The sequence below is a fragment of the Methanosphaera sp. DEW79 genome, assembly GCF_003266085.1.
In the GTDB taxonomy this organism is placed as follows: domain Archaea; phylum Methanobacteriota; class Methanobacteria; order Methanobacteriales; family Methanobacteriaceae; genus Methanosphaera; species Methanosphaera stadtmanae.
In genome coordinates this window covers 1-57,671 of record NZ_MUZW01000031.1, presented here as the reverse complement: position 1 = coordinate 57,671, position 57,671 = coordinate 1, and the positions used below count along the sequence as shown (strand labels likewise).

The following is a 57,671-nucleotide window of genomic DNA, read 5'->3' as shown; positions in this document are numbered from 1 at the left end:
AATAACCTCAATATAAATCCTCATTTCTTAATCTAGCATACACTGGTTCACCTTTTTTCATGGCTTCAATAACAATTTCTGCCATTTCAATATCTTTTTTAAGACGAATATTTGCCTTTTTACCAACTGTTGCTGTGAATAGATATTCATCTTCTACTATAATATCATAGCTAGAACCAATATCTTCTTTTCTAAAGTTTAATGATAAATAATTACCAGAAACATTTACATTTATAGGTGATCTATTATCAATATCCTTTACTTCTAATTCTTCAACTTCAATACTAATACCAGCACGTTCTTCAATTTGTGCTATTGTTCTTCCATTTTTACCAATAACAGCACCAGTATGATCTGGATCAATTTCAAGAAGTGCACGTTTATCTGATATCAAGGATACTTCCATAATTGCATGTGGAGCCACCTTATTTACTTCTTTTCTTATAACTCTTTCAACAATTTTACTAACAGGACTCTTTTGATCTTCTTTATCATCATCCTGTCTTTGAGTTTTATTAATATCCATCACTATAGTTTGTTCACCATATGTATATATTTCATAGAATAATTCACCACTTTCAAAGTCTTTTATTTCAATTACAGGTCGTGACAAGTCAGCTTCAAGCATACCTGTTGGAACTTTTACTGTTAATTCTATTGAATATACTGTATCTATTTCACCATTATTAATATAAATTGTTGTATCAATTACAGATGGAATAACACCTAATTCAAGTCGTCCAATAAATCTTTGAACAGCATCAATTGCTCGTGTAGCATGAACTACTCCTATCATTCCAACACCAGCTAATCTCATATCAGAATAGATTTCAAAATCCCTTGTTTTTCTAACTTCATCAAATATTGTGAAGTCAGGTCTTACAAGAAGAAGTATATCTGCAGTATTTTCCATATCTCCCTCAAGAGGTGCATATTGTGTTATGTTATCATCTAAATTCAAATCTCTTGGAGATTCCATGGTTTTTACCATTTGTTCCATATCATAATAATAATACTCTGCAAGAGCCTGTGCAAATGTTGACTTACCTGCACCAGGAGATCCTGCTATGAGTATTCCTTTTGCATCGTTTGATAATCTTTCAAGTAATTTATCAGATACATCATAATCATCCAAGTCAAGTTTATTCACAGGTTTTATTGCAGTTATTTCAAATCCATCAGAAAATGGTGGTTTTGCAATAGTTACTCTTAAATCTCCAAATTGAATTACTGTAGCTCCTCTTTTATCAATTTCAATAAAACAATCATGTCTTTTCTTTGATTGTTCTATAATTTCCTTTGATATTCTATCTAAATCCCTATATCTTAATGGAACATAATCTAGTTCTATTAATTCAATATGACCTGGTGTTCCTTTTTTTGCCATGGGTGTTGTATTTTCCCGTAAATGTATTGATGATATATCCTTTGAGAAATATGATTCTAGTTCTGTTGGACCAGTTGAAATAGGTTCTACTTCTTTTTTATAGAAATATGTTTCCACACCTTGTGCTTCTGCTATTTCTTTCTGTAATTTATCACTTGTTACTAGAATTGCATGATATTTTCTTGCAATATCTCTTATCATAGCATCAATTTCCCCACCACCTGCTATGGATATTTCATCTAGTTTAGGTCTTCTTCCAACATATTCTAATGTTATTATTCCTTCAGTACTTAGTTGTTGTAGTTTTTTTAATTCTTCAAGTCCTTGATAACCTATTTCTTTTCTTTTATTTGCATGGTTTTCAATTTCTGATGGAACAGCCTCTGGTATTAATACTTCTGCACCTTTATATAAATCTTGAACTAAAACACTTACTTGTTGATCTATAATTATACTAGTATCTGGCACTATTTTAACCAATAAAACATCTCCTTATTTTTCATATACATCTTCAGGGTCAAATACCTTATCTTCATATTCAGTCACAACTTCTTCATCATCTGATAATTTCTTATAAAAACAAGAATAATGTCCTGTATGACATGCTCCACCTACTTGTTTTACTTTAAATATTATTGCATCTTCATCACAATCTAGAAGAACCTCTTTTATCTCTTGAATATGTCCTGATTCTTCTCCCTTATACCAAATCATATTTCTACTTGTACTATAGTAGTGAGCTTTTCTTGTTTGTATGGTTTTATTAAAAGCTTCTTCATCTATAAATGCAACCATTAATACTTCACCTGTTTTATAATCTTGGGCTATGGCAGTTGCTAATCTTTTACCATTTATAATATGTCTAAAGTTTGGTTTTATCATGTTTATCCCTATTTTAGTAATTCAGATACAACAGTATTTTGTGGTATTGTTTCCTGACATCCAGAATCCATATCCTTAATTGTTACTGTTTCATCTTCAACTTCTTGTTGACCTATCATTATAACTTTATTGAAGTTATGATTATTAGCATAGGATAGGTTCTTTTTAAGTTTTTTACCCTTAAGATCTATATCTGTAACAATATTATGGGCTCGTAATTGTTGTGCTACTTCTATAGCATTTAATTTAAATTCTTTTTTCACAGGAATAACAAGTACTTTTGGTTTAGAACTTATAGGTACTTGTATGTTTTGTCTATGGTATGCTTCCATTATTCTATCAAAACCAAATGCAAAACCTGTGGATTCCACTTTTTCTGAGTCAAATAATGCTGTGAGGTTGTATGTTCCTCCACCTGTAATTTGTTTCTCAGCACCTAAATCTGGTACATATATTTCAAATACAATACCAGTATAATAATCAAGTCCCCTTGCTATTGATAAATTAACAACATAATCATCAAAACCAAATACTTCAAGAACCTCTAATGTTTTATCAAGATTTTCTAAAGCTTCAAAACTCTCAGGTATATCTTCAAGTAATTGTTTTAATGTTTCTAAATCACTACGACTACCTTTTATATTAATAATACTTGTAATTATATTTTTATATTCACTTGAAATATCGTTATCTTCTAATAATTTATCAAGTAATTCATAGTCTTCCTTATCTATACTTGCAATTATGGCAGTTTGTTGTTGTGATGAAATATTTAATTGATTTAAAACACCTTTAATAATACCAAGATGTCCAATGTTAATCTCATAATTTTTAATTCCAACCTGAGTTAATGCCTCATTAGCCATTGCTATAATTTCAGCTTCATTATAAATTGGTACTCCACCAATAACTTCTATACCAAACTGCCAAAATTCCCTAAATCTACCTGCTTGTGGTCTTTCATATCTAAAACAACTGCCAAAATAATACATTTTCAGTGGTTTTGCAGATTTTTGAAGATTGTTATTATATAATCTACTTACACTTGCTGTAAGTTCTGGTCTTAAAGCTAAATCTCTTCCACCTTTATCTTGAAAATGATATATTTCCTCTTTTATTCCTTCACCAGATTTTGTTGTGAATAATTCTAAATCTTCAAATATTGGTGTTTTTATTTCCTTAAATCCATAATTTTCAACAACATTTCTTATAGTATTTTCAACATAATTTCGCTCTTCCATATCCTCAAAAAGAAAATCACGTGTTCCTCTTGGTTTATTAAATTCCATGACTATTATACTCCTTTTATTAAATTATACAAGTACATACTTGTCCCTTTAAATTATTTTAAATTATACTAGAATACATACACATAACTCTTTATTTATGGATAAATAAATTAGAATAAATAAAACAATTTAACATGATATTAACTAATTACTAAAAATCATAGTGTATGATTTTAAAATAATTAATCCATATCCTTAAAAAACAATCTATATAATAATTAAACACCTATTTAAATAATTACAACAACATATAGATGAATATTTAAGTAGGGATTTATAATTATCTACAAATTATTTAAAAGATATATATTTTATTATATAAAGAATTTTTTAAAATTTAAGATAAAAACTTTAAAAGGTAATTGTATGATAACAGGAAAAACATTAATAACAGGAGTTATAGGACATCCTATAGAACATAGCTTTTCACCACCAATGCATAACAATGCATATAAATTAATGAATATGGATTATAAATATGTTCCATTCCATGTAGAAGTTGAAAATCTAAAACATGTAATAACATCAGCAAAAACCTTGAATATTAAAGGTTTAAATGTGACAATACCACATAAAACTACCATTATCCCATATCTTGATGAAATAGATGAAACTGCAGAAAAAATTGGTGCAGTAAATACTATAAATTTTAAAGATGGAATTGCAAAGGGATATAATACTGATGGTATTGGAGCTATAGTATCAATTGAAAAATACACTTCATTAAAAGACAAAAACATAATGATAATTGGTGCAGGTGGAGCTTCAAAGGCTATAACATTCACATTATTAAATAAAAATATAAATCAATTGATAGTTGCAAATAGAAGTAAAGATAATGCTCAAAAATTAATTACTAATCTTAAAAATCAGACGAACTTTGAAAATATAGATTTTATTAATATTAAAAAAACTGATAATGTGATTGATGATGTTGATATTATAATCAATACAACTCCTATTGGAATGTATCCTAAAGATGAAGTTGCACCTCCCATTAAAACTGATAAAATTTCATCTAAACATACTGTTATGGATATTATATACAATCCATTAGAGACACAACTACTAAAACAATCAAAAAAACAGGGAGCAACAACAATTCCTGGAACACACATGTTAATAAATCAGGGAATTAAGGCATTTGAAATATTTACTGGAAAAACACCATCATATGAATCATTTGAAAAACCATTACTTAAACATTTACAGGGATAATTATTTTTCCCTATATTTTCTATTTAAATAATGTGGATTGCTTATCTGTATCCTTTCTATAAATCTTAATTATATCACTCATTTTATATAATATACCATAATCATCACATTTTTGTTTAAACACATCATACAACTCATAATTTCTAGTTGTGCATGTGTAGTTATCATTATATATTTTTCTATATTTTTCCTTGAGATTTGGAAATGATTCATCTAATTTTTTATAGAAGTATGTACGCTGATTTTCAGATAGAGTCATACCCATACTCGATGGATATATAAATCTTGCATGATTTTTATATGCTAGTTTTATGAGTTTTTTAATATCATTTGTTTTATCTGTTATAAATGGAAGTACTGGTAGTAACATGATTCCACAGGGAATATTATTTTCATTAAGTTTTTTCATTGCCTTAAATCTCTTTGATGAAACAGAAACATTCGGTTCAATAATAGATGCTAATTTATCATTAGGTGTTGTGATTGTTATACTAATGAGTTTATTCTTAATTCTTTTTAGTACATCCATATCTCTTATAATTAAGTTGTTTTTTGTTGTAATAAATATCCCATAATTGTATTTTTCTATTAATTCTAATGATTTTCTTGTTAATTCATATTTTTCATCTAAAATATTGTATGGATCACTCATAGCCCCATTTCCAATAATACCCTTTTTATTATGTCGTAATTCATTTCTTAAAATAGATATAGCATCTTTTTTAATTTGTACCGTGTCAAAATCAGTTATATTGTAGATATTTCTTCTACTATCACAATATATACAACCATGATTACAACCTCTATATAAATTCATTGTATAATCTATTCCAAACCATTTTGAGGAGTAATTTACTGGTGTAAGAATAGTTTTAGCAGTTATATAATTCATATTATCAAAAAAAATAGAAAAGGATTTTAGTTATTTATTACTTCTTCAATAGTTTCCTTTAGTATATTCAATGTTTCATTGTTATTTTTAGGTTTTACATATTTTTCAGAAATATTTTTCTTATATACAGGTATTTTTTCTATGAAATTATCTAGAATTGCCTGGTTAATCTTACTATGATGTTCTCCATAACCTAATTTATCCAGATAAATTGCATTTAGTATTTGTTCAAATTGTTTCTTTACAGGTATACTTAGTATTGGTTTTCCTAATTGAAGTGCTTCTGTAATAAATGAAAATCCACCATTTGTTATTACACATTTTGCATCTTTAAAATCCTTATATAATAAATCTTCACTAAATGATCTAAATAATACATTATCCTCTTTTTTATCCACATGAAAGCCATATACAATGAAGTTTTGTTGTGGATTTTTCTTTAATAGTTCTATTAATTCATTGTTTGATGTACTTGTCTGATATACTAGTATATAATCTCCATCTGTAGGCTTAAGTTGATATATTTTATCCCTGAGTATTGGATAAACATATCTTGTGTTTTCTGTATTTTTAAGTGGTGGGAAGAAATATGAATATATTAATGTTTTCTTAGCATTTTGAATAAAAGCATGAACCACTGATTCACTAAATAATCTGTCCTTTGCATATTTATTTGGTGTTGAATACTTGGCCTCTGTTAATACATGCATATTATCAATACTAATTAAGGGTATACGAAGTATATGTGATAATAAATTTGAATAGAATTCAAAATCAGATACTATAACATCAGGCTTAAATTTATGAGCTAAATTAAACATTTTAGTCATATTATTTTTTAAATCACTAGGCACATCCTTCATATTATATACAAATGTTTTTCTATTACGAACAGAGTTATTTTCATAAACAGTATTGAATCCACCAATATAATATATATTATCAAATTTAGAACTTAAATAATCATAAGCCCTATCACTTGCAAATACAATTAAATCATAACCTTCATTAATTAAATATTCAATAACTACCCCACTACGAATTGCATGACCTAATCCTTCACCACATAATGAGTAAAGAATTCTATTTTTCTTTGAACTACCATGTCCAAAACTATAACCTAACTCCTCTAATGTCACTTTTTGACCAACCAATTGTTTAGCAGTACTTTTTGCATACTTTAATGTAATTTCCTTTAATCCTTCCTCTTCTAATCTTCTAGTAGAAATTAGTAAACGTGGATTTTCAAGAACTTTAAAACGACTTATTTTAGCAATTCTTTCAATATAATCTGTATCTTCACCAAAATCTAATGATTCATCAAAACCATTGACTTTCTCATGTAATGATTTATATGTAATCATACCATAACAACCAGCACCATGTGGTTTTATATGAGATATTTGTTTGGTTAGATAGTTAGCTATTTCATGAGATATTTCATTGATAAAACCCTTCTCCAATGGAACAATTTGAGTAATAGCAATACCTAAATTATGTAATTCAAATTCTTCAATAGTAGATGTTATATAATTATTAGTTAATACTGAATCAGCATCTAAAAATAATAATATTTCACCCTTAGCTACTTTTGCACCATTATTACGTCCAACAGCTGGAAGACCACCAGGTACAACTTTACACATGTATGATTTAGCAATTTCAACTGTTTTATCTGTGGAATTAGCATCAGCTATAATAACTTCTAAATCCTTAAAATCTTGTCTTTTAATACTTTTTAATAAATCAGGAAGAAATTCCTCTTCATTATATGTGGGTATGATAATACTAATCTTCATGAAATCACAATTTTATTATAGAATTTTTATAAAAAAATCATTAAATTTAAAAAAATGTAATATTATTTTTGTATGTTATATAATATTATAATTATGATTATTTAATGAAAAAAAAATGTATCAAAAAAAATAACATTTCTAATTTATATTTTTTATAAGACATATATTAATTAGAAATATTCAAAAAAAGTTATAGATAAAAAAAAATAAGAAAATATATTTAAAACCTTACTAAATTCTATTTTATATGATGTTTAATAAAATAAAAATCTAAAAAAAAATAAAAAATTAGGATATGTTTTTTGCAGCTTGTCTTTGTCTCATTGTAGGATTATCTAAATAAGAATAGAAATTCCAACTCATAAATGTTACATCAGCCTTTCCCTTAAATGAGGCAAATATCTGTCGAATTAATTGTTTATCATCTGTTTTTGTAGCTAGTGTATATGTTGTAACATCCCCATGTACTTCAATATTTGTAACATTGTACTGTGACATGTCAACAGGTTCTGTTTGATTTATAACACTAAGTGTATGATATGACATATCACTACCACCAACTTCTATAATCATTCCAACAAGTAATATATAACCCATTATTACAACAGGTTTAATAAAGTACTTTATACCAATTTTTCCATTAGAAAAATACATTAACAATAAAAATCCTATACCAATAAGAAATGGCTGAGAAAACATACCTCCATCTAGTATACCTATTAATGCAAGTGTTAGAGCTATGGTTGTAATTGCTTTATGTAATGGTTTCATATCAGACAATCCAATTACACCACATATGAATGATACAATCCAAATAGGAACTACTATCAATGCATATGGAAATACAAATTTAAGTATTGATGAGCTTGTATTTACATGTGCAGGTACAAAACTTTTTGATAAATATCCTAGTATTGATTTATAGGCATGTGAATGCATTGGACTTGTAGTACTTGTACTAGGATCAAGTGATGTTAATATTGTAAAAAAGGATATTCCAAGTTTATATCTAATATAAAATTCAATAATCAATCCTAAAACAGCACAACATAGAAGAATTACAACAACAAATAGAATATATTTTAAATGATAATCATTATCTGGATATAATCTATGCTTAATACTATTATTTTGATTAATAAGTGATGAGATAATAAGTATTAATCCTAACATACCAAGAAATAGTACTGTTTTTCCTTCTGATGATCCTTCTAGAAGAGGCCATAGTAGATTAGTAACAAATGAGTCTATAAAATCTGTTACTAGTATGATAAATCCAAGAATAATAAGACCTAAACCTACAATAATTGTTTTATCAATTTTAAATAATTTATCTATAATACTCCTCTCCATTAGAAATTTATATTTAAATTATATTACTAGAAAATATTTAAAAGTTATGTTACAAAATAATAGGGGATTATAAAAAAATAGTTAAAAAAGATTTATTTATGATAAATCTAACATTTTTTGTATTCCAACACGTGCCTTAGCAGCAATTTCTTTATCAACAACAACTTCATATTTTTCTTCTTTAAGTGCTTCAAGTACTTTTTCAAGAGTAATAATCTTCATTGTTAAACAGAAAGCATCACGTCTGAGGGGAATAAATTCCTTTCCAGGATTTTCTCTTGTAAGTCGTGTAGCAAGATCTATTTCAGTTCCAACAACCAATTGTTTAATTTCTGGATCTTTTGCAAGTCTAACCATTCCACCAGTACTTTCAACATAATCTGCTAATTGTCTTACATCATCGTTACATTCTGGATGAACCACTATTTTAGCATTTGGATAATCTTCTCGTGCTTTTTTAATATCTTCTGGTTTAAACATTGTATGTACATAACAATGTCCATCTTCAGGAACTATTATTGGATTTTTACCTGATTGTTTTGCTGAGTAGATACCTAAATTATGGTCTGGTGCAAATATAAAATTATCAGATTTTAAACTAGAAACTATTTTACCAGCATTTGCAGAAGTACATACTATGTCAGCTTCACTTTTAGTTTCTGCTCTACTATTTACATACAATACTACTTCACAATCTGGATGTTCAGCTTTTGCTTTTTTCAATTCATCAAGTGAAACCATGTCTGCCATTTGACAATTAGCTCTATTATCTGGTAATAATACCTTTTTATCTGGACTAATAATAGAAGCAGTTTCTGCCATGAAATTAACACCACAAAATACTATAATATCTGCTTCATCCACATTATTTGCTTTTATACATAATTCTAGTGAATCCCCTACAAAGTCAGCTATTTCTTGTATTTCTTTTGGTTGATAATTATGAGCAAGAATTATGGCATTTTTTTCTTTTTTTAATTCTTCAATTTCTCTTATAATCTCATTAGTCATATATAAACCCCTTATTATTATACTCTTTATTTAAAATATAACTCTTGTTATATTTAATATTATTTAAATAATTGCATCATCTAATATATGCTGACATCCACAATCTCTACTAACAACAGTGTTTTTAATGGTTTTTGTAATAAGTTTAATTAATTTTTCTTCACAATCCTTCATAGCATCAATAACTTCTGTAATTGTTAGTTTATTTGGTGATATAGCTGCCGCATAATTTGTTACTGCACAAATACTACTATAACACATCTGTTTTTCCTTTGCAAGAACAACTTCTGGAACTCCTGTCATACCCACAACTTTTCCACCTATTAACTTATAAAACTGTATTTCAGCACCAGTTTCAAATCGTGGACCTTCTGTAGCAATGTATATTCCATAGGGATGTACATCATTACCAGTTATTAAATTAGTTCTAAGTGTTTCACAGTAAGGATTTGTACAATCAATATGTACAACTTCATTATCAAAGAATGTTGAAACACGATTATGTGTAAAATCTATGAAGTTATCTGGTATTAATATACTTCCAGGTTCTATATTTGTATCTAAAGAACCCACAGAGTTAGTTGCATAAACTTGATTTACACCAATTGTTTTTAATGCTTCAATATTTGCTCTATAATTAATTTTATGTGGAGGTACACTATGTCCTTGACTATGTCTTGGAATATATGCTACTTCTTTATTATTAATATCCAATATAGTGATTTGTGGAGCCTGTCCATACTCTGTCTTAACATCTTTTTTATCTACAATAGAGTATGTTTCAAGTAATGCTTTTGTTCCTGTTCCACCAATAATACCAATCATTAAGTTTACCCCTTAATTACACCTAATGGTTTCATTTGAGCAACAAGTTTACTTATACCTGTTTTATCAGCAGTTTTTACAACTGAATCAACATCTTTATATGCATTAGGTGCTTCTTCAGCAATAACTGGTTGTGAATTTGCTTTAAGAATAATTCCTTTATCTGCTAAATCTTTTGATATTTCTTCTGGAGTAAATTCACGTTTTGCACCAGACCTACTAAGTACTCTTCCAGCTCCGTGTGCTGTAGACCCAAATGTTTCATCCATTGCAGTTTCAGTTCCAGCTAATATATAGGATGAAGTTCCCATAGTACCTGGTATGAGTACAGGTTGACCTACACTTCTATATTCTTGTGGAATTTCTTTTCTTCCAGGACCAAATGCACGTGTTGCTCCTTTACGATGTACATACATATTTCTATTAATTTTACCAATTTTATGTTGTTCTTTTTTAATTATGTTATGTGCTACATCATATAATACATTTAAACCTAATGATTCTGCATCTTGTTTTAAAATATTTTCAAATGATTCTCTTACCCAATGTTGAATCATTTGTCTATTTGTCCATGCATAGTTTGCACCTGCAGCCATTGCTTTTAAGTAGTTTTGTCCTTCATCAGAATCTATTGGTGCACATGCAAGTTGTCTATCTGGTAGATTTAATTTTAATCTTTTTGCAGTTTTATCCATTTCACGTAGATTATCTGCACAGATTTGATATCCACATCCACGAGAACCTGTATGTATTAATACTACTACTTGATCCTTTTCTAGACCATATGCTTTTGCAATTTCTTCATCATATATATCACCTATTGATTGAATTTCTAGGAAATGATTTCCACTTCCAAGTGATCCAAGCTGTGGTATACCTCTTCTTTTTGCCTTTGTACTTACTAAACTAGCATCTGCTCCTTCCATACAACCATTTTCTTCAAGGAATTTAAGATCTTCTTCCCATCCAAATCCATTTTCTACTGCCCATTTAGCACCATTTTCTAGTACATCATCTATTTCAGATTCTTTTAAGTGTTTTATACCATTACTTCCAAGACCTGATGGTACTTTATTAAATAATTCATTAACAAGATCTTTAAGATGAGGTTGTATGTCTTGTTTTGTAAGATTTGTTTTTAGTAGTCTTACTCCACAGTTAATATCAAAACCTACTCCTCCAGGACTTACTACTCCATTAATTTCAGAGAATGCTGCTACTCCTCCAATACTAAATCCATATCCAAAGTGAATATCTGGTAATCCTATTGATCTTTTCTGTATTCCTTCAAGACATGCTACATTAGCTACTTGTTCAATTGCTCCATCTTCTAATGTTTTTATTGATTCTTCATCTAAATAAATTCTAGCAGGAACTCTCATATCTTTTCTTGCTGATGATGGAATTTCATATACACAATCTCTAACTTTTTCTAAATCTCCTTTTCCTACCATTTTTTCACACTCTTTGTCTTTATTTAAAATTATATTATATAATGTTGTGAATTATTAAATGTTAAAATAAATATTTAATTTTTTTTAACTTTATGTTAATTTCATATTTTTATTATAATATGTTATAATTTTGTTAGAAATAATACTTTTATTTTATTGTTATATGAAATTATTATTCTTTAGATTACTTATAATAATATCTTATTTTTAGTTATGGTTGAGATTTATATTATATTATCTTTTTTTTTAATTATATTATGACTTTTAAAATTAAATCAATTTTCTATCTATAAATATTTTAGTATTTTAACTATTTTTAGGAAATATTGTTCTTATTTTGAAATATTTATATAGTTGTGTTTATATATATAATTTATATTATATTTATAATGATTAATCATTATTAATACTTAGAAATTAAAACATTCACAAGAAAATAAAAAGAAATTTGAATTTACAATTTTAACATGTTGGTGATTTTATGTTAAAAATAAAACATACTATTTGCCCCACATGCAGTGTAGGCTGTGGTTTAAATATTATAAGTAAAAATAAAAAAATAGTAGGTATTAACTCATACAAAGACCATTCAATAAATGAAGGTCGTAATTGTAATAATTGTACTGATAATATAAACCTATTTATAAATAATAAAATCAAGCAAAGTACAGATTATACTAGTTTGATAGATAATGTAACTAAAATATTAAAAGATAATAAAGATGTTACTATCCTCACCTCTGGAAAAACAGATAATGTTGATTTAGATAGATTAATGGAATTTACAAAAAAACATGACTATACACTATTGGCATATGAAAATAATTTCAATAAAACAGATGCCAATATAATTGCATCTTATGATGATATAAGTAATGCTAATTATATAATCACAATTGGAGATATATATAGAGAAAATGCATTGATTGGTCGTAGAATCATCCATGCCAAGAAAAACAACTGTTATACTATCAATATAAATAAAACAAAAAATTTAACAGGATATAATAGTGATAAATTCATTAAAATCAATTCATATGATGAGATACCATCAATATTAGAACATGAAAAAATAGATGAGAACGCTATTTTAATAATCAATAAAATCGATTCAACAGATAATTATAATAAGATTATTGAATATGTAGAAAATAATAAATTAAAAATTCTACCATTACCTAAATATCCAAATAGTTACTCTGTACTTCATCATGTAAAATCAACATCAATCAACGAGATTATATCTAAAATAAATGATTCTGATGTTATTATTTTTACTGATATCAATTTAACTAATTTTATGAAAAATGATATTTTTAATAACAAAATTATAATTTCATTTGATACACTAAATACCACCAATGAGAGTAGTTTTCAAATACCAGTAAAGGCATGGTATGAAAAGAATGGTTCATTTACAAATAGTATGGGTATAACACAGAGATTTAATGATACTATCTGTGATAATGATAATCAATTAAAAACAATAGCCCAAGTAATTGATGAAATTGATGGTAAATTATAGTTGGTGATTATAATGAAATATTTACAAGTTAGAGCAAAAGATCCTAAAATCATTGAAAAGGGTGAAAATGGTGGTGCTGTTACAGCAATCTTAAAATCATTACTTGATTCAAAGAAAGTTGATGGTGTTTTAAATATATCAAAGGGTAATAATCTTTACGATGGAATACCTACCTATACTACTGATTCTAGTAAATTAATTGATACTGCAGGTTCACTACATTGTGCTCCTACCATGATTTCAGACATTATTGCAAGATACCTGAAAGAAGAAATAATTGCAGTAACTACAAAGCCATGTGATGCAATGGCAATAGATGAGATTATTAAAAGAGTTGGAATTGACAGGGACAATGTATATATGATTGGATTAAATTGTGGTGGAACAGTACGTCCTGCAGTAGCTGAAGAAATGATTAGATTATTCTATGAATTGGATCCTGAAGATATTGTTTCTGAGGAGATAAATAAGGGTAAATTTATTGTAGAACTTAAAGATGGAAGTGAAAAATCAATTAAGATGGATGACCTTGAAGATGAAGGTTATGGTAGACGAGAAAATTGTCAAAGATGTGAATTAAAAATTCCACGAAAAGCAGATATTGCCTGTGGAAATTGGGGTTCATCAAAAGGTTATACATTTGTTGAAATAAACACTCCACGTGGAGAAGAATTAGTTCAATATGCAATTGATAATGAATATATTGAAGTAAAAAAACCATCAGAAAAACAGTTAGTTATACGTTCTAAAATTGAACAAGTTATGAAGAAAATGGCAAAAAGAACACAGAAAAAATATTTAGAAACTGAATTTACAAAAGAAGAAAAAGAAGATATTCTAAATAGATGTATAAAATGTTTTAGATGTAGAGATGTTTGTCCTGTTTGTAATTGTGTTACATGTTCCATGGAAAAGGAGGAATTTAAAGAACATCCATCCCAAAAACCTGATCCATTATTAATGCATGGAATACGTCTAGGACATATGGCTTTTAGTTGTATTAATTGTGGTCAATGTGATGATGCTTGTCCTATGGAAATACCTGTATCTAGATTATTCCAGAATGTACAATTAAAATACACCAAAGATACTGGATATGTTTCTGGTGTATCAGAAAATAAACCTCCAATGTATAGTGGAGAAAAAGAAAAAATTATTGAGGGTGAATAATATGGATGATATGAAGATCATTGGATTTTGTTGTAACTGGTGTAGTTATGGTGGAGCTGATAATGCTGGAACTTGTAGAATGCAGTATCCTCCAAATATTCGTATAATTAGGGTGATGTGTTCTGGAAGAATAAATCCTGACATGATTTTTAAGGCATTTCATGAAGGTGCAGATGGTGTTTTTGTTGGTGGATGTCATATAGGTGATTGTCATTATAATTCTGGTAATTATAAATGGAGAAGAAGAGCTCATCTAATTAGATTTATATTAGATGAATTAGGTATTGATCAAAGAAGATTTAAATATGAATGGGTATCAGCTTCTGAAGGATCTAAGTTTCAAATTCTTATGAAAGAATTTAATGAAGAATTAAAGAAACTTAAAAAAGAATCATTAGATACAAATTCAGAGATTATTGAAACATGATATTAAATTCTTCTTTTTTTTTATTTTTTTATAAATCTACAATAAATTGTATATTATATATATTATCTTCATTTGTAATTTTCATTTGATGATATGTAATGGCCTTTACTTCTGTTTTATAATTATATATATTTCTATCATAGATGTCTCCACAGATTTGTCCATCTATTACTATTGTATTTTCATATTTTGATATTTTAATATTGTATTTTGATACTATGAAATTTTCACTATCTAATAAAATGAGTAATTCTGTAATCCAATCATATAGTAATCCATATTCATCTTCAGATTCTATATGTATCTTCTTTGTTATTTTGGGTTTTATTTTTTCAATATCTGTTATTATATTTAGTGTTGCTAGTGCTGCATTTATATATGCATCTGTCATATTTTCTGTTTGAATTTCTATTCCTATATCTGCTGTTGTCTCAAAGTATTTAAAATTTCTATTCTCTTTCATAATAATATTATATTGTCTTAAATTAATTATCTTTTATTCATTGTTAAATATTAAACCTTTATAAATGCCTATTATGAATCCTATGATTATAATCCAGATTATTAAATTTATAAGTATGAAAGTTGTTGAAAGAAACATAGATTATCACTTTTTTTCATGTTTAAATTTTCTACTTAGACTATTATATTTTTTCTTACTTTTTTTTTAAACAGCTTTTATATGTTTAAAACTAGTAGTTATCATGACCCCTCTTATTACTTATCAATTCCCCTGAGAATACTTATCAATACCCCCTCCTAATTACTTATCAATACCCCTTATTACTTATCAACTACCCTAAGATGTCCTTTATATTATTAAAATAACATAAAATGATGTATGAAAAACATAGAATTTAATATAGAAAAAAGAAATATGGGACAATATTTAGGTATTTATCGATTTAATCTTGGTAGAAAAAATAAAATACCATCTTTAAAGCCTAAAAGAAGTTTTATAGATAGAATTAAGTTAAAATATAATTTATCAGCAATATTTACAAGTACAATATTGTTATTTATGATTTTCTATTCCTTATAAGTAGAATTAAAATTTAATTATATTAACTTTGATTATATTATAAAGAAAATAATTTGTTAATAAAATGTGGGTGTTTTATGTTAACTTTAAATAAAACTAGAAGATATGTTATATCACAAGATTTTAAAAATAATAAAAAAATAGTGAATGTTATATTAAATATACAATGTAAAAAATACAGCTAAATCTTGTGAATAATAAAATAGATTTCTTAAATTTTTCTCTTTTTTAAAAAAAAATGAAGATTGATTTTCATGATTTTTACAGTGATCTTCGTTTTTGTTGTGGTAGATTTTCTTGTATTTGTTTACTATCAAATCTTAAATTAATATACCTTGAATTTCCTTTCTTTCCAGATCCTGTGTATGTTGTATCAATTAATCTTAGAAATTCTAATTTATTAATTTGTCTATTGTATGTTGCATAACCAATCTTATTTTCACGATTATATTCCTCATATAATTGACCAGATGTTATATTTTTCTTATCCATTCTTGTAATAAAACGAAGTAATGTTTTTTCTTTATCAGATAATGAATTTAATATATACCTTAAACTAACACTTTTTGATACTTTAAATGCCTTTTCAACATCCCCATACTCAATTCTACGTGATGCTCTAACCTCAGCATTATTTCCACTTATACGCAGTAAATCAATACCTAATCGTAAATCCCCATTTTCAAATGTATACGTGGTAATTTCCTCTAATAAATCATTAGATATAACATTTGGATAAAATCCTAAGTTTACACGTTCTTTTAATATATTATATGTTTCTTCATATGTGTATGGTTTAAAATTTATTTCTGCAGCATTGAATATAGATCCTACATTTTTATCCAATATAAATCTAAATTCCACATCTGAAAGTACTGCAAATATACCAGTTCTTACACCTTCATATGATTCATGTGCACGTAGAATATCATAAAATATTTGACTTATAATATTTCCATGAAATAGATGATTAATATCATCTAATGCAACAATCAATGCTTTATCAGTATCATATAATTCATTCATAATTTTATTATATATTCTTGCAAATGGAACTCCTGTTTCAGGAGGATTATGACCAAATATTTTCTTATATATTTGTGAAAAAATACCAAATTTTGTAGAATGTAATTGACAATTTACATATACACATATTATATCATCTTCACAGTCCAGTTGAGCCATTTCAAATAATTTCTTTATAGCAGTTGTTTTTCCAGTTGCTGGAGGGCCTAAAAGTATATTATTTGATGGTTTTCCACCATGTAATGCAGGTCTTAATGAGAAAGCCATTTCTTCCATTTGTGATTGTCTTAATTTAAATTCTTCTGGCAAATAATCTGAATTAAATACTCTTACATCTTTAAAAATTGTTTCATCATGTAATAATATGTCTTGTAAATCCATCTATTATTGTCCTCCTTTTTTTTATTTTATAATGCTCCCATAGCAAACGATACAAATGCAATTAACATTCCTATTTTCATGTATTTAGATATTTTATGCATAGATTCTTTTGACTGATTTTGCACTGCCAGATATGCTGAATATACAAAGATAATATCTGCTATAATTATTATGATAAGATATACTATTGAAAATATATTATAATAATATAACAAGGGACTAAGAATACATGTTATAATATTTAGAATAACAGCTAACATAACTGCCTTTTTTGTCCCATATATAATTGGAAGAGTATGTGCATCTTCTTTTTTATCTCCTTCAATATCTTCAATATCCTTTATAATTTCCCTAGATAATGTCATTAAAAATGCAAAAAATCCAAGAATAAATCCTAAATTAACATCTTTTGTTATAAGACCACCAAAAACAAATGTTAAACCTGTAAGTATGGCTACACATAAATTACCAATAAAACATCTTTGTTTTAAATCATAAGCATAGATTATCATTAAAATAGTACATAAAATTACAACAATACCATTTTCTAATGATATTATAAATCCTAATATAATTGATACTAGAAATAAAATTAGACTATAATATAATGCTCTTTTTAATTCTATTTTACCTGAGGGTATAGTTCTGTTTGGTGCATTTATCCGATCTATTTCATAATCATAATAATCATTTATTGTATTTCCAGAACCTGTTGCTATAAATACACATAGAGATCCAAGTATTATCTCATAATTATAAGTATGGCCTATAATTGCCATTAATAATACTGCTATAAATGCCATTAAAGCATTTGTAGGTCTGAGAATTTCTATATAGGGATTCATTAACTTGTCACCTATAACTAATTTATTTTAAAAAAATCATCAATAATATTATATATGTATCTATTTTATTATAAGCTATTTTTTTATTAAATAATTTGAATATATATTATGGAAAAAGTAGAACAATATAACATAAAGTATTTATTATAGTAAATATATAATAATAAATAACTAATTTTTAACATACTTAAAACTGTGAGCGAATGAGTATCACTCATTAAGGAGTTTTAAATTAGAATATTTTTTATTATATAAATATATTTTATTAAATAGGTCATTTAATCAGACAACAAGTCGTTATAGATATAATAAAAATAGTTTTTTAAAAGTATATTTTAAAAAATTGGTAGTTATCTAAATAGTACTTGCTATGGATGGTTAAAAGCCAGATGATAATGGAGGACATTAAATGGCAAATTCAGTATATGTAAAATTTGAAGTACCAAAAGAAATAGCTGATAAAGTTTACGAAGCTTTAGAAATCGCAAGAGATACAGGTAAAATAGGAAAAGGAACAAACGAAGTAACAAAAAACATCGAAAGAAACAATGTTGCTTTAGCAGTAATTGCAGAAGATATTGAACCTGCAGAAATTGTAGCACACTTACCTATTTTAGCAGAAGAAAAAGAAATTCCTTACGTATATCTCCCAACCAAAGAAGAATTAGGAGAAGCTGCAGGACTTAATGTTGGTACAGCATCTGCATGTATTATTGATGCTGGTGAAGGCCAAGAACTCGTCGATGAAATAGTCGAAAAAGTTGCAGAACTCAAAAACTAATCATGATTGGACCTATACTTAGGAAATAAAGTATCGTAATTTTTAGAAGTAATTATTCAAAATTTACAATAAAAAAAAGATAGATTCATATAATAAATTACATATTCTTAATGAGTATTGTATTTAATGAAATTGTTCTTTCTTTAATTTTTTATTATAAAAGTAAGCTTCGCTATTATATATTTTATTTAACCAATCAAAATTTATAAGGTGATTATATGGAAGACGGTACTCCAGCAGAAGTTATTGAAGTTTTAAAAAGAACAGGAATGACTGGAGAAGTAATGCAAGTAAAATGCAGAATACTTGATGGAAGAGATAAAGGAAGAATACTCACTAGAAACGTTATGGGTGCTATAAAAGAAGGCGACGTATTAATGTTACTAGATACTATAAGAGAAGCAAAAGAAATCAGAACTCCATAGGAGTTATGATTAAAACCTTTTTTTATTGTATAAGAATATTCTTTTTATATACTTATAGGAGTTTAAATAATGAGAACATGTTCATTCTGTGGAGAAGAAATTCCAGAAGGTACAGGAAAAATGTATGTCCGTAGAGATGGATCAATTTCTTTCTTCTGCAGCAGCAAATGTGAAAAAAACAATAAACTTGGAAGAATTCCAAGGAAAGTTAAGTGGGTTAAACAATGAAACAAAGAACATTTACCATGTTAAAACCAGATGCAGTTAAAAGAAGACTTACAGGTGAAATTTTAACAAGATTTGAAAAACGTGGTTTAAAAGTAATAGCAGCAAAAACTCTTATGATTTCAGAAGACCTTGCAAAAACACACTATGGTGAACATAGTGATAAACCATTCTTCAATGATTTAATATCATACATTACTAGCGGACCAGTGTTTGCTATGGTTTTAGAAGGTGATGATGTAATAAGTCTAGTAAGAAAAATGGTTGGTGCAACTAATCCTAAAGAAGCAGATATTGGAACTATTCGTGGAGATTATGGAATCGACACTGGTAGAAATATAGTACATGCTTCAGATTCAGAGGAATCAGCACAAAGAGAAATTAATTTATTCTTCGACGAAACAGAATTCTGTGATTATGAATTACCAGACGAAGATATAATATATGAAGAGCCATAAGAATTTTTTTTCTTTTATTTGCTCTTTTTTGCTATTAATTGAAATGTAGATAGTAAAAAAATATTGAAGTAGTAATTTAGGTTTAAATCAATAACTTCAAAAATCCAAAACAAAATTTTATTTTAATTTACGCGTAAAAAAAAATAATAAAAAAAACTATTTATTGATTAATAAACTCATAGATAATATTTCAGTATTATAAAAAAAATAAGTGTGTTCTACAAAGATGGTAAGATTTTTTCAGGGACATTCAATAACAGATGTCAGTATTCAGTATTTTAAGATTCAATAGAACAAAACTTATTTAACCTATTGTTAAATAAAATTTTAATCTAAAAAGAAATTTTTAAATTCAATTTAAAGATAGAATATATGTTTTAGGGAGATAAAAATGAAAACAAGATCACCTATAGTGTCTGTTTTAGGTCATGTAGACCATGGAAAAACCACTTTATTGGATCATATTAGGGGAAGTACCATAGCATCAAAAGAAGCTGGAGGTATAACTCAACATATTGGTGCAACAGAAATTCCAATGGATGTTATTTCATCAATTTGTGGTGGATTCCTTGAAAAGATGAATATACAAGAACAATTACCTGGATTATTCTTTATAGATACACCAGGTCACGAAGCTTTTACAACACTACGTAAACGTGGTGGATCATTAGCAGATTTAGCTATTCTTATAATGGATGTAACAGAAGGTTTTAAACCTCAAACATACGAGGCATTAAACATATTAAAATCATCGAAAACACCATTTGTTGTTGCTGCTAATAAAATAGATAAAATTCCTGGATGGAATTCTACTAAAGGTGAATGCTTTAGTAAAGCTGTTCAAAATCAACATAAAAATGTTGTTTTTGATTTAGATCAGAAAATCTATGAAATAGTAGGAACATTACATGAAGAAGGATTTGAATCTGAACGTTTTGATAGAGTAAGTAATTTTGCAAGTCAAATAACCATTGTACCTATCAGTGCATATACTGGTGAAGGACTACCAGAATTATTAACAATGCTTTTAGGTCTTGCATACCAATACTTAAATGAACAATTACAAATTGAAGAAGATGCACCAGCATCTGGTACAGTATTGGAAGTTAAGGAAGAAAAAGGATTGGGACTTACTATTGACACGATTCTTTATGATGGTGTTCTCAATAAAGATGATCGTATAATGATGTTAACAAAGGAAAATAAAGTAATATCTACTAAGATTAGATCTTTATTAAAACCTAAACCATTAGAAGAAATTAGAGAATCAAAAACAATGTTTGAAGATACAAATCAAATTGTAGCTGCAGCTGGTGTAAAAATTGTGGCACCACATGTAGATGATGTAGTATCTGGTTCTCCACTTAAAGTAGCTAATGATGATAATATAAGAGTAGAAGATGAATTACTATCTGAAGTAGATAATATACGTATACAAACTAATGATATAGGTATATTAGTTAAAGCAGATACTCTTGGTTCTTTAGAAGCACTAGTTAATATTTTAGATTCAAAAGATATTCCTATTAAATCAGCAGAAATTGGTGATATTTCTCGTAGAGATATTATTAATGCATCAATAATGTATGAAGAAGATGAAAAATATGGTGTTATAATAGCATTTAATGTTAATATTCTTCCATCTGCTGAGGATGAGTTAAATGATCAAAATATCATGGTATTCCAAGATAGAGTTATATATCAGTTAACTGAAGACTATCTCAACTGGGTAAATAGTGCTAAAGAACGTCAGAAAAAGGCAAAACTTGCTTCTATAATACGCCCTTCAAAGATAAGAATCATGCCAAAATTAGTATTTAGACATAGTAAACCAGCTATTGCTGGAGTTGAAATCATGTCTGGTATTATAGAAAAGGGTGTTACTCTTATTAATGATAAGGGTCATGTTGTTGGTAGAGTTGAAAGTATGGAGGATAATGGAGAAAATCTTCCAAAAGTTTCAAGAGGATCACAAGTTGCTATGGCTATAGGTGATGCTGTATTTGAAAAGGATTTCGAAGAAGGAGATGTACTCTATGTTGATATGTCTGAGAGAAATTTCTTTGCAATTAACAATGAGTTAAAAGATAAGTTGTTAGATGATGAAATTTTAACAATGGAAGAACTTCAAGAAATTAAACAAGAAACAGAAGACTCAAATTGGGGTGTAATTAATACTGATTGGAGTGAACTTGATACTTTAGATGAAGATGAGTATGAAGATTTCTACTAATTTCAATATAATGATGTAGTATTTAAGTAACTACGATAATGAATACTTAAAAAAAAATAATGGAGACATACAATGGTATACAAAGTAGTAGTATCAGATGAAGATGTAACATACCAATTAGAATTGGAAGATAAAGATGCAAAAACAGTAAATGGCCTTAAAATTGGAGAAGAATTCAATGGTGGAGTTCTTGGATTAAAAGGTTACAAATTAAGAATTACTGGTGGTAGTGATAAAAACGGTTTCCCAATGAAAGAAGATGTTGATGGAACAAGAAGATTCAAAAGTTTAGTAAATGGTGGAACTGGATTTAAACCTACTAAAAAAGGATTAAGAAGAAGAAAAACAGTACGTGGAAACACTATTGCTGATGATATATCCCAAATAAATGTTAAAGTTTCAGAAAGAGGAGAACAAACACTAGCTGAAATCTTTGCAGAACCTGAAGAAGAACAAGAAGAGTAGATAATTCAATTATTATTAGTTTAATAATTGTTTATTTATCTATATGGAGGTGTAACTTATGAAAGTACAATCCGAAATAAATATTGGATTAGTAGGTCACGTTGATCATGGTAAAACAACATTAACTAAAGCTTTATCTGGAATATGGACCGACACACATAGTGAAGAAGCAAAAAGAGGTATTTCAATAAGGTTAGGTTATGCTGATATAACATTCAGAACATGTCCTGAATGTCCAGCACCTCAATGTTACACTACAAAAGAAACTTGTGAACACTGTGGTTCTAAAACAGAAATACTTAGAAAAGTATCATTTGTTGATTCACCAGGACATGAAACCCTAATGGCAACAATGCTTTCTGGTGCTGCAATAATGGATGGAGCTATTCTTGTTATAGGAGCAAATGAGCCATGTCCTCAACCCCAAACTAAAGAACATTTAATGGCATTAGATGTTATTGGTGTGAAAAATGTTATTGTAGTTCAAAACAAAGTTGATACAGTACCTAAGGAAAAAGCAATTGAAAACTATTATGAAATCAAAGAGTTTGTTAAAGGAACTTGTGCAGATGGAGTACCAATCATACCTATATCAGCTCAACAAGGTGCAAATATTGATGTATTAATTGAAACTATACAGAAAAATATGAAAACACCAAGAAGATCACTACGTAAAAATCCTAAATTATATGTAGCAAGATCATTTGATATTAATAAACCTGGTACACATCCAAAGAAAATCAATGGTGGAATCATTGGAGGTTCTTTAATACAAGGAAAACTTAAACTTGGCGATGAAATTGAAATAAAACCAGGAATTCAAGTTAAAAATAAAGGTAAAACTGAATGGAAAAGTTTAACATCAACAATCACTGGACTTGAAGCAGCAAATAATTTTGTTGATGAAGTTGGTCCTGGAGGATTAATTGGTGTAGCTTTATTATTAGATCCATCATTAACTAAATCAGATTCATTATCTGGATCTATTGCAGGAAAACCTGGAACTTTACCACCAACTATTCAAGAGTTTACAATGGAAACTCATTTACTTGATAGAGTTGTTGGTACTAAAAATGAAACTGATGTAGAACCTATACATTCTTCTGAAAACTTAATGATAAATATTGGTACAACAACAACTGTTGGTCTTGTCTCTAGTGCTAGAGGAGATGAAGTTGATGTTAAACTAAGATTACCTGTATGTGCAGAAGATGGACAACGTGTTGCTTTAAGTCGTCGTGTAGGAGCTAGATGGAGGCTCATAGGTTATGGAATCATCAAAGCATAGGGCAGTAGTTGATACAAATTTTTGATGATGATGTTTCAATTAGATGTTGATATTGTAATGGAATTACAAAATCTGTTACCATCATATTATGATTTAATTGTTCCATCTGTTGTTATTGATGAACTGACTACTTTGAAAAAAAAGTCAAAGGGAAAAAATAAATTAGCAGCAAGTATTGCATATACTATTGCAAATAAAGAACCTTTTAATATTGTTAATATTAAAAAAACTGATCATGTTGATAATTTATTATTAAAATTCTGTAATGATACAGATGTTTTATGTACCAATGATAAAATTCTTCGCAAACGTGCAAGAAAAAGAAATATTACTGTTGTTTATCTAAGACAGCATAGATATCTAGAAGTAGATGGTTATATAAAAACGAATACCTATTGATGATAATATAGAAGTAAATGAATTATGGAGGAAAAACCATGAATCTTTGGAAAGATATAGAAGCAGGATCAAATGTACCTGATGAAATCACAGTAGTTGTAGAAATTCCTAAAGGATCTCGTAATAAATATGAGTATGATAAGGAAAAAGAAGCTTTAGCTCTTGATAGAGTATTATTTTCACCATTCCATTACCCAGCAGAATATGGATTTATGCCTAAATCTTTATGGGACGATGGAGATCCTTTTGATGTACTTGTTATTATGGATCAACCAACATTCCCTGGATGTATTATTGAAGCAAGACCTATTGGTATTATGAGAATGATAGATCAAGGAGATAGTGATGATAAATTATTAGCAGTACCTCTAGAAGATCCTAGATTTAAAGATGTTGAGGATATTTCCCAATTACCTGAACATTACTTAAAAGAAATTGAACATTTCTTCTCACAATATAAAGCATTAGAAAATAAAACTGTAGAAGTTAATGGTTGGGAAGACAATAAAGCAGCAAAAGATGCTGTTAAACATGCAATAGAACTTTATAAAGAAAAATATGAATAGACATGTGAGGTATCAAAGTGTACGAAATAGCAACTATTGAAGATACAGTAAGAGTACCACCTAATATGTTTGACATGCCATTTGAAGAAGTGACAGCAACTATACTTAACAAACAGTATGTAGGTAAACTAGATAAAAAGTTAGGTATCTTAGTTATGGTTACTGAAGTTATTGACCATAATGAGGGAAAGGTTGTTATTGGTGATGGAGCTGCATTCTATCATGTTAAATTCAATGCATTATTCTATAAACCTATGTTACATGAAGTAATAGATGGGGAAGTTATTGAAATTATTGAATTTGGTGCTTTTGTAAGAATTGGTCCTATGGATGGACTAGTGCATGTTTCACAAATAACTAATGATTATATTAATTATGATGTTAAACGTGGAGCTCTACTTGCAAAGGAATCTAATAAATCTCTTGATGAAACAGACTTTGTTCGTGCAAGAATCGTTGCATTAAGTTTAAAAGGAAATTCAACTACAGATTGTAAAATTGGTTTAACCATGAGACAACCTGGTTTAGGTCGTTTTGAATGGATTGAAGAAGAAAAACTTAAAAACATGAAATAAGTATGAACATTAAAGGAGAATTAAAATGGCTGAAAGAGCATGTCCAAGATGTAGATGTGTAACATTTGATAAAGTTTGTCCTTTATGTAAGACAGAAACATCAAGTGATTGGACTGGATTGATTGTAGTACTTAATCCTGATGAATCAGATCTAGCTAAAGAATTAAATATTAGTTTCCCTGGCCGTTATGCATTAAAAGTTAGAAAATAACTGAAAGGAGACTAATTGTGCTAACATTACCAAAATATTTAAGATCAGAATTAAAAAAACCATTAGGGCAGTTATATAAATCTATAGATATAATTGAAGAGAAATTACACCAACAGTTATCAGAAGATAAACTTATAATTAGTATAGGTGATGCAACAACAAAAAATCTTATAAAATTAAATATTCAACCACAAATTTGTATTGTTGATAATAAAATTGAAAGAGAACCTGTTGAACATAAATTAACTCATACAGATAATTTAGTTCATGTTAATAATCCTGCTGGATGTATAACTGATGAATTAGTTAAGATTTGTATCGATTCAATTAATACTGCTACTAGTAATAATCCTGTTATTATTGAAGTAAAAGGTGAAGAGGATTTAGCAGTGTTGCCCTGTATATTAAATGCACCAAAAGACACTTTTATTCTTTATGGACAACCAAAGGAAGGTGTTGTTTTGGTTTGTGTTAATGAAGCCTTTAATAAGGCAAAACATTTTTATAAACAATTAAATAAGGAATAACGATAATATGGAAATTAAAATTATTGAGAAAAAAGAAAACCCATTATTAAATAGGACTGAAATTAAATTTGAATGTGAATATCCTACAGAAGGAACACCTACTATCTTAGATGTAAAACATAAACTTGTTGCATTAGAAGACTCATCTAACGATCTCCTCGTGGTGGATAGTATGAAGCCTAGTTACGGAGTTCCAACCGCATTTGGATTAGCAAAAATTTATGATTCAACAGAAAGTTTAGCAAAAATTGAAACTAAATCAGTGATTGCTAAAAATGAAGAACCTGAAGAAGAACCTGAAGAAGAAGCAGAAGATGCTGAATAAATACTACTAGAAGGGAATTGTAATGTCTAAAAAATATGAATTATATGAAGTTAAAGATGGTAAAATTGTAAGAAAAAATCCTGAATGTGTAAGATGTTCACATGGTATTTTCATGGCTGACCATGGAGATAGATATGCATGTGGTCGTTGTGGATACACACAATGGAAAAATGAATAAATTAAATAGTATAAGAAATATATTATTATATATAAAAACACGAATCTAAAAATACATAAATATCCTATTTCACCACCCATTTTTTTATAATATTTTTTTATGTTGAGGCTTAAACTTATTCTTCTTGGTATTTAAATTTATTATTTTTAGCTGTTATTTCCTCTATATATCTATAAAATTCATCTACTTCTATACATATTAGTTATTTTAAGTAATTGATAATGTTTTTCACTACTTACTCCATGTATATAGATTATTATTTCATTACCCACTACTTCATAAAGAACATTGGTACAATGTATGATGCTTATCATCATTTATTGTTATTCTTATTGTTTCAGAATTATATCAATTATTTCCTTGTGTGAATTTATTTCTAGATTTTTTCATTGCATAATAGATATTATATAATATATAATTACCATTATGAGTCATAATTATAACAATATAAATAATATGGCTCTTTTAATACAACTTTTTTTTATATTCAAATACTTTTTTTTTAATATTTGAAAGAGTGTGAAAATTTTTTTGTCCTATTAATTATACATATTTTTAGTATATATAATATACAAAATAACACCAAATATTTGATAATTATAAACATAGCAACAACAAACTCTTCTTGAAAAAACATTGAAAACAGAATTGTTACACCTCTCTAAATACTACAAAAAATTAAAACAAACACTACAACATTAAGTCAATAATGTAGATAGTATAAGAAATTTGATATTTAATATTATTTCATATAAAAAAAAACTTTAAATTATTTAAATAACACTAAAATGAATTTCATAGTATAAATTAAAGATCAATTTAATTTATTTTGTCTTTAAAATATATTTTTCCCCCCCCCCTTTATTAGAGGAATAATATGTGAGTTTAGAACTTGATTTTAGTTAGTTAAATCTAGTTAAATATAATTATAATTATTTTTAAATTAAGTAACAACTAAGTTAAATCTTAGTTATTTTTAAAATTTATTTAAATTATGGAGGAAAATGATTAAAATGAAGAATAAGATACTAATATCTTCAATAATACTAATAGTATTATTACTAGGACTTTCAGTTATATCTGCAACAGACACGAACACAACAATGACTGATTCAATAGAAAAACAGACAATAGACTTCAAAACAGATAATACTAAAATAGACACTAAAGAAATAAAAGCAAGTGAGAAAAATACTATTAGAACAAAAGATTTTACTCTAGAAAAGAAAGAAACTACGATAATAAAAGATAATTCAAAAAATGAAGTTTCAACTACAGATATAAACAAAGAAATTAAAACAAAAACTATTAAAAATACAGACAATATAGAAAAACAAAGTAAAAATTTAAAATCAGAAGACAATACAACAATTAAAACAGAAGAACAAACTGTAACAGATTTTAATTCATTAAAAAATACATGGAATAACACATTTACAAATGGAGATAACCAAACACATTATATAATAAATCTTAAGAATGGTGAATATGAATTTACAGAAAACCTCGTTGTAGGAAATACTAATGTATCTCATATAACATTCCAAGGAGAAGATAAAGATAAAACAATACTTAATGGACAAAAAATACATGGAATATTTTTCTTTAACACCACAAAAATAAATGTCTATATAAACAATATTACATTCAAAAATGGATATAATGCAATATGTAGTAATAGTAATTTAACAGTTAACAATTCAAAATTCATAGATAATCATAGAAGGAGTGCAGGTGCTGCAATATACTCTTACATATCAGATCTTAGAGTTTATAACTGTTTATTTGATAATAATAATATTTCAACAACAATTCCCTATGAATATCTTCGAGGAGGAGCAATCTACAAACATGATGGAAATACTCTAATCCTTAATTCAATATTTACTAATAATATTGTTAAAGGTAATTTTCAAGCTAGTGGAGGAGCAATTGCCTTAATGGGAAATAATGCACGTAATGCTACTATAAATAATTGTCTATTCCAAGACAATAAAGTTTTAGCAAGATATAATGATGGAAATATTAACCTAGTATGTTATGCTAATCAAAAGAATATATCTCATTGTATTTTTGTTAATGGTGGAGGTATATTAGGTAATAATAATTATTTCATGGAAAATAAACTTAATGATTTTAATAATACAGTTGCTCTAGCATTAAATGGTAAAACAAATGATACTATTATAACACAATATGATACTGTAACTCTTTCATATATTCTTCAAGGAAAATATTATGATAGTCCTGCAGAGAAATTTGGAGTAGCACCATATAAATATCCAATAACAACAGATAATCCATTATTAAATACTAGTGGATTATATTTAAGTCCAGAAAATAATTATACATTAACACTTGATACAAGTTCATTAAAAGATGTTATATTTGATGATATTAATCTATATGTAGCTGGTATAAAAGCAGGAACTATTAAATACAAAGGTACAATAATAAAACAAGATAATATAACTGCAAAACCTGGAGAGATAATTAATATAATATCATACTTCTATGATGGAAAAAATCCTATAACAAATGGAAAAGTAGCATTTAAAATTAACAGTAAAACAATAGGACATAGTAATGTAACATTAGGACAAGCATCACTACAATATAAAATACCAAATAATTACACTGCAAAAAATTATACAATAAATGTAGTATATGGTGGAACAAATAAATATAATCCAGCACGTATGAATGCTACACTCAAACTAAACAAAGTTAATACAAAAACAACTATTACCACAAATAACACAATAGCAAACAGTACAATGCAAATTACTGTTAAAACTGTTGATGAAAATAATAAACCAGTAATTCGTGGAAAAATAACAGTGAAAGTAAATGGAAAAACAATAACATTAACTAACACAACAGGAGTTAAAACAGTAGAATTTAACATACCAAAATCATGGGCAAATAGAAATATTACAATAACTGCATTATATGGTGAAAATTCATTATATAATCAAAGCCGTGACAAAATGAAATTAACAATAGAACCAATGAATATGCCCCTAAAAACAACTAACTCAATAAAAAAAGAAGATACAATAATAAATTATTATGTATCACAGATGGGTTCAGATAATAACACAGGAACAATGACAAATCCATTTAAAACAATAGCAAAAGCAATAAACCAAACAACACCAGATAAAACATATAACATCTACATATTAAATGGTACATATAAAGGTGTTGGAAACACAAACCTCACAGTACCTGGAAATCATAAAATAAACTTCATAGGAGAAGGAATAAACAACACAATACTTGATGGGGAAGTAAATTATACTGTTGGTGGAGCAACAGTATGGGGTGACTCAAAAGTATGGAATCCATATGATAATGGAACTGGTAACTGGTTTATGAATATAACAAAAGGAAATGGACTTATAACAATCACTAATTTTACAATGCAACATGCATGGGTATATGGAGTTGATGGTGGAGATTCAATAAGTAAATATCCAACAGCACCAGTAGATAACTATGGAAATCTAGAAGTAAATAATATGTACTTCTACTATAATTGTGCAGGAGTAGGAGCAGGTATTAGAAACAACAATGGTTCAACATTACTTGTAAATAATTCATTATTTGAAAAAAATAGAAAATCAGAAAGTACTGGAAACTTTGGTGCAGGTATTTATAATAATGGTACAGCAGTAATTGTAAATTCAATATTTAGAAATAATTATGCACGTTGGGGAACAATAACCAACGACAGAATAATGAATATAACAAACTGTACACTACAAAATAATAGTGCATATGGTGGTGCAAGTACTTTCAAGTATGGTAGTGGAATAGCAGTAAATAGTGGAGCTGCTGACTTCTTTAACCCATATGGACTAAGTGGTCTTCAAACTAATATTCGTGACTGTACCTTTATAGGAAACCGTCAAACAGATATTTATTCCATATCTAGTGCCTTGAATGTAACAAATAATACATTTGATAATTGTACTGGTATTTATATAGCTCATGGAACTGATAAAACACGATATGCTAATATAATTAATAATACATTTAATAAAGTTTCACCAACAGATCTTTTTATTACTTTAGGTTCAAATACAGTATATCCTGCTTTAATAACAGCAAGTGGTAGTGGAAATATAGTAATTGAATCAAATAATATGAAACTAGCAAATAATGATAATAAAGGTTATGCAATAAAAATAACTGGAAGTTATAATATTATAAATAATAATACAATAGATCGTCGAGTAATACTTGGAGGAAACAATAATAAAGTAAATAACACTAAAATAACAACTACTGCTGATACATATGCAATAGAAATAGGAAATAATAAGTATAATAATATATCTAACAACTATTTAACATCAAAAACATATGTAGGTGTAGATTCAGTAGATAATATTGATAATAATTATGTATTAGACAATAATAATACACCATTATCAACACTAGTTAAACTAAATGATACTTTATACAACAGATACTTTGATAACAATGGAAACTATAAAACATCCTTTGGTGATAATGTACAAATACAAATAATAGGAACACTTACAAATAAAAATCTAATCTTTAATAATGTGACAAATATAACAATATTCCAACAACAAACCAACATAAAATCATACAACATAACAATAGATTCTGCTAATACAACAATGAATATAAACCAGGTAACAATAACCAATACAAACAATAAACCAGTAGTAATACTAGGTAGTAATAATAATATAATACAATCAAATAATTTCATGACTAATGGAAATTACACAATAGAATTAACAGGTATAAATAATACAATAATAAAAAACACACTTATTGCAGATATACTCGTAGGAAATGAATGTGTAAAAGCAGACAATACAACAAATACTATAAATAATAATAAACCAACATATAAAAATATAATTTTAACAGATGATAATTATAAACAATATTTCAATGAAAATAGTACATTTGTAGCACCAGAAAATATGACAGATATTCATTTATTATTAAAAGGAAACTTCTATAATAAAGATTTCATATTCAATACAACATTAATTATAGGAAATTATACAACAGCAACAGTATATAATGGAACATTCATATTACAACAAAGTAAAAAATCAACACTACAAAACATAACAATAATAAACACAGATAATAAAAATGCAATTATATTAAATAATTCAAGAGATAATTCTATATCTTATATGAATATAACTACAAAAACACCTTCCATAATTATAAATTCAACATACTTGTGGTCTACTGGATTATTATATAACAATATAACAACAATATCTCCTAATAAAACTTATTCAATCGTTTTATCCAATGTAACTGGAGCTCCTACAATTCAAAATAATAATATTACAACAATTGGATCTACAAATACAAGTAGTCTCTACATTAGTAAAAATATTAATTATAATCAAATACAACTTCAGCTATATGGTAACAATATAATAACAAAGGGTAATGGTAATGATACTATTATATATTCAATATATGATAAGAATACAGTAGCTAATACTCTTAGATATTCTTCTAACATTATTAATACCATTGGAACACAAAATGCAATAAGTATTTATATGATTAATAACATGATCAATACTTCAAGAGTATATAGATCTGTATCTTCCAATACTATTAAAACAATAGCATCTAATTACACATCCAATATTGTGGTAAAAGGTAATATTTCAGTTGGAATAGATTCAAATAAATTAAATACAAACTCCACAAGTAGTATTAATATTGATATAGAAAATACAAATCCAACAATCAATAAAAACATATTAACAACAGATACAGAAAATGTAATACTTATTAAAATACAAAATATGAATAATTCAAATATAGAAAATAACACACTTACAATAACAAATAAAGCAAATGGAACACCTATAGTTATACATAATTCAACATACAATTTAATAAAAAATAACACTATATTTTCAAAAACAATATATACAATGTTTATTGATAAAACATCAGAGAATAATACTATAGTATATAACACATTAGTAACATCAGAAACTTATGGTGATAAATCCATATTAACTGAAGGAAAAAATCGTGTACGTGATAATAATCCAACAAGCTTTAGTACAAACTATCTTTTAAATGATGATACATACTATGAATTCTTTAATGAAAACGGAATATTACGACCAGAAATAAAAACTGGTGAAACAATAGAAATGATTGGAGATTTAATAAATAAAAACATGATCATAAATAAACCAATAAACTTCATACAAACATATGGAACAATATATAATGGAACAATAACATTAACAAAAGAAGCACAAGGTACAAATATCACAGCACTCACAATAAACAATACAAACATTGCTCAAACAGTAATAATAAATACAAACAATACAAACATAAACATTTCATCAATCAGAATAACAAATGATAATATAACTAAAACAATAGCAGTACAAATCAATGGAAATAATAATAAAATAGCAACAACTAGCGGTATTACTGTATTCTCTTATAATGATGTAGATTCATTAGTAGTAAATGGAGATAATAACCAAATTAAACTCAATAGAACAACAAATAGTAATCTATTAAGTATAATCTATTATTCTGATAAAAAAGCACAAATAAATGCAATAATCCTAAAAGGAAACAATAACACATTAACTTCAACATCAACAATAAGTGTAAATGTATTAGATCCTATTACAAGAAAACAAATACCTTCAAATGCTACAGTAGTAGGAACATATATCCAAGGAGATAATAATTACATAAACATAGTTGACATATATCTTAGTACTGAAGTAAAAAGCTTTACTGGAGTAAAATTCGAAAATGCAAACTACAATACACTAAATATGTCTAATTTATTATATACAAGAAAGAGTATGTCTTCTGGATTATTCTATGGATATCTACTTATAGATTCATCCTACAATCTAATAAACAGTACAAGTATTAGTAATTACAACACTATGAATCCAAATGAATATGCATTATTTATATTTAAATCTAATAATAATACAATTGAAAACTTAAATATAAGAAATATGGCTAATTATCTTGATAATTCAAATGGAAACATATTAATGTACAATAAAATAACCACTGATGATGTATATGCAATAACACTTACTAATACAACATACAACAATATAATCAAACATAATACATTAAATTCAGCAAATCTTCAGGGAGATGCAGCTGTAGGTGCAGATAACCTAAATAATACAATAGAATATAACACACCACGTGAAAACCTACAAACAAACACTAATATAATATTAGAAAACAGTACAATACATGCAAAAGTAAATGATACCATAACAATTACTGCAAAAGTAACAGATATTAAAAATAACTTATTATCAGAAGGAAATGTAACTTTCAAGATAGATAATAATGTAATTGGAGTAGTAACTGTTATGGATGGAAAAGCATCAATAAATTACACAATACCATTTTCTAATATAACCAGTTATAAAATAACTGCTACATATGAAGATAATGATAATTATGCAATGAAAACTACTACAGGTACTATTATTATCGATAAAACAAGTACAAAACTCCTTGTTGGTAATATAACAAATACAGGATCCATGGCAACACTAAGTGCAATACTAATGGATGGAAATGGTAATTTATTAGATGGAGTTGTAGAATTTAGAATTAATAATATGACAGTTGGAGAAGTAAATATTACAAATAAAATTGCATTACTTACAATAGATATTAGTAAATATGATGTTGGTAATTATGAAATAACTGCAATATATGAAGGTAACTACTATTATAACTCAACAATAAATACAGGCATATTATCTATAAATAACTATGATGTAAAACAAATAATTAATCCAATAACAACAAAAGTATGCAGTACAATAAAAATAACATCATACATATTCACCAAAGAAAACACACCAATAAACACAGGAAAAGTTATATTCAAAATTAATGGTAAAACATTAAAAGATGAATATGGAGACATAATTTATGCTGCAATAAATAATGGAATAGCATCTATTGATTATGAATTATCAAGTAGCATAGGTGCAAAAAATTATACATTAACTGCTGTAGCAATGGATAAAACATACAATAGAATAGAAACAAACACAACACTTACACTAGAAAAACACAACACACAAGTAATACTCCAACCACAATATCTAAACAGAAGCAAAAATGCAATTATAAAAGCAAAAATAATTGATGAAGAAGGAAACTTAGTAATAGGAACAACTAAAGTAGCAATAAAACTCAATAATAAAACAATAACCCATGCAATAGCAGTTAATGGTATACTAAATGCAACACTTGATTTATCCATATACAAACAATCACTCTTTAACTTAACTATTGTAGCTGGAGAAAACAAATTATACAACAGTAGTAAATCAACAAATGCATTGATTATCGAATAAATACGTATCATATGTTATCACAACGAAATTTTAAAGGAGAGAGTGTTTATCACTCCTCCCTTTTTTTTATTAGAATAATGAATATCTGATAAAGGTCTCTTTTTTTCTAGTAACATCTATGAAATTTATCTATTTCTATATAAACATGATTTATCTTTTTTTATATTATACTACAGATATATTAATTATTTTAAAAAAGAAAATATAAATCAATCAAAATAATAATTAGTGAGCTTCAATATATATAATTACATAGTATAACTTTATTTTATAGTTAATTACTTAATTTTTGATATATTTTAGATTTTTGAATGTAGAAACAGTAGGTCTTTTAATAGTTAAAAACCATGAAAAACAAATACTATGCATAATAATTCATGATTATTATATAAATAGAGAATTAACTATAATTTTAATTTTTTTGGAGAAACGATATATATGGATCTTAGAGCTGGACGTTTTGATGGACAAATGACTGATGATGCAGCCCAATTTTCATCATCAATAGAATTTGATAAAAGAATTTTTAAATCTGATATTAAATGTAACAGAGCACATACAACTATGCTTATTGAAGAAGGAATTATTCCTAAAGAATCTGGTAAGAAAATATTAAAAGCATTAGATAAACTTGAAAAAGAAGGTATTGGTGCATTGAATCTTGATCCCTCATTTGAAGATATTCACATGGCATTAGAGGACTATGTTACTAAAGAAATTGGTGATGAAGCAGGATTTATGCATACAGCAAAAAGTAGAAACGATCAAGTATGTACTGATATTCGATTAACTCTAAAAGAGGAAATAGAAAATACAATTAGTAATATTAAATCATTTATTAAAACTATTGTTGAGATGGCTAAGGAAAATACCCATACCTTATTTATAGCATACACCCATCTTCAACATGCACAACCTACAACATTTGCTCATCACTTAATGGCATATGCTAATGAATTAAGAAGAGATTGTGAAAGATTAATTGATACTTATAAAAGAGTAGATATGAATCCATTAGGTTCTGCTGCCCTTACAACCACAGGTTTTCCAATAAATCGTGAGAGAACAACTGAATTACTTGGATTTAGTAAGGTTATGGATAATTCTATTGATGGTGTTAGTAGTAGGGATTTTGCTGCTGAAGCTATATTTGATTATGCAATGTTATCTACAACACTTGGAAAAATTTCTGATGAAATTGTTATTTGGAGTAGTTATGAATTTAGAATGGTTGAATGTTCAAATCAGTATTCTTCTACTTCATCAATCATGCCCCAAAAGAAAAATCCTGATATTGCAGAATTATCTCGTGGAAAAAGTACAATTGCTTATGGTGAATTAATGACTGTTCTTAGTATGATTAAAGGAATTCCACACAGTTATAATAGGGATTTACAAGAGGTTACTCCTCATTTATGGAATGCTATTGATAATACCAATGATATTTTAAGAATTGTTCATGGAATGCTCAGTACCCTCACAATAAATAAGGATCGTACAGAAGAATTAGCTGGTGCTAACTTTGCCACTGCTACAGAATTAGCTGATGTTATGGTTAGAGAAAAAAATCTTCCATTTAGAACTGCTCATAGAATTGTAGGACGTGTTGTTTCTGAGGCAATAGATGATAATATTACTACACATGATATTGATAATGATTATGTAAATAGGGTTTCTGTTGAAGTTATGGGTAAACCTATTAATCTTGGTGAAGATTTAGTAAAACAAGCACTTAATCCTTTAAGAAATGTTAAATCACGTACTGTTATTGGTGGATGTGCACCTGAAGCTGTGAATGATGCTATTGAAAAAATGGAAATATTTTTAAATGAATAGATATAAAATTAGTAAATAGAATTTTTTATAAATATGCATGTATGTTGCATATTATTTATAGAGTCTCCTTTTCTCATGGTTCTTTTTGGGAGACTCTTTTAATTAATTTTTGAGGGATTAAATATGGTTAATATTGATAGTACACAATGTTTATATGTTTTATGTATTATAGCAGGTATTTTAATACTGATATATCCTGCACTTGTAGCTTATATTATAGGATTATTTTTAATTATATATGGAGTTCTTCAAGTAATTAAATAGTTTTAATTAAATCAAGGGCTTCTCCAGGTTCAAGAATTCCTGCTCTTGTTTCTCTAAGTACTCTTTGTATTGAAAATGATCTGTACTGAGGATATTTTTTATGAACCTGGACAACTAGAGGACATCCATATCCTTTAATTTTTTTCACTGAATAATTTGTTACAATAGTTTTTATTTCTGATTTTTCCATTCTAAATAGTGCTGGTAGATTTATTCTAATAATATCATCTTTTTTTACAATTGATTGTGAACCTGTAGATAGTAAGTCACCATATATCATTACTGATTTTTGTGTATCTTTTAGATAGTCAGATACTACTTCCTCAATGTGATTTGAACATCTACCACATGGATGTATTTTACCACTTAATGCCTCTTCTATAATATGAGTCATGTCTGTTTCAAGATATGTATGTTTTACATTAATTGCTGTTGTTAGATTATGAATATTATGCTTAAATTGATTTGGAAGAATTATAGTTCCAGGATTTACTGTTACTGTTTCTAAATTAAATCCCAATGCTTTTGTAAGTACTGTTGTGAAGCTACTGTCAACTCCACCTGATAGTGCTACTACAACAGGTGTGTTTTCTATTGGTTGTCTGTCTATGTTTTCTTTGATGTAGTTGGATACTATTGTATTGTTGTATGGTGCATTGTATTTTTTTTCAAGTAGTTTATATAGGTTGTTAAATGGTTCTATGTAGTTTTCTGGAATTACATTATCTATTATTTTTTTCACATGTTTTAGAGATAATTCTAATTGATATTTTTTTAGAACTATATCTGTGTATGATATTACATGAATTGATTTAACATGTAGTTGTTCTCTTAGTTTTCCTACTACCCATCCACCTTTACCTATGATTATTGATTTTTCTGGTCTATCTGGTGCTATAATTGTTAATTCATCATTTTCATAATGTATTTCTTTTATTTCTGGTTGAACATGATCATGTCCAATATCTTCTCTTATTTTAATGATTTTTTCTATTAATTCTTCTTTTGTATACATATTATTTTTTTTCCTAATCTTTTTGATATATTTTTATTCCATATTTCTCTTTATTATTTGTGTATATTATATGATATCCATCTATTGATGTGGTGTTACTTGTTGCATCAATATAATACTTAGCATTTATTGTTTTTAGTTTATTTTCTAGTGTTTCATTGTTTTGTTCTAATACTCTTGGTATTGTTGTGTAGGTGTACTTTTTTAAGTACCAACTAAATGCTACTCCCCTATCTGAGGATATATTGTAGTTTGTTAGCTGATTATCATATGCCTCTAACCATGTTGCTGCTTGTTTTTCTTCATAGCTTTGTGGATTTGGATGTGTTATTGAGTTTATGTAGCTGTAGTTAATTGGTATTAGTATAACAAGCAATATTGTTAGTATTATTAGTGGTGTTTTCTTATTTTTTATTGTTATGTTTTTTATTCCATTTATCATGAAGTATGTTATTGGTATGAATGTTGGTAAAATATATCTATCAACTTTCACAGGATGATATGAATGTAATATAATAAAAATTCCCATCCATAAAATCATAAGTAAATCCATTTGATTTATTTTGTTTAATGATGATTTATATAATAACAGTAATGTTATTGTAAATAATATTTCTGTAAATATATAAGATACATGAAGATATGTTATTATTGTTATAATACCTAAAATCACTGCTAATATAAAGGAGAAATTATGAATATTCTCTTTTTTATATACTCCTTTAAATGATAAAATAACACCACCACACATTAATACTAAAATTACATATGAAAGAAGTGTAGGTGTGTTGTATATTGTTGTTAGTGTTTTATCATACAACAAACTTACATTAGTACTTGTTAATAATTGTGGAATATATTCAATATAATAGTATGGATTTAAATCATAACCAATATTAACTGAAGATACTTGACTACTACTAGATACCTCCATAAATTGACTTAGAAATGGAATTGTATGTTGTTTATATAGATAAAATCCTCCTATAATAGCACATAGAAAGACAATGAACATGAATAGCTTTAAAATATCATTTTTATTTATTTGTACTTTGAATTTATCTTTATTCATAAGCATGTAACTTATCATTACAATTAAAATAAAGCCCTCTGTAAATCTAGTGAAAAAAGCCATTAGAAAACATGTGAATGCAAGATAATAGTAGTTAAAACTCTTATTTAAACCTTTTATAGTGAAATATAATGCCCATACACTAAATGTTAATGAGGGAATATCATTTGATCCTGTTACAGCCCATGTTACAACTAATGATAACATTGAAAAGAATAAACTTCCAATAAATGATAGTTCTGGTGAAAATTTCTCATTAAATAACAAGTAAATTCCAACAATCAATAGAATAAATAATATTCCTGAAACACAAAACAATGTTGTTTCAGAAATAAATCCCATCCTGAAGGGTATTGATGTTAATAGAGATAATACTGGAGGAACACTAAGTTGACTACCAATATTAATATGAGCAAATAACATTGAATTTTGCAGATAAACAAAGATATCCCAATAACTAACACCAATAATTGATTGAACATGTACTAGAATTGCTGTATATATACTTGATATTATAATAAGTAAAATCAATAATTTATTTTTTAAATTAAAGTTATTAATCATAATAATCACTTTCATTCATATGTTCTTTAAATAGCATGTTATAATAATCTTTATATTCTAGTAAACCACGACTTCGTATGTTATATTCCTTTTCATAGGTATTTTGATAGATTTGCACATCATTAATACTTTTAATCTTACTAAGTCCAACATAATTCATCTTATTTTCATTATTTGTATCAATATAAAATGATGCAGGTTCATGCTCATCATTACTTTTTAATATATTCTTAGTAAATGTCCATGTAGTATTTTCCATAGTAACATCAGGAACACCTCTACGACAATACACATTCAAATACCATGATACTGCAGGCCAATTATCAGAATAAATTACTGTTGTATTATCAAATTCACAATTATCATCAAACCATTTACATGCCTGTTGAATGTTATTAAAATGATTTTCTTCTGGAATATTATTATTATAACATAATGAATTTCCAAGAAGGAACAATACAATCACTATAGATATTATTGTTGATATTTTAATATTTTTTATTTCAATTTTAAAGTCAATGAAATTATAGATATAATATAGGGCATTTGTAATGAAGTATGCTATAAATGGTAATACTGTGATAAAGTAACGATCATTTTTAGTAGAGAGTATTGATTGGAATATTATATAAACCAGTAGCAAGGATAACATCAATAAATCATAATTTAAGTACCAAATATCATAATCCTCCAGTATATGCTTTATTATGTATAATACTGAAAGTGTAAGTATTGTTGTAATGATATATGATACACTGTTAATACTAATAAGACATATTATTGTAAGTATTAGTGCTATTATTATATTGATTTGATTATTTCCTGTTAAAAGTCTTCTATTACTTTTAATTACATATTTATAACTATTGTAGAATATTAAAAAAATTCCAATTATACATAATATTATAAAAACATAGCTTATAACAGATGGAATGTTACCCATAGGATTTACTACATTTTCAAAGGTAGCACCAGTATGTGGTATATAACTTGTAATGTAGTTAGGTATATGTTTAATATAATACATTGTATCTGGAAGATATCCTGCATCAAGAACTTTTGTATTATTTACAGTACCACTAAATTGTCCCAGAAATGGAAAAGGTGTGGATAAAATTCTATAGAAATGATACAGAAATGGACTAACACATAATACTCCAAGAACACTACCTTTAATGAAGGTTTTAAATTCATTTTTACTTATTTTATTAATTAATAAATAAAAGATTATTGCAAAAATCATTACTCCTGCCGTGTATCTTGATAAAAATGCAAATGCCGCTATTGGCATGGCAATATAATAGTATTTATTGTTTTTTTCATGTGCTAATAATATAAGATATATTGTAAGTAATGTTAATGAAACACCTGTTATATCATTACCTCCAATGGCAACCCATGAATAAAGTAGGGTAAATGTTGCATAAATTATACTTCCAACATAACTTATCATATGATTAAACTTGAATCTAAATATTAAATATAAACTAACAGTTCCTACTATGTACATCAATACACTTAGATTAAATATTGCCTCTTGAGGTGTACTATTTATTATTCTAAAGAATAATGATAATATATATGGAACAACAGGTGAAATACTAGCAACATCACCCCATCCCATACTAGCAAAACTACGAGCATTTTCTAAATAAAGATACGTATCCCAATTACCAATTCCTATAGAGTATTGTGTAAATAATCTAGGAATACTAATAACTAGTAGAGAAATTATTAGAAATGTAATGTAGAATAATTCTATTTTATTATCTTTAATAACTTTTTTAAAACTATTTATCATTAAGATAAACTCCTAAAAAATTATTAAAATGTCAAAAGACATTTTTCTTTTTTATTATATTATACATATGTTTCTAATTGAAATTATATTTTTTAATATAAAAGTAGTAGTTATAAATTATGAATTATTATAAAAAAGGAAAAATAAAGAGGGGAGGATAGGTGATGTGAAAGATTAAATTCTTTATAGGAGTATATTTTTAAAGGGAGCTAGTTTTTTTATTCTCCAAATTAGATAATCTTCTTTCATAGTTTTTATACTAATTTATTTCTTTTTGATTCTTATTCCATTTGAGAGTTCTGTTTAGTATATTTATATAGAATTAATACTAATTATAAAAATAGTATTACTTCTATGTTATAATTATATATACATACAAAGATAAATACTTTTCCATTAAAAAGTATTACTTTTAAAAAAAATATAAACAAAATATTATTCAAACATGAAAAAATTATTATAAAAATAAAATATAATAGGAATATATTATTAATACAATCCTCTTTTTTCCTTTTTTGATTATAAGTAAATATTATTAAATAAAAAATAAATTGAGGTTTAAAAAACATATATTTTTAGATGTTGTGTTATTTGCCTCATTATAAAAAAAAATATTTTTGAATTTTTATGGTTGATTTAATTTTTTTTAGAATTTTAAAATTTGAGTTTTACCGCTAGTTCAACATCAGATGCTTTCACTGTTTTTCTACCAGAATGCTTTGCAATAGCTACAGCTTCGTCAGCTATAATTTCCCCTAATTCTGTTAATTGTTGGGATAATTCTACTTTTGCATCTTTTGTTGCTCTAGGTGCACCTGCATTTGATAGAATTCTACCAATTGGTGCAATAGGTAAAGTCTCCATAATATCACTCCTATACAAAAATATATTTTTATAGTATTTATATGTATTGTTTTTAGTTGTATATAATTATTAAGTTTTCAATACCAAATATAGGAATTAATACAAAGATATATCTTTTAAAACTAAATATTATGTGTTTTTTTTAGAATATATTAGTTCTTTGTTACTTTTTAAAATCATGTTAAGCGTTTGAAAAATACTTTATATAAGACCTACTAATTATTACTTAAACCAGGAATGAAAATAGACCTAAAGCTTTAATTATAAGTAAAATAAGCCCTTAAGAAAATAAAAATAAAATGAACATAATCCATTATTTTTATGAATAATAGTTTAAATCTTTAGTATATTGTAGAAAACCCTAGAATATATTCAAGATAAAAAAAAATCAAACCACCTATCCATTATATCAAAAATAGGTGGAAATAAAAAATAATATCAAATTTACAATAAAAAAAATTCAAATTTAATTGTGGATTCTTTAATGAAATCATAGAAAAATCAAGAAACATATTATAGTTTTAAAATATTACAAAGTAAAATATATGTTTTAAACATGAACATGATTAAATTTATATTTTAAGTATTAATAAAATCTAAATTAAGAATATGAACTAAAATAAATAGATTTAAACTATTTTTTCTAAAAAATAATATAAAAAACAAGTTTCAATAATTTTTATCCATAAATTACAAAATAACAATAAAATTTATAAAATACATCAACATTCCTCTAACCAATCTCTTTAAGCCATGACATATTATCAATCATTGATGATTGTATAAAAATTCTTTTTCAGAATCATCTAGGTGATGTATTGATAAGAAGATATGATAATACCGTATTTTTGTCCAAAATAATCACACATTTACTATATGTTATACATAAATCAAAATAAAAGTAATGGAAATAAATCTCCCCCTAATAATAAACATTTTAAGTTACTGGATATTACCCTTATTTTCAGTGACATAATAATTCTAAATAAATATATATCTTTATAGATATAAATATTATTGATAAATCATTGATAATAGTGATTATTTTTCATATTTATAGAAAATTAAAGAGATTTTTATTTAAATAAATTATTTTTTTTATAATATTAAAAAGGGGAGTTGTTTTTGTCTAGAATTGCTATTTTAGAAAAGGATAAATGTCAACCAAAGAAATGTAACTATGCATGTATTGAGTATTGTCCTGGAGTAAGAATGGAAGAAGATACAATAATAATAAGTGAAGATGATAAAAAACCAGAGATATCAGAAGAACTATGTTCTGGTTGTGGAATATGTGTAAATAGGTGTGTATTCAATGCAATAAATATCATTAACCTACCCGAAGTATTAGATGATAAGCCAATTCATAGATATGGACCAAATAGTTTTGAATTATTTGGTATGCCAACAATAGAAGATGGTTCTGTTGTAGGTTTACTTGGACCAAATGGTATTGGAAAATCAACAATACTAAATATATTATCAGGTCAAATCATACCAAACTTTGGTAATTACAATGAAGAAGGTTCTTGGGATAATGTGATTGAATACTTTAAAGGGTCACAATTACAAAATTACTTTAAAAAACTAAGTAATAATGAGATAAAAATAGCATATAAACCACAAATGGTGGATCAACTACCAAAAGTAGTTAAAGGAAAGGTATCTCAACTTCTTGAAGGTGTGGATGAGAGAAATAAATTAGATGAAGTTGTTGAAAAACTTGAACTAAAAAATACATTAGATCGTAGACTAGGAAATTTATCTGGTGGGGAACTTCAAAGAATTGCAATAGCAGCTTCAGTTCTTAAAGATGCAAACTTCTATTATATAGATGAACCAACATCATGGCTTGATGTTAAACAAAGACTAAATACAGTAGAAGTAATTAGGGATTTAACAAAAGAAAATCGTAACGTACTTGTTATTGAACACGACCTTGCAACATTGGATGCTATGAGTGATTATGTTCATGTGATGTATGGTGAAGAAGGAGGATATGGTGTTGTATCTAAACTTCGTGGTGTAAGAGTTGGTATCAATGCATATATTAATGGATTTTTAAAAGAAGAAAATATAAGAATAAGAAAACAACCAATTGAATTTGAAATAAGACCACCAAGTGATTTAATAGACTCAGATACAATAACAACATACACTGACTTCCATAAGAAATATGATAACTTCGAACTTAAAGTTGATGCTGGTGAAGTTAATCAAAGTCAAGTAATAACAGCATTTGGACCAAATGGTATTGGTAAAACAACATACGCTAAAATATTAGCTGGAGTTGTAAAACCTGATAGTGGTGAAGTTGAAGAAGAAATTGAAATTGCATATAAACCACAGTATATCTTATCTGACTTTGAAGGTTCTGTACAAGATTTCTTATTTATGCATGCAAAGGGTTATGGAACAAATGTATTTAAAACAGATATTTCAAAACCTTTTGATTTAGATAAGATTCTTGATAAACAAGTAAGTAAATTATCTGGTGGAGAATTACAAAGATTAGCTACAGCTGTAACTCTATCACAAGATGCAGATGTTTATCTTCTTGATGAACCTACAGCATTCCTTGATGTTGAACAAAGACTAAAAGTTGCTAAAGCAATAAAACACTTAATAACAAGGGATGATACATCAGCTATTATTATTGACCATGATATTATCTTTATTGATTATATATCTGATAAAGCAATGGTATTTTATGGTGAATCTGGAGTATCTGGTCATTCAACAGCACCAATTCACCTAAGAGATGCTATGAATAAATTCTTATCTGATGTTGATATTTCATTTAGACGTGATAAGGAAACAAACAGACCAAGAGTAAATAAAACAGATAGTTATCTTGACAGACAACAAAAAGAACAAGGTGAATACTACTATCTTGAAGATTAATTAGGTGATATAAGTGCATGTAATGATAATACCAACAATGGGATGTCCAGCAAATTGTAGTTATTGTTGGAGTTCAGAGACAACATCTCTTTGTATGTCTACTAAGACAATGGATGATATTGTTGAGTGGCTAAAGACTTTTAAGAAAGAACCTGTTACTTTCACATTCCATGGAGGAGAACCTTTACTTGCAGGTTATGAGTTCTTTGAATATTCATTAGATAAAATAAGTAAAGAGCTTAGTGATTTATATCCTGCCTTTGCAATTCAAACAAATCTATGGAAAATGGATGATAAGTTAGCTTCTTTATTCAAAAAGTATGAAATTCCAATAGGCAGTAGTCTTGATGGACCTCAAGAACTTAATGATATTCAACGTGGTGTTGGATATTATGAAAAAACAATGAAGGGTTATGAGATTGCAAAAAAACATGGCTTAGATGTGAGTTTTATTAGTACTTTTACTAATTATTCTATTAAACATAAGGAGGAAATTTTTAATTTCTTTAAGGAAAATGGATTGAATATGAAGATTCATCCTGCACTTCCTTCTATTAAAAGTCATAAAAGTGATAATTTTGCCCTTGATGTTGAGGATTATGGTGAATTATTACTATATCTTCTTGATGAATATCTCAACTTAGCTGATGTTATAGAATTAAAAAATATTGATCATCTATGTAAGGCTGTGTTTATGCGTAAAGGTTTTGTATGTACTTATGTTGATTGTATGGGTAGTACTTTTGCTATTGGCCCTGATGGTAGTATTTATCCGTGTTATAGATTTGTTGATATGCCAGAATATGTTATTGGACATGTTAGTGATAAGCCATCATATGATGATTTAATGAGTAGTAAGGCTGAATTATTACTTATTGATTATAAGGATTTTGTTGATGAGAATTGTAAGGATTGTAAACATATGGATTATTGTCGTGGTGGATGTCCATATAATGCTCTTACAATTACTGATAATAGGGTAGAATGTGTTGATCCTTATTGTGAGGCTTATAAAATGATTCTTGATAAGATTGATAATTTAATGAATGAGAATTTAAATCTTGCATTTGATGAATTAAATGATGTTGTTGAAAAGGATTATAATTTTACTTTAAATGTTGGACTTGAAAACCAACATTCTAAAAATAGTAAGAAATTTACTGTTATGGATATTGCCCTGAAATAGGGATTTAAAGTAGAATATAGTTTTATTCTACTCCACTTTTTTTTATTGTGTCATACCTTCATATCTTCTTGTTGCATTTAATATTGCCTTATTTAGATCTTCTTCCACATCTGTTGATATTGCTCCATGACCTGGTAGCATTGTATCTACTTTTAGAGAGTTTAGTGTATTTAGACTTTTAATGTATGATCCATAGTTTCCAGAGTAGCTTAAGTCAGATATTGTTCCCTTGGCATATACTGTGTCTCCAGTAAATAGTATTCTTTTTTCTTCTTCATAGTAGCATACTGAACCTGATGTGTGTCCTGGTGTGTATAATACTTTTAGTGTCCAGTTACCTACTTCTATAACATTATTATTTTCAAGTCCTACATGTATCTGAAATCCATCAGGATTTTCATTATTACATCTACAATTTATTATTTCATTATCTGCATTGATTATTTTAGTAGATGCTAGTTTATATGCCATTATTATTGCAGTATTTTGGAAATATTTATTTGCTCCAAAGTAATCATAATGTTCATGAGTATTTAAAACTATATCTATATCCTCTATTTTTATTCCAATTTCTTCAATATTTTCTTTTAACATATCAAATTTTTGATATAGTCCTGGGTCTATTAGAATATTTTTCTGTTCATCTAATATAAGATAGCTTGTACAGCTTGGACGTTCTGTTTTTATTTCATAGAGTGAATCTCTTATTTTTTCATACATATTTTCATCATTATAATTTTTAATTAAATATGATGTTTATATTTAGTTATTAATAAGTTTTCTTCAATTGTTTTTTGAGATTTTACACATAACTTTTTTAAATATTGGGGATTATTTAAAAGAAAGCCATTATATCCATTTATTTATTATTTAAGGGTTTTTATTTCTTTTTTTTATTTTATTTTTTCATACCATACTTATAAATACTATGGAATATAATTTTAACATATGGAATATATATTTAACATTTGGAATGTATTTCTAACAATAAATATATTTTATAGTTGACAATAATGGAGGAAAAAAATGGAATACATAATTCAAACACAAAATCTAACAAAGAAATATAAAAATGACACAGTAGTTAATAATCTAAATCTAAAAATAAAAGAAGGTGAAATATATGGCCTACTAGGACAAAATGGTGCAGGAAAAACAACAACAATGTGTCTTTTAACAAATCTAAGTGAAAAAACATCAGGCCAAATAAGAATATTTGGAAAAAATCCCCAAGAAAACATAGACATATACAAAAAAATAGGAGTTATAATAGAAACACCTGGATTTTATGAAAATCTAACAGGATTTGAAAATCTAAAATACTTCTCTAAAATACAAGGAAACTACAACAAAGAAAAAGTAGAACATGCACTAAATACAATGGGACTTACTAATAATAAAAAATTAGTTAAAGCATACTCTCTTGGAATGAAACAAAGACTAGCAATAGCACTAACAATCATGAACAATCCAGACATACTCATATTAGATGAACCAATAAATGGTCTAGATCCACTAGGTATACAGGAAATTAGACAATATTTAAAGAAATTAGCCACAAAAAACAATACAACAATCATAATATCATCCCACATACTCTCAGAAATAGAACAACTAGTAGATACAATTGGTATAATACACCATGGACAACTATTAGAACAAATAAGTATGAATACATTCAGGGAAAAAACTAAAAAATACATTCAAATTGAAGTATCAGATACCTATAAAGCATCATATATACTTAAAAAAGCATTTAAAATAATACCAGAAATTAATAAGAATCAGATAATAATAAGGAAAGACTTCGATAAAATCAGTCAAATTAATAAGTTATTTGTAAAAAATAACATAGATGTATATCAAATTAAAATACAACAAGATACCCTAGATGAATACTATTTAAAAGTAATAGGAGATGAAATAGAATGTTTGAATTAATAGAAGGTGAATTTCTAAAACTTAAACGTTCCAGAATGTTTACAATAACACTACTTGGAAGTTTAGTACCAGCAATACTACTACTTGTTATGATGATTAAAATAGAATCAACATTTACCTACAGCCTATTATTTGAACAATCATTAGAATATGTAACACTATTATTTGGTTTTCTATTATACATACTACTTGCTACATACATATTCAATAGAGAATACACAGAACATACCCTTAAAACTGTGATAACTACACCATTATCACGAACTAAATTTATAATATCAAAACTAGTAGTGATATTCATATGGATGTCAATATTAACACTTATATTTTATTTAAGTACAATATTTGTAGGATACATTGGAGGTGCAACACAATTAACAACACAATCCTTAATGATTTTCTTAAAGGAATTATATATTGCTGATGTATTGTTATTTTTATTAATAACTCCATTTATCTTTATAACAATGCTACTTAAAAATATAATTCCAAGTATTATATGTGGAGTGGCAATGGTACTTGCAAATGTAATGTCAATAGGTGATAAATTATCAGTATATAATCCAGGAACAGCAGTATATTTACTATCAACATATCAACCATATATAAATAGCCTAATATATAATCAAAGTCCACTAATACCATTTACAGTAATAATACTCATATCTATAATTGGATTCATATTATCTTGGTTATACTTTACAAAAACAGATATTACTCTCTAGATTATATTCTTAAATAGTAAATAATAGAAGATACAAATAAGAATGTAATAGGTATAAAAGGTGTTGTTTTTATTATATGAAAACTAAAGTTCGATATTTACGTCAAGAGATGGGAATTAGTCAACAAGACCTTGCTAAAAAAGTTAATGTTGCAAGACAAACAATCAGTGCCCTTGAACATGGAAGATACAATCCATCATTAATTTTAGCATACCAAATAACGAAAATTTTAAAACAAGAAAAAATAGAAGATGTTTTCTTATTAGATGAAGAAGAGGAAATAAATGATCTTTGAAATACTTAAGGATGCTGTTGATTATTCACAACAAGACACTAAAAAATTATTACAATTATCCATATTATACATATTTGGATTTCTAATAATACCTTTACTTATAGCAGAAGGATATTATTATAGAATACAACAACAGTCCCTAAAAGGTGTAATAAACTTTATAGAACCATTACCAGAATTTAATAACTATACAAATCTATTATCAAATGGTTTTAGAGTAATTCTTACAAAATTATTCTATATTATACCATGTGTTTTAGTATTAATTATTGGAATACTTGTAGGAGCCTTAGGAATATCATTCTACTTATTCATATTATTTACAATTCTATTATGGCTTGTAATATTTTTCCTATTCTTAATATCTACACCACACATGGTTTATAATAATGGTGATGTAATTAAAACCTTGAATATAATGGAAATAATCAATATAATTAAATCAATAGGTGTTAAAACATATCTTGAATTATATATTGATATATTAATTATCTTCACAGGAATAACTACATTAACAACATTCATAATACTCATAGTATCAATGGGTGTAGGAATTGTTTCAGGACAAATCATGGGATTATTCTGGAATTCCAATATATTTACATTAACATTTATAGGATTAACATACATATTAACATCAATAATAACAGCTTACTATCAAATATTCCTAGCAAGAAGTATATCTTCACTGTATAATCTACGTGAAGATTAAAAAAAAGATTCCCTTATTTTTATTTTTTTAGAGATTTATAATTAATTACCTAAAATCAGAACTTATTACTTATATTCTATTTATGAGAGTTTTTTTAACCATTAAACAATCTACTGTTTTACATTCAAAAAAATCTTATATCAAAAGTTAGTAATTAACCATAATATTGTTATTGTATTCATATTATNGGTGTGTGTTAAACCACATCCTTCCTTCTTATGTTTCCTTGTGATAACATATGATACATATTTATTCGATAATCAGTGCATTTGTTGATTTACTACTGTTGTATAAGTTATTTTCTCCAGCTACTATTGTTAAGTCAAAGTATGATTGTTTGTATATTGATAAGTCAAGTGTTGTATTTAGTATACCATTACTTGCTGTTGTATGTGCTATTGTTTTATTATTGAGTTTTATTGCTACTTTTGTTGTTCCTGTTACAAAGTTTCCTGTTTCATCAATTATTTGTGCAGTGATTTGTGTTTTGTTGCTACGTTTTACATGTTGTGGATTAAGTATTACTTGTGTATTTTGTTTTTCTACTGTGAATGTTGTGTTTGTTTCTATTCTATCATAGTTGTGTCCTGCAGCTACTGCTGTTAGAATATACTCTTTTGCAGCCATTGTATTTGGTAATGAGTATGTAATACTTGCCATACCATTTGTTACTGAGCCATAGAGTATGTTTCCAAATTCATCTTTTAGTGTTTTACCATTAAGTTTGAATACTACACGTCCATTTGTTACTAGTGTTTTATCATCACTTGTAAGGTATGATGTGAGTGTAATTGTACTTCCAGTTTTTGTAGTTACTGGTATTATTACTTGTTTTATGTTAAGAGAGTTAATTGTTAATATACTCTCACCTGTTGCTTCTGTATAATGGTTGTTTCCACCATATACACATGTTACTGTATAGTTTCCTACATTGTAGTTACGTGTATCAAGTACAAGTAATGCTAATCCATTTTTAATTTCTGAGTGTCCTACTGTTTTTCCATTGATTTTAAATGCTACACGTCCATTGTATATGATATTTTTATTGTTATCAAGGATTATTGCTGTTAGTATTGTTGTAGAGTTGTTTGTGTTGGTTCCAACAATTATTGTTGGAGTGTATTTTGTTAGTGTGATGGTTTTATTTACTATTGTATACCTGTTTTCTCTTTTTTGATCTTTATACACTGCTTCTATGAATAATTGACCATTTTCATTGCCTGTTAGGGTATAATTCATACTTATAATACTACCATTCATGGTGTAGGTGTATTCTACTCCATTTATGTATATACTAAGTGTTCCTTGTTCTACTGGAACATATGGTGAATTCCAATTTGTACCATTTTTTACTGTTACATTTGCAGTTATTGTTATTTGTGGTGTATCTATAGGAATAGTTGTTGGTGTTGTTAGATCTATTTTTACTTGTTTACCTGTTGTTGCACTGTTGTATTGTACAATATTATTTACTGTATCATTTTTATTCTCTTGTATTACTGCCCAATTTCCATCAAGTGTTAGACTTTTAAGAACATTGTATTCTATAAGGTTTCCCATACCTTCACGTATTTCAATTACATATCCTTCATAGTTTTCAAATGTGAATTGAGAGTTTACTATTGTGTTATTATGGGAGTTTTCTATGATTATAGGAGTATCTAATATACCATTCCGGAATGATATTCTTAATCCATTGATTTTATTGTTATTTGAATTATTTTTAATAATCAATGCTGTTGTATTAATTGGATTTCCTTGTTGACTAAACCCTCCTGATACATTGTTGTATGAGGAATTATCAAGTGTTAGAGGAATATATTTTTCCACCTTTCCACAATCTGATTGTCTTGTATATATGTTGTTGTAGTTTGAATTTCTAAGTACAATATTTTCTGATACATTAGAGTTACTAGCATACATATATCCAAGATTTACATCATTATAAACTGCATTATTTAAAAGAATTCCAATTACATTGTTCATGTATGCTAACATGAGATAATCTACATCTACTGTGTTGTTATTACCATTTATTACAATAAAGGTAATATTTGAATTTAAGTCTCTATTACTACCAACGTCCATGCTTTTTATTGTAATATTATTGTTTTCTCCATTTATTGTAACGAGGTTTAAGTTTCTACTTTGTGTATTATCAGCATTGAAACTTATTATTTCAACAGTATTATTATTACCATTTACTATTAGTTTGGTGTTTTCTTCAGTAAATTGTGCTCCTTTTATTGTTACATTATCTGAGGATATGATTATTGTTGTGTTAATATAACTTGTTTTATCTGCTATTATGGTTATTGGTCTTGTTATGTTTAGTACTTTATTAATTAAACTTCCTGTTAATTGTATTGTTAATCCAGTTGGTACTTCTGGGCGTAGTGTTCCATTTGCATAGAAGAATTTATCATATGTGTTATCATTTAAGTAGAAGTTAGTTATTGGTGTTGGAGTATTATTTCTTACTCTGTTGTTTGAGTTAAGTGTTAATACTGTTTCATCTGCAACTGTTTCTCCAGCATAGAGTATGTTGTCTGTTATACTGTTTAATGTTGAGTCTTTATCAACAAGTACTGTGTATTGTGTTAGTGTGATTATTGTATTTTTTATTATTTCTGTTTTTGTTGTATTTAATAATTCTATTGGATAGTTAGGATTATTTGTAAATACTGTTATGGTGTTTGATTTAATTATGATTTCATTTGATTTTATTACTTCTATTGCTTTTGTTGAATTTCCACTTAATTGGAAGTTGTTATTTCCTAATATAGTATTATTTGTACCATATATACTTATACCTACAGATTTATTTCCATTTAATATGAAATCATTATGATCTACATAGAAATCATCACATGCAGAGAGTATTACTCCATATGCTACTGGACTTGAGGATATAAAGTCAATAGCACCAACTCCATATATATTATATTCATTTCTATAATATCTTTTAGATGTTGTAATTTGTGCTCCTGTTGCCTGTACTTTAGCTTCTGTTGTAATAGCACCTCCTGATAGGTATGATGTTTGATTTATATAGTTTACTCCATAAGCATAACTATTACCATATGTGTATATGTGGTTGTTTATTAGAGTATTTGGTGTACTTGAAATTTCAGGATTTATCATGTTTATTGAGTATATAGTATCATATTTTCCATTTATACTGTTGTATGTGGTTGTTATGTTGTTGTACATTAAATACATTCCAGTTGTATTTAATATTTCTATTGATGTTGTTCCAACACGTCCTGTAGTCCAGTCTACATCTGTTGCAGGTCCATATGTTTCAATGTTATTGTATTTTATGTTATTTTTAGTACTATTTGAATCTTTAATAGTAATTGCTGATACATTGTTTGTACTATTTACTACTATGTTGTTGTAGTTAAATTCTAGTTTTGTTGAATTTATTATATTTACTGCATTGGTATTTGTTGTTATGTTGTTGTAGTTTATAGTGTTTGCTGGTGTATTTAATTCTATTGCAACTTTATCTTTGTTTATAATTGCAATATTGGACATGTTAAGATTTGTTGTTCCTAGTGTTGTTATTGTTGAATTAATAAGTAATGCATTGTTGTAGTTGGTTATTGTTATTGTTCTATTGTTGTTTAGTATGAAATTTTTATTTGCTATTGTTCCATCTACTACAAAGTGTATGTCTTTTTGTGTAGATATGTTTTTTATTATTCCATTTTCATCAAAGTATTTATCATATGTTTTATTGGATAATAGGTAGTTTATGTATGTTGGAGTGTTTCCAGTTAGTGTATTGTCTGCTGGTGCATCTACACTTTCATCTCCTACAAGTATATCTGCTACTAATTCATTGTTTATAATTGTGTTGTTTGTTTTTGTTGTTGTTATGGTGTAAGTATTATCTGTTTTTAGATTTGTTTTTTCTATTTTATTATTAAGTGAATTTAGTATTATCACTGGTTTTTTATTGTTATTTACTATTATTAATGAGTTTACATCAACTCTACCATTTTCTGTTGTTGTTATTGTTATGTTGTATGATGTTAATTTTTTATTAGTTTGGAAAATTGATATTTCCTTGTTAACTTTAATGTTTTTATTTGTTAATGTTCCAATTATTTGTACTTGTTCTACATTTTTAAAGCTTGGTAATAAGTTACCTTCACTATCAAAGAAGTTATTGAAGTTTGTATCATCTACTTCTATACTTAAAGTTTCAGGTGTGTTATTTTCCACAATATTTGTTCTCTGTGTATAATTTACTGCAGCATTTCCTTTAAATCCACCTGTTACAAGGTAGTTGTTTACTACTGTATTATAACCAAGACTACTGTAACCTGCAATTAAATCTACTGCATATAAATCAAGGGTACTTGTTACATTGTTATCAGTTATTGTGTTATAATCACCATTTATTGAGATTTTTCTATCTACAGTGTTGTTTTTAATTACTGCATGATTAGCACTTAATTCTATTGCTTTAGAATTAGTACCTCTAAGATCTACAACTTTGTTGTTTGTAATAGTGTAGTTATATTGACCTGATAATCTTAGTGCTAATGTTACATTATCAGTACTTGATAGACTGTTATATAATGATGAGCCTATTGGTGATATGAATGTGTTGTTTGAAATATAATATTTAACTTTAAGATTTTCTCCAGCACTTGAAGATGGTACAACTACACCAGTACTTCTATTAAATAGGTTGTTTGTAAGGTTTAAGTTTCCCATATCAGCAGATACATCTAATTGATCGTTATTAATAAATGTACATCCATCAATAACTGTACTAATGCCACCAATAGAACCTATAGCATAGAAGTTTGTTGAACCTGTGTTTATTGTTATTCCACTTCCTGTTTTATATGTACTTCCACCATCATATCCTATATTATCTCTTATTGTAGAGTTTATTATTGTTAAGTTTTTGTCTGATGTTACAGTTCCCCAACGTGCAAGGTTGTTTTGGAAGGTACTGTTTATTATTGTTGCTGTACCATTATTATATAATCCTGCTCCATAGTTACCTGTACTACTTGATTTTCTATTTCCATCAAACATGGAATTTCTTACTATAACTGTTGCATTAGCATTATTTCTTATTCCTGCTCCTACTCCGGCACAGTTTTTAATGAAGTTTACATTATCTACTTCTAAGTTTCCATAGTTATCAATTGTTGCTGTTTTATATAAGGATATGTCACTTCCACCAGCACTCCAACAATTTTGTATTGTAAGATTACTTATTGTTATATGACCATTTCCTTTTGTAATATTCATAGCCCAATTACCACTAGCATTAAGGTATGGATACCATATGGTACTTGATCCCCAATAGTATTCACCAGTATCAAGTGTTTCTTTTATTGTGTAGTTTGCTTCTCCATCAATTGTTGCATTTTGTCCAATGAAATTTATTTTATAATCTCCTGGTACTGTAAGATTAGTATTACCTACTCCTTTAAATGTACCAGTTAGGTAGATGTTATAAATTTTATCATTTGTTGTTTTACTTATTGCATATGCAATTGTTTTAAATGGACTTTCTTGTGTTCCATTATTACTATCAGAGCCTGTAGATGATACATAGTAGTTAACTATAATATCATATTTTTTCATTGAGCTTTGTTTGTTTTTAAGATTGTTTTGTTTTATTGTTATTTTTTCTTGGTGTCTGCTTGTATTATATACTGAATTTTCACCATATATTACAAGTACTGTTACATTTTTATTTGTCCATGATTGTGGAATTTTATAATCTACACTATCAGTATTATTATAAAGGCCTATTGTTTTTCCATTGAGTTTTACTGCTATTTTACCAGTGTTTACTGTTTTATTATGTTCATCAATGGTTTTTACATTGATTCTTAATGTATCATTAATAGTTTTTGTTGTGAATGTTGTTTTTGTATTTAATTTTTGTAATGTGAGTGTTGTATTTTGTTTTGCTGATACATATTTATTATTTTCACCATAAACTACTGTAATATTGTATTTTTTAGCTGCATAGTCAGGTAGTTTATATGTAAGGGATGCTTTTCCAAAGGATACATTATCATATCCTATTGTTTTTCCATTGATTTTAAATGCTACTTTTCCTTTTTCAAGAAGTTTACCATTTTCTGTAAATGTAGCATTAATTACTATTGTACTACCTGTTTTTGCAGTTATTGGACTTAATTGAATATCAGTCTTTTTATATGTGACTGTTGCTACTTTAACTCCATCTGCATAGATTGAGAAGTCATCAAAGTTTTCAGGTAATTTAGTTAAATCAATTGTTGCTGTATAATCATTACTACTATTTAATACCATACCTGTGGTATTGATGTATGAAGCATCAGTTGTAATTGGAATAGAATATCCACTACATCCAATACTTGTTACTTTATTATCACTATATTTTCCAAGAGCAATAGTATTTAATGTTAATTTTTTATCAGCCTGTGTAAATACAGTGCCTTGGGATTTATGATTTGCAACTACTCCAATATTATTATTAACTGTTAAACAAGATACTGTATTATAAACATTACTTGGTGTTAGTTCTCCATTAAAGTAATTATTATCTAATACTATAATAGCATTACTATTACCTGAAATACCTATTGTTTGTTTTGTGTTGTTTATAAATAAGGAGTTTGTTATGTAGTGTGGTGCTGTGTCATATAACCAGTAGGTATATAATACACTGTTTGAATTTGCACTGTTATTTATGAAATTACAGTATGAAGCATTGAGCATTGGAGGATATCCACTCCTTGCAAATACTCCACCATTACTTGCATGATTACTTGTGAAATTACAATGATCTACTACAACTTGACCTTTAGAGAAGTAATATATTACACCACCAGAACCTTTAGCAGAGTTATTATTAAAACTACTGTCTTTTA

General features: G+C 27.0%; 46 protein-coding genes. 27 read left to right on the top strand and 19 right to left on the bottom strand.

Going from position 1 to position 57,671, the window contains the following annotated elements; genetic code table 11:
* Positions 1-7 precede the first annotated feature (7 nt).
* The 3 genes from BZ132_RS03215 to hisS are packed head-to-tail and all read right to left on the bottom strand — an operon-like array spanning position 8 to position 3,558.
* On the bottom strand, positions 8-1,867 hold the full coding sequence (locus BZ132_RS03215) for a PINc/VapC family ATPase (RefSeq protein ID WP_011406248.1): 1,860 nt from the start codon (positions 1,865-1,867) through the stop codon (positions 8-10).
* Between the two features lie 12 nt (positions 1,868-1,879).
* Positions 1,880-2,266: a phosphoribosyl-AMP cyclohydrolase gene (gene hisI, locus BZ132_RS03210; protein ID WP_286940492.1), complete on the bottom strand. Its 387-nt coding sequence runs from the start codon at positions 2,264-2,266 to the stop codon at positions 1,880-1,882.
* A gap of 11 nt (positions 2,267-2,277) precedes the next feature.
* On the bottom strand, positions 2,278-3,558 hold the full coding sequence (gene hisS / locus BZ132_RS03205) for a histidine--tRNA ligase (RefSeq protein ID WP_011406246.1): 1,281 nt from the start codon (positions 3,556-3,558) through the stop codon (positions 2,278-2,280).
* Positions 3,559-3,924: 366 nt separating this feature from the next.
* Here hisS and aroE point away from each other — a divergent pair, with 366 nt between their 5' ends.
* Entirely contained in the window at positions 3,925-4,776 is an 852-nt protein-coding gene (gene aroE, locus BZ132_RS03200) for a shikimate dehydrogenase (RefSeq protein ID WP_011406245.1), read from the top strand.
* A 19-nt stretch (positions 4,777-4,795) separates the two neighbouring features.
* On the opposite strand, the gene BZ132_RS03195 is transcribed toward aroE, so the two are convergent.
* From BZ132_RS03195 to BZ132_RS03170, 6 genes are all read right to left on the bottom strand, one after another.
* On the bottom strand, positions 4,796-5,668 hold the full coding sequence (locus BZ132_RS03195; protein ID WP_011406244.1) for a radical SAM protein: 873 nt from the start codon (positions 5,666-5,668) through the stop codon (positions 4,796-4,798).
* 26 nt (positions 5,669-5,694) lie between these two features.
* A complete protein-coding gene (locus BZ132_RS03190; protein ID WP_286940484.1) occupies positions 5,695-7,467 on the bottom strand; it encodes an MJ1255/VC2487 family glycosyltransferase in 1,773 nt (590 codons plus the stop codon).
* A gap of 288 nt (positions 7,468-7,755) precedes the next feature.
* Entirely contained in the window at positions 7,756-8,820 is a 1,065-nt protein-coding gene (locus BZ132_RS03185; RefSeq protein WP_011406242.1) for a hypothetical protein, read from the bottom strand.
* Between the two features lie 96 nt (positions 8,821-8,916).
* Positions 8,917-9,831 (bottom strand): quinolinate synthase NadA, encoded by a 915-nt coding sequence (gene nadA, locus BZ132_RS03180; RefSeq protein WP_112149443.1) that lies wholly within the window; start codon positions 9,829-9,831, stop codon positions 8,917-8,919.
* Positions 9,832-9,894: 63 nt separating this feature from the next.
* A complete protein-coding gene (locus BZ132_RS03175; RefSeq protein WP_011406240.1) occupies positions 9,895-10,656 on the bottom strand; it encodes an S-methyl-5'-thioinosine phosphorylase in 762 nt (253 codons plus the stop codon).
* Between the two features lie 5 nt (positions 10,657-10,661).
* Complete coding sequence (locus tag BZ132_RS03170) at positions 10,662-12,110, bottom strand: RtcB family protein (RefSeq protein ID WP_011406239.1); 1,449 nt, start codon at positions 12,108-12,110, stop codon at positions 10,662-10,664.
* Positions 12,111-12,591: 481 nt separating this feature from the next.
* Between BZ132_RS03170 and BZ132_RS03165 the strand changes: the two genes are divergently transcribed.
* Genes BZ132_RS03165 through BZ132_RS03155 form a run of 3 tightly spaced genes read left to right on the top strand, consistent with a single transcriptional unit; the run spans position 12,592 to position 15,232 of the window.
* Positions 12,592-13,635 (top strand): hypothetical protein, encoded by a 1,044-nt coding sequence (locus tag BZ132_RS03165; protein ID WP_112149441.1) that lies wholly within the window; start codon positions 12,592-12,594, stop codon positions 13,633-13,635.
* 12 nt (positions 13,636-13,647) lie between these two features.
* Positions 13,648-14,805 carry a Coenzyme F420 hydrogenase/dehydrogenase, beta subunit C-terminal domain gene (locus BZ132_RS03160; protein ID WP_112149440.1) on the top strand — a complete coding sequence of 386 codons (1,158 nt, stop codon included), beginning with the start codon at positions 13,648-13,650 and terminating at the stop codon, positions 14,803-14,805.
* Position 14,806: 1 nt separating this feature from the next.
* The gene (locus BZ132_RS03155) at positions 14,807-15,232 is read left to right on the top strand and encodes a hydrogenase iron-sulfur subunit (protein WP_286940482.1); all 426 of its coding nucleotides are present in this window, start codon (positions 14,807-14,809) and stop codon (positions 15,230-15,232) included.
* A 28-nt stretch (positions 15,233-15,260) separates the two neighbouring features.
* On the opposite strand, the gene BZ132_RS03150 is transcribed toward BZ132_RS03155, so the two are convergent.
* The 3 genes from BZ132_RS03150 to BZ132_RS03140 form a co-directional block, all read right to left on the bottom strand.
* A complete protein-coding gene (locus tag BZ132_RS03150; RefSeq protein ID WP_112149438.1) occupies positions 15,261-15,695 on the bottom strand; it encodes an archease in 435 nt (144 codons plus the stop codon).
* 840 nt (positions 15,696-16,535) lie between these two features.
* A complete protein-coding gene (locus tag BZ132_RS03145; RefSeq protein WP_011406233.1) occupies positions 16,536-17,681 on the bottom strand; it encodes an ORC1-type DNA replication protein in 1,146 nt (381 codons plus the stop codon).
* Positions 17,682-17,707: 26 nt separating this feature from the next.
* Positions 17,708-18,526: a UbiA family prenyltransferase gene (locus BZ132_RS03140; RefSeq protein WP_286940478.1), complete on the bottom strand. Its 819-nt coding sequence runs from the start codon at positions 18,524-18,526 to the stop codon at positions 17,708-17,710.
* A 409-nt stretch (positions 18,527-18,935) separates the two neighbouring features.
* Between BZ132_RS03140 and rpl7ae the strand changes: the two genes are divergently transcribed.
* The 14 genes from rpl7ae to BZ132_RS03070 all read left to right on the top strand — a co-directional run bounded on the left by rpl7ae (position 18,936) and on the right by BZ132_RS03070 (position 27,182).
* Positions 18,936-19,307, top strand: a complete 372-nt coding sequence (gene rpl7ae, locus BZ132_RS03135) for a 50S ribosomal protein L7Ae (RefSeq protein ID WP_011406231.1) — start codon at positions 18,936-18,938, stop codon at positions 19,305-19,307.
* A gap of 218 nt (positions 19,308-19,525) precedes the next feature.
* Positions 19,526-19,732, top strand: a complete 207-nt coding sequence (locus BZ132_RS03130) for a 30S ribosomal protein S28e (RefSeq protein WP_011406230.1) — start codon at positions 19,526-19,528, stop codon at positions 19,730-19,732.
* Positions 19,733-19,801: 69 nt separating this feature from the next.
* Positions 19,802-19,960 carry a 50S ribosomal protein L24e gene (locus BZ132_RS03125; protein ID WP_011406229.1) on the top strand — a complete coding sequence of 53 codons (159 nt, stop codon included), beginning with the start codon at positions 19,802-19,804 and terminating at the stop codon, positions 19,958-19,960.
* Positions 19,957-20,415 (top strand): nucleoside-diphosphate kinase, encoded by a 459-nt coding sequence (ndk, locus tag BZ132_RS03120; protein ID WP_011406228.1) that lies wholly within the window; start codon positions 19,957-19,959, stop codon positions 20,413-20,415. The genes BZ132_RS03125 and ndk overlap by 4 nt, the downstream gene beginning before the upstream one ends.
* Before the next feature lie 391 nt (positions 20,416-20,806).
* Positions 20,807-22,648: a translation initiation factor IF-2 gene (gene infB / locus BZ132_RS03115; protein WP_011406227.1), complete on the top strand. Its 1,842-nt coding sequence runs from the start codon at positions 20,807-20,809 to the stop codon at positions 22,646-22,648.
* 72 nt (positions 22,649-22,720) lie between these two features.
* Positions 22,721-23,113: a 30S ribosomal protein S6e gene (locus BZ132_RS03110; protein ID WP_011406226.1), complete on the top strand. Its 393-nt coding sequence runs from the start codon at positions 22,721-22,723 to the stop codon at positions 23,111-23,113.
* 58 nt (positions 23,114-23,171) lie between these two features.
* A complete protein-coding gene (locus BZ132_RS03105) occupies positions 23,172-24,401 on the top strand; it encodes a translation initiation factor IF-2 subunit gamma (protein WP_011406225.1) in 1,230 nt (409 codons plus the stop codon).
* A gap of 24 nt (positions 24,402-24,425) precedes the next feature.
* The gene (locus BZ132_RS03100) at positions 24,426-24,800 is read left to right on the top strand and encodes a PIN domain-containing protein (protein WP_286940490.1); all 375 of its coding nucleotides are present in this window, start codon (positions 24,426-24,428) and stop codon (positions 24,798-24,800) included.
* Positions 24,801-24,838: 38 nt separating this feature from the next.
* Positions 24,839-25,366 (top strand): inorganic diphosphatase, encoded by a 528-nt coding sequence (locus BZ132_RS03095; protein ID WP_011406223.1) that lies wholly within the window; start codon positions 24,839-24,841, stop codon positions 25,364-25,366.
* A 26-nt stretch (positions 25,367-25,392) separates the two neighbouring features.
* Complete coding sequence (locus BZ132_RS03090; RefSeq protein WP_286940489.1) at positions 25,393-25,941, top strand: DNA-directed RNA polymerase; 549 nt, start codon at positions 25,393-25,395, stop codon at positions 25,939-25,941.
* A 25-nt stretch (positions 25,942-25,966) separates the two neighbouring features.
* Positions 25,967-26,152 carry a transcription elongation factor subunit Spt4 gene (gene spt4, locus BZ132_RS03085; RefSeq protein ID WP_011406221.1) on the top strand — a complete coding sequence of 62 codons (186 nt, stop codon included), beginning with the start codon at positions 25,967-25,969 and terminating at the stop codon, positions 26,150-26,152.
* A 17-nt stretch (positions 26,153-26,169) separates the two neighbouring features.
* The gene (locus BZ132_RS03080; protein WP_011406220.1) at positions 26,170-26,679 is read left to right on the top strand and encodes a GTP-dependent dephospho-CoA kinase family protein; all 510 of its coding nucleotides are present in this window, start codon (positions 26,170-26,172) and stop codon (positions 26,677-26,679) included.
* 7 nt (positions 26,680-26,686) lie between these two features.
* On the top strand, positions 26,687-27,004 hold the full coding sequence (locus BZ132_RS03075; RefSeq protein WP_011406219.1) for a 30S ribosomal protein S24e: 318 nt from the start codon (positions 26,687-26,689) through the stop codon (positions 27,002-27,004).
* Between the two features lie 22 nt (positions 27,005-27,026).
* Positions 27,027-27,182 (top strand): 30S ribosomal protein S27ae, encoded by a 156-nt coding sequence (locus tag BZ132_RS03070; RefSeq protein WP_011406218.1) that lies wholly within the window; start codon positions 27,027-27,029, stop codon positions 27,180-27,182.
* A gap of 179 nt (positions 27,183-27,361) precedes the next feature.
* Here the strand turns inward: BZ132_RS03070 and BZ132_RS03065 are convergent, their stop codons facing one another.
* Entirely contained in the window at positions 27,362-27,499 is a 138-nt protein-coding gene (locus BZ132_RS03065; RefSeq protein WP_158005515.1) for a hypothetical protein, read from the bottom strand.
* 696 nt (positions 27,500-28,195) lie between these two features.
* Between BZ132_RS03065 and BZ132_RS03060 the strand changes: the two genes are divergently transcribed.
* The 3 genes from BZ132_RS03060 to BZ132_RS03050 all read left to right on the top strand — a co-directional run bounded on the left by BZ132_RS03060 (position 28,196) and on the right by BZ132_RS03050 (position 37,693).
* Positions 28,196-35,593, top strand: coding sequence for an Ig-like domain repeat protein (locus tag BZ132_RS03060; RefSeq protein WP_286940471.1), 7,398 nt, complete (start codon positions 28,196-28,198; stop codon positions 35,591-35,593).
* Between the two features lie 438 nt (positions 35,594-36,031).
* Entirely contained in the window at positions 36,032-37,429 is a 1,398-nt protein-coding gene (argH, locus tag BZ132_RS03055) for an argininosuccinate lyase (protein ID WP_011406216.1), read from the top strand.
* A 123-nt stretch (positions 37,430-37,552) separates the two neighbouring features.
* Complete coding sequence (locus BZ132_RS03050) at positions 37,553-37,693, top strand: DUF3096 domain-containing protein (protein ID WP_112149434.1); 141 nt, start codon at positions 37,553-37,555, stop codon at positions 37,691-37,693.
* Here the strand turns inward: BZ132_RS03050 and BZ132_RS03045 are convergent.
* The 4 genes from BZ132_RS03045 to BZ132_RS03030 form a co-directional block, all read right to left on the bottom strand.
* The gene (locus BZ132_RS03045) at positions 37,686-38,708 is read right to left on the bottom strand and encodes an ATPase (RefSeq protein WP_286940469.1); all 1,023 of its coding nucleotides are present in this window, start codon (positions 38,706-38,708) and stop codon (positions 37,686-37,688) included. The two genes, BZ132_RS03050 and BZ132_RS03045, sit on opposite strands and share 8 nt — an antisense overlap.
* Positions 38,709-38,721: 13 nt before the next feature.
* Positions 38,722-40,344 carry a glycosyltransferase family 39 protein gene (locus tag BZ132_RS03040; RefSeq protein ID WP_286940467.1) on the bottom strand — a complete coding sequence of 541 codons (1,623 nt, stop codon included), beginning with the start codon at positions 40,342-40,344 and terminating at the stop codon, positions 38,722-38,724.
* Positions 40,337-42,145 (bottom strand): glycosyltransferase family 39 protein, encoded by a 1,809-nt coding sequence (locus BZ132_RS03035; protein WP_286940465.1) that lies wholly within the window; start codon positions 42,143-42,145, stop codon positions 40,337-40,339. The genes BZ132_RS03040 and BZ132_RS03035 overlap by 8 nt, the downstream gene beginning before the upstream one ends.
* 654 nt (positions 42,146-42,799) lie before the next feature.
* Complete coding sequence (locus BZ132_RS03030; protein ID WP_011406212.1) at positions 42,800-43,009, bottom strand: histone family protein; 210 nt, start codon at positions 43,007-43,009, stop codon at positions 42,800-42,802.
* 1,125 nt (positions 43,010-44,134) lie between these two features.
* Between BZ132_RS03030 and BZ132_RS03025 the strand changes: the two genes are divergently transcribed.
* Positions 44,135-45,913, top strand: coding sequence for a ribosome biogenesis/translation initiation ATPase RLI (locus BZ132_RS03025; protein ID WP_048059713.1), 1,779 nt, complete (start codon positions 44,135-44,137; stop codon positions 45,911-45,913).
* A 22-nt stretch (positions 45,914-45,935) separates the two neighbouring features.
* Positions 45,936-47,099: a TIGR04083 family peptide-modifying radical SAM enzyme gene (locus BZ132_RS03020; RefSeq protein ID WP_258393694.1), complete on the top strand. Its 1,164-nt coding sequence runs from the start codon at positions 45,936-45,938 to the stop codon at positions 47,097-47,099.
* A 42-nt stretch (positions 47,100-47,141) separates the two neighbouring features.
* On the opposite strand, the gene BZ132_RS03015 is transcribed toward BZ132_RS03020, so the two are convergent.
* A complete protein-coding gene (locus tag BZ132_RS03015; protein WP_286940463.1) occupies positions 47,142-47,819 on the bottom strand; it encodes an MBL fold metallo-hydrolase in 678 nt (225 codons plus the stop codon).
* A 306-nt stretch (positions 47,820-48,125) separates the two neighbouring features.
* On the opposite strand from BZ132_RS03015, the gene BZ132_RS03010 reads away from it, so the two are divergent.
* The 4 genes from BZ132_RS03010 (at position 48,126) to BZ132_RS02995 (ending at position 50,772) form a co-directional block, all read left to right on the top strand.
* Positions 48,126-49,040 carry an ABC transporter ATP-binding protein gene (locus BZ132_RS03010; protein ID WP_011406208.1) on the top strand — a complete coding sequence of 305 codons (915 nt, stop codon included), beginning with the start codon at positions 48,126-48,128 and terminating at the stop codon, positions 49,038-49,040.
* On the top strand, positions 49,028-49,765 hold the full coding sequence (locus BZ132_RS03005) for an ABC transporter permease (RefSeq protein WP_286940461.1): 738 nt from the start codon (positions 49,028-49,030) through the stop codon (positions 49,763-49,765). Before BZ132_RS03010 ends, BZ132_RS03005 begins: the two co-directional genes overlap by 13 nt.
* 76 nt (positions 49,766-49,841) lie before the next feature.
* Complete coding sequence (locus BZ132_RS03000) at positions 49,842-50,060, top strand: helix-turn-helix transcriptional regulator (protein ID WP_011406206.1); 219 nt, start codon at positions 49,842-49,844, stop codon at positions 50,058-50,060.
* A complete protein-coding gene (locus BZ132_RS02995) occupies positions 50,050-50,772 on the top strand; it encodes a DUF4013 domain-containing protein (protein WP_011406205.1) in 723 nt (240 codons plus the stop codon). The genes BZ132_RS03000 and BZ132_RS02995 overlap by 11 nt, the downstream gene beginning before the upstream one ends.
* 249 nt (positions 50,773-51,021) lie before the next feature.
* Here the strand turns inward: BZ132_RS02995 and BZ132_RS02990 are convergent.
* The coding region (locus tag BZ132_RS02990; RefSeq protein ID WP_286940458.1) for an Ig-like domain-containing protein at positions 51,022-57,671 on the bottom strand (6,650 nt) is incomplete at its 5' end.

Excerpts from the sequence above, each read along its gene's own strand:
- hisS (WP_011406246.1), bottom strand. The coding sequence starts at position 3,558 with ATGGAATTTAATAAACCAAGAGGAACACGTGATTTTCTTTTTGAGGAT.
- aroE (WP_011406245.1), top strand. The coding sequence starts at position 3,925 with ATGATAACAGGAAAAACATTAATAACAGGAGTTATAGGACATCCTATA.
- BZ132_RS03195 (WP_011406244.1), bottom strand. The coding sequence starts at position 5,668 with ATGAATTATATAACTGCTAAAACTATTCTTACACCAGTAAATTACTCC.
- BZ132_RS03190 (WP_286940484.1), bottom strand. The coding sequence starts at position 7,467 with ATGAAGATTAGTATTATCATACCCACATATAATGAAGAGGAATTTCTT.
- BZ132_RS03185 (WP_011406242.1), bottom strand. The coding sequence starts at position 8,820 with ATGGAGAGGAGTATTATAGATAAATTATTTAAAATTGATAAAACAATT.
- nadA (WP_112149443.1), bottom strand. The coding sequence starts at position 9,831 with ATGACTAATGAGATTATAAGAGAAATTGAAGAATTAAAAAAAGAAAAA.
- BZ132_RS03175 (WP_011406240.1), bottom strand. The coding sequence starts at position 10,656 with ATGATTGGTATTATTGGTGGAACAGGAACAAAAGCATTACTTGAAACA.
- BZ132_RS03170 (WP_011406239.1), bottom strand. The coding sequence starts at position 12,110 with ATGGTAGGAAAAGGAGATTTAGAAAAAGTTAGAGATTGTGTATATGAA.
- BZ132_RS03165 (WP_112149441.1), top strand. The coding sequence starts at position 12,592 with ATGTTAAAAATAAAACATACTATTTGCCCCACATGCAGTGTAGGCTGT.
- BZ132_RS03160 (WP_112149440.1), top strand. The coding sequence starts at position 13,648 with ATGAAATATTTACAAGTTAGAGCAAAAGATCCTAAAATCATTGAAAAG.
- BZ132_RS03155 (WP_286940482.1), top strand. The coding sequence starts at position 14,807 with ATGGATGATATGAAGATCATTGGATTTTGTTGTAACTGGTGTAGTTAT.
- BZ132_RS03150 (WP_112149438.1), bottom strand. The coding sequence starts at position 15,695 with ATGAAAGAGAATAGAAATTTTAAATACTTTGAGACAACAGCAGATATA.
- BZ132_RS03145 (WP_011406233.1), bottom strand. The coding sequence starts at position 17,681 with ATGGATTTACAAGACATATTATTACATGATGAAACAATTTTTAAAGAT.
- BZ132_RS03140 (WP_286940478.1), bottom strand. The coding sequence starts at position 18,526 with ATGAATCCCTATATAGAAATTCTCAGACCTACAAATGCTTTAATGGCA.
- rpl7ae (WP_011406231.1), top strand. The coding sequence starts at position 18,936 with ATGGCAAATTCAGTATATGTAAAATTTGAAGTACCAAAAGAAATAGCT.
- BZ132_RS03130 (WP_011406230.1), top strand. The coding sequence starts at position 19,526 with ATGGAAGACGGTACTCCAGCAGAAGTTATTGAAGTTTTAAAAAGAACA.
- BZ132_RS03125 (WP_011406229.1), top strand. The coding sequence starts at position 19,802 with ATGAGAACATGTTCATTCTGTGGAGAAGAAATTCCAGAAGGTACAGGA.
- ndk (WP_011406228.1), top strand. The coding sequence starts at position 19,957 with ATGAAACAAAGAACATTTACCATGTTAAAACCAGATGCAGTTAAAAGA.
- infB (WP_011406227.1), top strand. The coding sequence starts at position 20,807 with ATGAAAACAAGATCACCTATAGTGTCTGTTTTAGGTCATGTAGACCAT.
- BZ132_RS03110 (WP_011406226.1), top strand. The coding sequence starts at position 22,721 with ATGGTATACAAAGTAGTAGTATCAGATGAAGATGTAACATACCAATTA.
- BZ132_RS03105 (WP_011406225.1), top strand. The coding sequence starts at position 23,172 with ATGAAAGTACAATCCGAAATAAATATTGGATTAGTAGGTCACGTTGAT.
- BZ132_RS03100 (WP_286940490.1), top strand. The coding sequence starts at position 24,426 with ATGATGATGTTTCAATTAGATGTTGATATTGTAATGGAATTACAAAAT.
- BZ132_RS03095 (WP_011406223.1), top strand. The coding sequence starts at position 24,839 with ATGAATCTTTGGAAAGATATAGAAGCAGGATCAAATGTACCTGATGAA.
- spt4 (WP_011406221.1), top strand. The coding sequence starts at position 25,967 with ATGGCTGAAAGAGCATGTCCAAGATGTAGATGTGTAACATTTGATAAA.
- BZ132_RS03075 (WP_011406219.1), top strand. The coding sequence starts at position 26,687 with ATGGAAATTAAAATTATTGAGAAAAAAGAAAACCCATTATTAAATAGG.
- BZ132_RS03070 (WP_011406218.1), top strand. The coding sequence starts at position 27,027 with ATGTCTAAAAAATATGAATTATATGAAGTTAAAGATGGTAAAATTGTA.
- BZ132_RS03065 (WP_158005515.1), bottom strand. The coding sequence starts at position 27,499 with ATGATGATAAGCATCATACATTGTACCAATGTTCTTTATGAAGTAGTG.
- BZ132_RS03060 (WP_286940471.1), top strand. The coding sequence starts at position 28,196 with ATGAAGAATAAGATACTAATATCTTCAATAATACTAATAGTATTATTA.
- argH (WP_011406216.1), top strand. The coding sequence starts at position 36,032 with ATGGATCTTAGAGCTGGACGTTTTGATGGACAAATGACTGATGATGCA.
- BZ132_RS03050 (WP_112149434.1), top strand. The coding sequence starts at position 37,553 with ATGGTTAATATTGATAGTACACAATGTTTATATGTTTTATGTATTATA.
- BZ132_RS03045 (WP_286940469.1), bottom strand. The coding sequence starts at position 38,708 with ATGTATACAAAAGAAGAATTAATAGAAAAAATCATTAAAATAAGAGAA.
- BZ132_RS03040 (WP_286940467.1), bottom strand. The coding sequence starts at position 40,344 with ATGATTAATAACTTTAATTTAAAAAATAAATTATTGATTTTACTTATT.
- BZ132_RS03035 (WP_286940465.1), bottom strand. The coding sequence starts at position 42,145 with ATGATAAATAGTTTTAAAAAAGTTATTAAAGATAATAAAATAGAATTA.
- BZ132_RS03030 (WP_011406212.1), bottom strand. The coding sequence starts at position 43,009 with ATGGAGACTTTACCTATTGCACCAATTGGTAGAATTCTATCAAATGCA.
- BZ132_RS03020 (WP_258393694.1), top strand. The coding sequence starts at position 45,936 with ATGATAATACCAACAATGGGATGTCCAGCAAATTGTAGTTATTGTTGG.
- BZ132_RS03015 (WP_286940463.1), bottom strand. The coding sequence starts at position 47,819 with ATGTATGAAAAAATAAGAGATTCACTCTATGAAATAAAAACAGAACGT.
- BZ132_RS03010 (WP_011406208.1), top strand. The coding sequence starts at position 48,126 with ATGGAATACATAATTCAAACACAAAATCTAACAAAGAAATATAAAAAT.
- BZ132_RS03005 (WP_286940461.1), top strand. The coding sequence starts at position 49,028 with ATGTTTGAATTAATAGAAGGTGAATTTCTAAAACTTAAACGTTCCAGA.
- BZ132_RS03000 (WP_011406206.1), top strand. The coding sequence starts at position 49,842 with ATGAAAACTAAAGTTCGATATTTACGTCAAGAGATGGGAATTAGTCAA.
- BZ132_RS02995 (WP_011406205.1), top strand. The coding sequence starts at position 50,050 with ATGATCTTTGAAATACTTAAGGATGCTGTTGATTATTCACAACAAGAC.